The following is a 57,671-nucleotide window of genomic DNA, read 5'->3' on the forward strand; positions in this document are numbered from 1 at the left end:
CGTCTTTGGGTAAGCTTTCTAATAATGAATGAATCGGTGCATGAGTATAGGCAAAGTAAAAAAACAAACGTTTACCTTGAGCTTTTAGATCACGAAGACGTTCTGCTAAACCAAGCTGTGAAGCCAGTTTCAACGGTTTATCTGTTAAAGCATCTGACTCTCTAATTAAGCCTCCCGTGCGTGAATAAAATCCAGGGAAGAAAAAATATTTTTTTACACCATTGGCTTGTGGCGAGGGTAACAGATGACAACTTTCCACCCATGATTCCGCACTCAAGTATTCCAAATTTACCCATGCTTTCGTATGGCCAGACATTTTGTCTAAATAAGGAGTAGGCAGTTCACAAGCAAAGGTTTCAATCACCCAAGTAGCGGGTATCAGCTGTTCTGCATCATTCCATGAAAAGACGAAAACACCATGTTGTTGCGTATCCGAATAATCAGGTACGATTTTTTTTAAAGCATTCAAATCATCTACAAACAAACGAATGATGGGCTTTTCAGGATCAGACGAATCATTTAATCTCAACGGCTGAGCGAAATGCTGAGATTGATTTTTTGATAAACGTTGATATAAGTCCTTTGCCAAACGCCAGCAAACACCGATATCGCCATAATTATCAATCACTCGACAAAAAATATCTATCCGATGAAAATCACTCATGAAGCCAGTACCCTCTTTAATGGATATATCACACGATAAATGATCACTTTTGTTTATCCAGTTTATAGGCGTAAAAAAGCCCGTTAAGGTTGGGACACCCTAACAGGCTTTACGATCTATCTCATTCAGATCACTTCTTTTAACAAGGCACCTAGACCTGCGATACCCTCATCTATTTTCTCTTTTGAGACGGTCACAAAACTTAAACGCATATTGTTCTTAGGTTTTATGGCCTGTGTATAAAAGGCTTCGCCTGGTACATATGCCACGCTTTTCTCTTCTACTGAACGTTTCAACAAGCTGGTCGTATCAACGTTTTCAGGCAAGGTTACCCATAAGAACATGCCCCCTTTAGGACGTGTCCAAGAAACGTTTTTAGGAAACTCCTTGTCCATTGCATTCAGCATATACTGGCATTGTGCCTGATATAGTGCCTGAATTTTAGGAATATGTGTTTTAAGAAAACCATCTTTGATCGTCTCATAAATCGCCATCTGATTAATGCTAGGCGAATGTAAATCGATCGCTTGTTTAATCTGAACTAATTTTGCAATGATCTCTTTCGGTGCAATAATATAAGCCATTCTCAAGCCAGGTGCTAGGATTTTAGAGAAAGTTCCAAAGCGGATAACCGTCGCCCCTGCTTCTCTTCCTAATTGCAATAAACTTGGCAAGGCCTCACCCTCATAACGAAGTTCACCATAAGGATCGTCCTCTACAATAGGAAGATGATGTTCTACAGCTTTTTTCACTAAATCCTGTCGACGAGCCAAAGACAAGGTTCTACCAGTCGGATTTTGGAAATTCGGTAAGCAATAAATAAAACGCGCATTTTTTGCTTTTTCTGCCGTAATACTTTCTGGTAACAAACCTTCATCATCCGTGCTGACGGTTTCATAATGAGGCTGGAATAAAGAAAAGGCCTGCAATGCCCCTAAATATGTAGGCGATTCAACCAGTAATTTAGCACCTGGTTCCACAAAGCAATGTCCCAACATTTCAATGCCTTGCTGAGAGCCCGATACAACCAGCACTTCATCAACATCAACTTTAACACCTTTTTGTGTAAAATCTGCTGCAATCCATTCACGCAAAGGACGATAACCCTCACTTGGTCCATACTGAAGTGCCGCTAAAGGATAATCTTTCAATACCTTATCAAAAGAATCTTTAATCTCTTGGACAGGGAAACTTTTTGGAGAGGGCAAGCCACCTGCAAATGAGATCACTTTTGGTTGTTCTGTTACTTTTAGAATTTCACGAATTACTGAACTACTTAACCCTTGAGCAGCTGTTGAAAATGTATAAGTATCCATTTATTTACCTACTATTTAAGTACCTGCTTTTTTCCAAGCAGTGTACCAATAAAAAAACAAAACCATGAGGCAATCAGACACACCCCACCAATAGGGGTGATCATGCCAACCCTTGGGGAGTCTAGCAAAACAATGGTATATAGACTTCCCGAAAAAATGAGCATTCCGATCATCGAAAAAATGGAAGCCCAACGGTATGCACGAGGGCAGATTTTGTCTGCTAACGCTGCAAATATTAAGAGTGCCATTCCATGTAAGAACTGATACTCAACGGCAGTATGCCAAATATCTATATAATAGGTTGCTTTTTCAGGATTGACAAGGTGTTTCAACCCATGTGCCCCAAAGGCACCTAATGCGACCCCCAATCCTAGAACCAAAGATCCAAAAGCAACAAAAAAACGACTCAAGATTATCTCTCCCTTTGGTTCGTAAAAAACAAAACGCGATGGGTATGCATCGCGTTCGTTTCAATCTCTCTATTCTTTACACACGACTGCGATATTCGTTAGTACGCGTATCAATCTCAATCTTGTCGCCAATATTGCAGAATAAAGGTACTTGTAATTCAAAACCTGTGTTGATTTTGGCAGGCTTCATTACTTTACCAGATGTATCACCTTTTACAGCAGGTTCTGTATAAGTGATCTCGCGAACAATGATCGTTGGCATTTCAACAGAGATCGCACGACCTTCGTAGAATACCACTTCAACTGTCATCCCTTCTTCTAGGAAATTCAATGCATCGCCCATGCTATCAGCTTCTACTTCATACTGATTGTACTCTTCATCCATAAAGACATACATAGGATCGGCAAAGTATGAGTATGAACATTCTTTCTTATCTAAAACGATCACATCAAACTTTTCATCTGCTTTAAATACTGTTTCACTGCCTGAACCAGTCAAAAGGTTTTTAAATTTTACTTTTACAACTGCCGCGTTACGACCAGATTTATTGTATTCTGCTTTTTGGACAACCAATGGCTGACCATCAACCATGGCTACATTACCCACACGCAATTCCTGAGCGGTTTTCATTTAAATAAGCTCCAAGATAAAATATTTAAATAACAAAAAAAAGGATTTTACCATAAAACAAAGGTTTATAGGTTTTTCAAGAAGGATTCTCAGCCTCTTTTATCCCAACCAAACTGTTTAATCAAAATGCTGATAATCCACCACTACCTATGCTTTGGCCACTACCTCACGCCTTGACCACTACCCTTATCTATTTTCAACCATGGCCAACATTAATCAAGATCGGCTTGTTTACAGTTTTTTTTCGGATAAGGGCGTTTCGTCTTTCGCTTGTTTACGGCTTTTTAGTCCGACATCATTAACGTTGGACATTCATTACATGCCCGAATAAACAGGTCCCTCACCACCTTGAGGTGCTTTCCAAGTGATGTTTTGACTCGGATCCTTAATATCACAGGTTTTACAATGCACACAATTTTGTGCATTAATTTGTAATTGTTTACCATCAGGGGTATCAATAAACTCATAAACCCCTGCAGGACAGAAACGTTCCTCTGGACCATGATAAACCGCCCAATTAACCGTAATCGCTTTAGCAGGATCACTTAACACCAAGTGCACAGGCTCATTATCATCGTGATGCGTATTGGACAAAAATACAGAACTCGGACGATCAAAACTTAATACGCCATCGGGTTTAGGATATTGGATAGGCTGGCATTGTGAAGCGGGCAATAAACTTTCATAGTCCGCTTTTTTATTGTGAATGGTCCAAGGCATATTGCCTTTTAACAACCACTGTTCCACGCCTGTCATCAAAACGCCCACTGTACGCCCTTTTTTGAACCATTGTTTAAAATTTCGTGCTTTATTCAACTCTGTATAAAGCCATGATTGTTTAAAGGCCTGTGTAAAATCCGTTAAATCCTCATGCTCACGATTTTCACTCAATGCTTTGGCAATCGACTCTGCAGCTAACATACCTGTTTTAATCGCTGCGTGACTACCTTTAATGCGTGAAACATTTAAAAACCCTGCTTCACAGCCCACCAACAAACCGCCAGGGAACGTCGTTTTAGGCAATGATAATAAACCACCTGCTGTAATAGCTCTCGCACCATACGATAGGCGTTTACCTCCTTTTAACAGCTCAGCAATTTTAGGATGTGTTTTATATCGCTGAAACTCTTCAAACGGCGATAACCATGTATTCTTATAATCCAAGCCTACGACCAAACCAATGGCTAACTTATTGTCTTTAAGATGGTAGATAAATCCACCTCCATAGGTGTCGCTATCCAAGGGCCAACCTGCTGTATGAATCACCTTGCCTGCTTCTGATTGTTGTGCAGGTATTTCCCAAAGTTCTTTAATGCCAATACTGTATGTTTGAGGATCGCTGTCTTTGTCTAATGAAAATTTTTGGATTAATTCTTTACCAAGCTGACCTCTTGAACCCTCGGCAAAAACAGTATATTTAGCTAATAAATTCATACCAGGTTGGTACATAGACGTAGGATTACCAGCCTTATCCAGCCCCATATCTCCTGTACCGACACCGATCACTTTATCGCCATCATAAAGCACTTGAGTTGCTGCAAATCCTGGAAAAACATCGACCCCCAAGGCTTCAGCTTGTTCTCCCAACCACTTAACTAACTCACCCAAACGCACAATATAATTGCCGTGATTTTTAAAACAGGCGGGCAAGAAAAACGATGGAGTCGCCTTACAACCATGCTGACTTAAAAAATAAAACTCATCTTCTTTTACTGGAGTATTTAATGGAGCCGACTTTTCTTGGTAATCAGGAATTAGTTCTGACAAGGCTTTGGGGTCCATAATTGCACCAGACAATATATGTGCACCAACCTCAGATGCCTTTTCCAATACGCAAACATTGATGTCTGCATTTATTTGTTTTAAACGAATCGCTGTTGCTAAGCCTGCAGGACCTGCACCGACAACAACCACATCATATTCCATCGACTCACGTTGAGACATGGAAACACTCCTTAAATAATAATTAAACAACCTTTTATTTTAACAAACCCATCTTCAATCCTCTTGATCTTTGAAGATTTACCAGTTTTTTCGATAAACAAAATTATGCTTCGACAACGACTTTGTTTAGATCAGAAACACCATTTCATCCCGATCCACACCTAATCATCATCCTACCAAACCCTCTCCCACGTTCTCCTCATCCTCATAAAACCCGCTGCACACCTACTCATCATCCATTCACATCATCCTACTAAACCCTCTCCCACATTCTTCTTATCCTCACAAAATCCGCTTCTCACGTAATCATCATCCATTCACCACCCTACTAACCCTCTCCCACATTCTTCTTATCCTCACAAAATCCGCTTCACACCTACTTTTCAGAAAACACCTTTTGACCTCATTCACCTTTATTCGATTTTCAACCTCTTTGATAAAATCCCTCTCACACTGGTACTACTTTTTTTAAGTTAGAATATTAATTTTCCCTTGTTTTCTTTCATCAGCACTCATGAAAAAATTATTAACGACTATCGTATTGTCCTTGTGTGGCACTTTTTCTCAAGCTAACTCACTACTTGAACATTTTCCTCAAGCGACAATATCCGTTTATGCTATCAATTTGGAAAAAGACAAAGAGCTCATCTCCATTTCTCCTTACAGTCATTTACACGGTGCATCCACTTTAAAAATTATTACCGCCTTGCACGCAGCACGTACTTTTTCGCCTGACTATCGTTTTCAAACGACTGCTTACGCCTCTCGAAAACCCAGAAATGGCGTATTAAGCACGAGTTTAACGGTGGAATTTGTCGGCGATCCCAGTCTCAAAACTGAACAATTACAAAGACTAGCAAAAAAAATTCGTGAAGCAGGTATTGAAAAAATAACAGGCAATCTCATCATTAATGTCAATCGATATTCAGGCCATGATCGAGCCAAAGCATGGAATTTTTCTGATAGAGGTATTTGTTTTGCAGGTGGCAATAGTGCGGCTCAAGTCAATTACAATTGTGTCACCGCGACTTTACGGCCTAATAAAAAAATAGGTGAATTGGCTACTTTTGAGACCAAAGACGAGATTGTTCAGGTCACCAATAAAGTTCGCATCGCTCCTAAAGATTCATATGAGAAATGTGAACTTAATTATTCAAATGATATTGGTTTATCCTTTACTTTGTCTGGTTGTTTAATCCCTAGCAAACATCCTGTTTATCTTAATCTTGCGGTCCCTGATGGCAATCTTTATACCGCACATGTTTTAGCAAACGCTTTAAAAAACGAAGGCATTTCGTTTAGAAGTATTAAAATTCAAGAAACGCCTTTACCCCCGAATTTACTGACTATCGCTTCAATCAAAGGAGCAAAAATCAGCACATTAATTCAACAGATGCTGGCCAATTCAGACAATCATATTGCTGAACAATTATTTCGCAATATCGCTTATGCTCAAACCAAATACTCGGTTAACTACACTATCGCTACGCATATCGAAAAAGCCTTTATGGACTCTTTGAATCTTGATACGGTAAAAGTAGATGGTAGCGGTTTAAGTTACCACAACCGAACAACGGCTTATGATTTAGTAAACGTTATGAAAGCCATTAATCTTGAAGATTCACGCATTCATTTACTTCATCTTTTCCCCACTGCCAAACAGGGTACATTGGCCAGTCATAAGGCTTTTCAAGACTATCCTGATTTAATCGGCAAAACAGGATCCATCTATGGTGCAAATTGTTTTGTAGGCCAGTTCAAAAATAAAGATGGTGATACGATTATTTTTGCTTATTTGATCAATAATCGTTTGATGAAAAACAAACAAGAATTGGAAAACTTTGAACGTGATCTGCTCACACAGTTAAACAACGTTGAAAATCAGGAATAAGGCGGGTTTCAGGATATCAAACTAAACTCGCCACTGATAAAAAAACTTTGAACGCGATCTTCTCACACAGTTAAACAACATTGAAAATCAGGAATGAGGCGGGTTTCAGGATATCGAACTAAACTCGCCACTGATGAAAAAACTTTGAACGTGATCTACTCACACAGCTAAACAACATTGAAAATCAGGAATGAGTCGGGTTTCAGGATGTTTGATTCTTATTATATTGAATCGAACAAACATCCATTCACACTCGCCCATATTATCAGCCATACAAATATAACGCCATTCAAGCATTAATCTAATGTATAAAAGGCTGCATCCATATCACTAATCTGATGAGGCGTTTTCCACTTGGGTTCACGTAAGTCTTTAAACACTTCTTTTTCAACACCCAATAATTTTGCAAAAATCGCCATACGAACAGGAATACCATTATCCGTTTGTCTAAAAATAGCCAATCGTTCATCTGCATTCAGATCGGTACTAAGATCGTTGGTTCCAGGGGCACTATCACGAGGTAATGGGTGCATGATAATCGTGTCAGGCGAAGCAATTAAATTAACTAATTCAAGATTAATTTGGTATTCAGGGATGACTTCATCCAAAGACTCTCCTGTCAAACGTTCTTTTTGAATACGCGTTGCATAAATCACATCGATCTTACCGAGCACATCTTTGGGATGATGGGCCACCGCTACTTCATGACCTCTTTCTTTTAACAACTCGATGTATTCTGGCGGAATTGACAAAGCAGGAGGCGACACAAAGGTAAATTTAATCTTTTGGTACAAAGATAACAACTTCGTCAAACTGTGTACGGTTCTACCATATTTAAGGTCACCAAAAAACACGATATGACAACCATCGATCATTTTGCCCAAACGTGAAAATTCTTTTTCAATCGTATAAGTATCCAATAAAGCTTGCGTAGGATGTTCTCCCGGACCATCTCCAGCGTTAATAACAGGAATATTGGTCACTTGAGCAAACTGTGCTACAGACCCTTTTTCGGGATGACGAATCACCATCGCATCCACATAACCGCTTATCACGCGACTGGTATCATAAATCGTCTCGCCCTTTGCCATCGATGAAAATGTAAAACCCGTTGTACTGGAGACCGATCCGCCTAATCGACAAAACGCGGCATTAAAACTGACTCGGGTACGTGTACTGGCTTCAAAAAATAAGGCTGCCATCACAGCCCCCTCCAATACACGCGTCACCTTTTGTCGTTTAGCAATCGGTTCTAAATTTTTCGCTAACGTCAATAATTCATGAACATCTGATAAAGATAATTGATCAACTGAAAGTAAGTGTTTCATGTAGTCACCTTATTTAAATTTTTTCAAAGGATCTCTGCGAGTAAACCATCCTACCAATAGTATTTCAAACAACACAAAAACACTATTGATAAAAAGATAATCTTTCCAATTAGAACTGCCAACGGTCGATAATAACGTCATGATCGATAAGGTCACTGCCCCCAATATCCATGCGGGAAAAGGCAAATACATCATGATCCCTACGCCCACAAAAGCCAATATAAATAATATCGCCGCACTTTTAAACATCGTTTGTAATAAATATAATATCCATTGATCGACAGGCACAGCCATCTGCGGATTACTCGTATTCACGATTATCAGAGCCAGTATCGAGGTAATCAATAAGGCTAAAAACAAGCCTCCCAGACATTTATAATAAAGTTTAATATAGTTCATTTTTATAAAATCTGACTCAAGAATAATTTCGTACGTTCGTTTTGAGGGCGTTCAAAAAACTCATCAGGCGTGTTCTGTTCAATAATCTCCCCTCTATCCATAAAGATCACGCGATCAGCCACACTTCTAGCAAAGCCCATTTCATGCGTCACGCACAACATCGTCATGCCTTCTTTCGCTAAATCTTCCATCACATCTAGAACTTCTTTGACCATTTCGGGATCTAGTGCAGAAGTAGGTTCATCAAATAACATAATTTTAGGCATCATACACAAGGAACGAGCAATCGCCACCCTTTGTTGTTGGCCTCCTGATAACTGTTTAGGAAATTTGTGAGCTTGGTCAGCGATTTTTACACGCTCCAAATACTTCATGGCGATCGCTTGAGCTTCTGCTTTATTCTTTTTCAACACCCAGATAGGACCCAAGGTCAAGTTATCTAACACACTTAAATGAGGAAAAAGATTGAAATGTTGAAAGACCATTCCAACGTCTTTACGGATATTTTCAATGTGTTTGAGATTATTATCCAATGGAATACCATCCACTATAATCTCACCCTCTTGGTGAGTTTCTAGGTGATTGATACAACGAATAAGCGTGGATTTGCCTGATCCTGATGGACCGCAAATAATAATTTTTTCACCTTGGGAAACTTCTAGATTAATATCTTTTAATGCATGAAATTTCCCGTACCACTTATTCAAGTTTTTAATACTTATCATCGACTTTTCCATTTACTTTTGTGCCTTATGTCCACGATCCAAGCGATTTTCAAGTGATTGTGAGTACTTTGACATCACATAACAAAATGCAAAATAAATTATTGAGATGAAAATATAAGCCTCAATACTACTGCCTTGCCAATTCGGGTCAGACAAAGCAGCCCGTGTGGCTTGGGTCAAATCATACACACCGATAATCACCACTAAAGACGTATCTTTAAAAATACTAATAAAGATACTCACTAATGGCGGAATCACAACAGCCAAGGCCTGAGGCATAATCACCAATCGCATTTTTTGCCAATAACTCAAGCCCAATGACTCAGCCCCTTCATACTGACCTTTAGGAATAGATTGCAAGCCTCCACGTACCACTTCTGCCACATAAGCGGCCGCGAACATCACAATTGCAATTAACGCTCTTAGCAATTTATCTATCGAGACACCCTCTGGCAAAAATAATGGCAACATGACCGATGCCATAAACAACATACTAATGAGTGGCACACCTCGAATTAACTCAATATACGATACAGATAGTACCTTGATGATCGGCATTTCTGATCGTCTGCCTAACGCCAATACTATCCCTAATGGAAATGCAAATATAATGCCAAACGTAGAGAGAATCAGCGTCAAAGGCAATCCTCCCCAAAGATCATTAGGCACATAACTGAGTCCTAATACACCGCCCCACATCAACACGCCAACGATTAACAAGCCCACCGTCCACAAAATAAGGAGATGTCGTAATGAGGACCAAACCTTTTGCCAAGCACTCAACCCGATCAATGCTAATAAGATCACGCTTGCTATCAAAGGACGCCACTGTTCTGCGTAAGGATAAAGTCCAAATAAAATCAAACGATATTGGTGTGAGATAAATGCCCAGCACGCGCCGCCTTGCTTACATGCTGCGTTATTAGCAGCTTGCCAAGTCGCCTTAGCAATCGCCCATTCATATACAGCAGGTATCGCCAAAAGCAACAACCACACCAATAAGAACGTTAAAAACATATTTAAAGGCGAAGAAAATAAATGCTGACGCATCCAATAACGAACTCCAGAAGCCTCTTTTGGAGCGTTTCTCGCAGGTTTAAAAGCAAATGGTTCTGACATTATCGCTCCACCAACTCAATACGTTTGTTATACCAATTCATCAATAACGATATGGCCAAACTTACCGTTAAATAAGTCGCCATAATAATCATCACGGTTTCAATCGCTTGGCCAGTTTGGTTCATAATCGTATTAACAACGGCCACAATATCAGGGTAACCTACGGCGATGGCCAATGAACTATTTTTGACAAAATTAAGATATGTGCTAGTCAAAGGCGGAATAATCACTCTCAATGACAAAGGCAGAATGACTAATCTCAACACCCATCTGGTTTTTAAACCGATAGACTGAGCAGCTTCCCACTGTCCCTTATCAATACTACTGATTCCCGAACGAACAATTTCAGCGATCAAGCCTGTTGTGTAAACCACTAAACCTAGTAATAAGGCGGTTAATTCTGGGGTAACCACCCATCCACCGACGAAATTAAATCGTTCACGATGAGGTAATTCCCAATGTAAATCCGTACCAGAGAAGTAATAAGTCAACACAGGCAAAGCACATAATATCACCAGATTTATCCAAACCGTTGGTAATAATTTACCTGTTTTATTTTGGTGTTTTTTCGATATTCCTGCCACCACCCAGCACGCCAACACGGCTATTACCAAGGCCACGCATACTGGAATTAGCGATCCTCCTGATAAAGAAGGGAGATACAAACCACGATTCGATAAAAATATGGCATTTGAAATAGACCAAGCTTGACGAATCGAAGGTAAGGTCTCAATGATAATGACATACCAAAAGAACAGCTGAATAATCAGGGGAATATTCCTGACCACTTCTACATAAATCGAAGCTAATTTTGCCAAAAGAAAATTCTTAGATAATCGTGCTAATCCTAATAAAACCCCAAAAATCGTGGATAACACAATACCTAGAACAGAGACTTTGATGGTATTTAACAACCCCACCACAATCGCTTTACGATAAGTATCGGAGGGCTGAAAATCAATGACTGACTCACCAATCGCAAATCCTGCCTCTTGGTCTAAAAATCCAAATCCTGTTGCAATTCGCCTAGAACTCAAGTTATGCAATGTGTTATCTACTAAATACCATACCCCTAATGCAACGGCTATCAGCACTATTATCTGATACACCCATGCACGAACTTTAGGGTTTTGCCAAGAAAAATTTTTACCAGACATCCTCTAGTCCATATCATATAGAATTCAAGATATACCTCTGATCTTTTTATCAACGATCTTTTTTGAAACTAAGGCATATGCTTTCTTATATCACCAACTATAATACTTGAAAACTACAGTTTACTACACAAGTTAGCCAATTCAAGCTAAACTTATGGGTTAAAAAGTGACAACTTTAAGGAAGCGATGGTATGAAACCTACTTTTATTTCCGAAACGACAAAATTACTGAACGAATTCAAAAAAACACATCCTGAAACCGAACAAGCACAGCAAGCTGGTCGTGCTCGTCTTTGGGACAAAAAAATCGATCCTGAACAACAAAAAGAATTTAAAGAAGCTAAGGTTAACCAAAAACCTTACGTTTACTACAACAAATAGGATTACTTGTGTCTTCCGTACAAGACGAGTTATTTAAAGTTCCTGATTCCACCCCCGATACGGTTGATTCCGTTGCTTTTGGCCGAATCAATGGCGAACCTTTATTTAACATTCCTCACGACCTGTATATTCCGCCTGACGCGTTAGAAATTTTTTTAGAAGCCTTTGAGGGACCTCTAGATTTATTGCTTTATCTGATTCGCAAACAAGGTTTCGATATTTTGACCATCCCCATGGCAGAAGTAACGGATCAATACCTCAAGTATGTCTATCAGATTCGCGAGCATAACTTAGAATTAGCCGCTGATTACTTACTGATGGCGGCCCAACTTATCGATATCAAAGCTCGCATGTTACTGCCACGTGAAAAAACGGTTGGCGAAGAAGAGGAAGACGATCCTAGAGCTGATATTATTCGCCGTTTGTTAGAATACGAGCAAATGAAATTAGCCGCCCAACAATTAAACGAACTACCCCAATTAGGTAGAGACTATCAGAAAGCCAGTGCCTTTATGGATCTGGAAGCGGTGGAACGTTTACCTCAAGTGAATGCTGAGGATCTCAAGCAAACTTGGTTAGAGATTATTAAACGTGCTCAGTTAAACAAAAAACACCAAATTACTCGAGAACAATTATCGGTACGCGAGCATATGAGTCAGATTTTAAGAAAACTCAGTCAAGTCAAATTCATTGAGTTTTCAGAGTTATTTATGGATCAGATTCGTGAGGGGGCCCCTGTTGCCGTGGTCGTCGTTCATTTTATTGCCATGTTAGAACTGGCCAAAGAATCTTTATTAAATATCACTCAAGCTCAGGCATACGCCCCTATTTACGTACGTCTTGCGTATCATTCACACGCCACGACAACAAATCTTGAATTGGTTTAGGCAACCCTATCGTCTCTAATGCATCCCAATCCAGATATTTAAAATGAGGTTTATCCTCTTTTGAGAGAGTTTGGAGATAATCATACGCAACTGACTCCGACAGCCTATTTTCCGTAGGATTAGAAAAATAAAAGGGACGAATTAATAAGGTGTAATGGCTAAATTTATGTGTCAATTCTGCCATCTTTTGCAAGACCGCATCACCAGAAAAACTAGCTTGTACAAAGGCTTTCATTTGTGATGCTTGTTCAAACTCAGGCAAAGACCATAACCCTCCCCATATACCCGAACTTTTTCGTTTTTCCAACAACACCGAATGCCCCGTATCGACAATCAACATATACACTTCTTTCAAAGGCACTGTTTTCTTGGGTTTTGGGGTCGGTAACGATGTTTGCTGATTATTTAAATGAGCATAACAACTTTCTTTAAACGGACAAGTTAAGCATTTTGGTTTGGTCCGAGTGCAAATGGTCGCACCTAAATCCATCAACCCTTGTGTATAAGCTGGCATATCAAAATCATCAGGTAGATTATCGACATTCTCCCAAGCCTGTTGCCACAATACTTTTTCAAAGTGGCGATCATATCCTTTAATGCCGTAATAACGAGCAAATACCCTTTTGACATTGCCATCCATAATAGGAGTATGTTTAGAAAAGCAAAACGAAGCAATGGCGTGTGCGGTGGACAAACCAATACCTGGCAAGGATACTAAATCATCAATGTTTTCTGGAAATATCCCGCCAAATCTGCTGACGACTTCTTGGGCTGCTCGATGTAAGTTTCTTGCTCTGGCATAGTATCCCAGCCCTGCCCAAAGGCTTAAAACCTCATCCTCTTTTGCTTGTGCGAGTAACTGAACACGAGGAAATTTTTTGATAAATCGCTCATAGTAAGGTATGACGGTACTGACTTGTGTTTGCTGTAACATAATTTCTGACAACCACACTTTATAAGGATCTTGAGTACCTTGCCAAGGCAAACCATGACGACCAAATACTTTCTGCCAGTTCACTAATTCTTGTGCAAACATAGATAAATAGTAATAAGAGTTGCGTCGTTTTTTATCAGACGCAGGTCAAAAACATCCACTCACGCTAAATACTTCGCTTGATCTGGTTAACTTGTAACTGCACTTCTTTGGTTCTCAGCAAAGTATTTTCCAACACCTGATCCAAACGGTTTTTCAAAACAGGTCGCCATAAAAATACCTGATGTTCATCACTAAAATCAGGCTCATTATCCGCAAAGCCATAACCTATTTCGGTCAACAGATGCCATTCAAAATAACGCAATGCTTGATTATTCTTGCCCTCAGCTAGCAATTGCAAGGTATTCGTATAATACTCAAATAAATTAGCATGCGGATCTTCTTTTGCCAGCAATCTTAAAATCAACTCATTACAATACCACGCTGACATCAAATTTGCCGTATCGATAGGGATAAATCCAGCCGTCTTAACGGATAATAGCGTATGTAGTTCGCTTGTACCTTTCCAGCTAATATGCAATGGCGTAAATGAGTGAAGAATATCATGGTAAACAGAATACGCCTGTTTGGCACCTTTCGCTACAATGGTAACCAAGCCACTTTCTTTTGTAAATACATTGGCAATCACTGAACGTTCTTTCCAAGCAATGGCATGAAGCATAAAACCAATATCATGCGTATGTTGCTTTTTACTCATATCCTAGTTCTCGTAATGCACTTTCCCGTTCGGACCATCCTTTTCTAACCTTTATATATACTTCCAAATAAACAGGCATCTCTAAAAGTTTGGCAATATCTTGTCGGGCTTCAGTAGCGATTCGTTTCATATGAATACCACCTGTACCCAATAAAATCGGCTTGTGGCTTTCTCGTTCGACAATCACACACGCCGCAATACGAACCCCTTTTGGTGTTTCTTCCCACTGTTCAATCGTCACGGTACAAGCATATGGCAACTCATCCCCTACCAAACGAAATATCTTTTCACGAATAATTTCTGATGCGATGAATCGAACAGAACGATCGGTTAAAGAATCCTCATCAAACATAAAGTCTGAGACGGGTAATAATTTTCGTATTTCATCTAATAAAACGGAAAGCTGTACCTGTTTAACCGCACTAACAGGGACAACTGCTGCGTAGGGATATTTTTCTAATAAGTCAGTGGTAAATGCAAATAATGAATTCTTGTCTTTCAATGCATCGACTTTACTTAACACCAGAATCACTGGTTTTTGTGCATGTTTCGGCAATAAATCTTTAACTTCTTCATCCGCTTTTGACCATTTACCTGCTTCTACGACATGCACGATAACATCTACATCGGACAAAGTCTGGGTGACCACACGATTCATCATTTTATTCATGGCACCTGCATGACGTGTTTGGAAACCTGGCGTATCCACAAATACAAACTGAGCCTGATCATCCGTTAACACTGCGTTAATACGATGACGCGTTGTTTGTGCTTTTCTAGAAACGATAGAAATCTTACTTCCAATTAGGGCGTTCGTTAAGGTCGATTTACCGACATTAGGTCGCCCTACCATGGCGATATATCCACACTTTTTCATGATTCATCCCTTTGGGCAACCGATACAGGTAGTGTTAACTGCTTCACTTTTCGTAACGATTTGCTTGGTTTTTTATTTTTGAGCATTTCTTTAGCCATTTGATACGCCTTATCTGCAGCAACTTGTTCTGCAATCCGTTTAGACGAACCACTACCCTCTGTGTAGATACTTAATTCATCAATCTTGCAGGAAACTTCAAAGGTCTGATCATGGGGTTCTCCATAGTTACGAATCACCTCGTATTTAGGCAAGGTTCCTCGTAAAAAGGTCTGTGTCATTTCTTGTAACAGACTCTTCTTGTCTTTTCCAACATGATCCATATCGACAGATTTGATATACGTGTCAAACAAACGTTTAATCAGCTGATACGCCACATAGACATCACCTGCATCTAAATAAACACCGCCAATAATAGCCTCAACGGTATCAGCTAAAATAGAAGCTCGTTTAAAGCCACCACTTTTTAGCTCCCCCTCGCCTAAAATCACAAAATTAGGGAGATCTAAGTCATGGGCGATCTTCACCAAAGTTTCTTGTCTGACTAAAGTTGAACGCACACGAGTTAGATCACCCTCTGGGTGTTGAGGCATGAGCTGATACAAAATATCCGCCATCACAAAACTTAAAATGGAGTCTCCTAAAAACTCTAATCTTTCGTTATTATTACCACCATAACTACGATGGGATAAAGCACGTCTTAATAGTGCTTTATCCTGGAATTCGTAGCCTAATTTTGTTTCCAGTATATCCAGTCTCATCTTAGTCAAATGTTCCTATTCGTTTAAAATTACCTTTTAAGTTCATCATAATAAAGTAAGCTTTACCCGCCACATTCTTATCGGGTACAAAGCCCCAAAAACGACTATCTTCGCTATTATCTCGATCATCTCCCATCACAAAATAATGTCCCTCTGGTACCTTACATTCAAAATCATTTCCCGAGAAAGTACAATTTTCTGCGTAAGGAAAATCAGGGTGTTCAGGCAATTTAGAGGTAAATGCTGGGATCTGTAACGTTAAATAAGAAGTACCATCTTCCAAATATTCTCGATATTGGTAAGCGGGCACATTCCCCATTGAACGCATTTGTTCAGGATTAATATAAGGCCCCAAGTACTCTTGACGCAAAGGTTTACCATTAATAATCAACTGTTTTTTATGATACGCTACCGTGTCTCCTGGTTCACCAATGACGCGTTTGATAAAAATCGTTGACCAATCTTTAGGGTATCTAAAAATAATCACATCCCCACGTTTAGGTGAACTAACAGGAATCACTTTTGTATTCAATACGGGTAAACGGAACCCATAACTAAAATGCTCGACTAGCACCATATCGCCTACTTCTAGTGTAGGCAACATCGAAGCCGAGGGAATACGGAAAGGTTCTGCCAAAATAAAACGGCATACAAACAAGAATACAAAAACACTCGTCCAGCCATAAGCAAAATTAACGATGCCACGACGATCTTTTTCTTCTTGATGACGCCATTTTTTCCAGCCGATGATTCTCACCACCAAACAAAAAATCGTTCCAAAGAAAATAACAATAGACAGTACATCAACCCAACTCATTACTTATCCTCAACTTGCAAAATTGCCAAGAAAGCCTCTTGCGGAATCTCTACGCTACCGACTTGTTTCATGCGTTTTTTACCCGCTTTTTGCTTCTCTAATAATTTTTTCTTACGCGTAATATCGCCACCATAACATTTTGCCAAGACATTTTTACGCAAGGCTTTTACGTTTTCACGGGCAATAATCTCGGCACCAATCGCTGCTTGAATCGCGACATCATACATTTGGCGAGGAATGAGTCCTCTCATCTTAGCCGCCACTTCACGCCCACGATAACGAGCATTTGAGCGGTGAACAATCATAGACAATGCATCTACTTTGTCACCGTTAATCAACATATCCACTCGCACAACATCTGCTGAACGATACTCGATAAATTCATAATCCATCGATGCATAGCCACGAGACACAGATTTCAACTTATCAAAGAAATCAAGCACAATCTCTGACAAAGGAATTTCATACGTCAAATGTACTTGCAATCCATGATAGGACATATTTGTCTGGATACCGCGTTTGTTATTACACAACGTCATCACCGCCCCAACGTATTCTTGAGGCATAAACAACGTCACACGCATAATCGGTTCACGAATATCTCGAATCTGTCCCGCTTCTGGCATACGTGAGGGACTATCCACCATTTGAACGGTACCATCCGACTTTTCCACTTCATAGACAACAGAAGGGGCCGTCGTAATCAGGTCCATATCAAACTCACGCTCTAAACGTTCTTGGACAATCTCCATATGCAATAGTCCCAAGAACCCGCATCTAAAGCCAAACCCTAAAGCTTGAGAGACTTCAGGTTCAAACATCAACGCGGCATCGTTTAGACGTAACTTTTCTAAAGAATCACGCAACTGATCGTATTCACTACTTTCTACGGGATATAAGCCTGCAAACACTTGAGGCTTCACTTCTCTAAAACCTGGCAAAGGCTCCGCTGCTTGTCGGTTTGCTAACGTAATCGTATCACCGACCTTTGCGTATTCAAGCTCTTTGATTCCTGTGATCACAAAACCTACCTCGCCCGTATTTAATACGTCACATGGCGTAGATTTCGGCGTAAACATCCCTAATTGTTCGCATAAGTGAGAACGTCCTGTTGCCATAAAGTGTAGTTTGTCTTTCACTCTCATGCAGCCATTTACTACTCTTACCAACATCACCACCCCCACGTAATTATCAAACCATGAGTCGATAATAAGGGCTTGCAACGGTGCATCGGGGTCACCCTTGGGTGCAGGGACTTTGTGAACAATATCTTCTAAGATCTCATCAATACCCATCCCTGTTTTAGCACTGGCATGCACCGCTTCACTGGCATCAATTCCAATCACATCTTCAATCTCGGTACGTGCATTTTCAGGATCTGCACTGGGTAAATCCATTTTATTTAATACAGGAATCACCTCAACACCCAAATCAATCGCCGTATAACAGTTAGCAACCGTTTGGGCTTCAACACCTTGCGAGGCATCCACAACCAATAAAGCTCCCTCACAAGCCGACAAGGAACGCGAAACCTCATATGAAAAGTCCACATGTCCTGGGGTATCGATTAAATTCAAATGATAAATCTTGCCATCCTTTGCTTGATATTGCAAAGAAGCGGTTTGGGCCTTAATCGTGATACCTCTTTCACGCTCAAGGTCCATAGAATCTAGTACTTGGGCACTCATCTCACGATCTTGTAACCCACCACATCGTTGGATCAAACGATCCGCCAAAGTGGATTTCCCATGATCAATGTGGGCAATAATAGAAAAGTTACGAATATTTTCTTGCATATTTTTCTAAAAAATATTTATTTTTTGATGGCTTAAATTTTAAACGCTTTTACCATTTAATATTCAGTATTCATGGTGTTTTCATAAATAAAAAAGAGTCCAGAAATATCTGAACCCTTTTTATTTAGGTGAGGTGATGATTATTCTGTATCTAAAATCAACCAGAACGTGTTTTTATCTCTTGTGACCATCACTGCAAGCTCTTTGCCTTTGTAGCTCTTAGCGAACTTGGCCACATCATCCACTGATTTAATCGGTTGCTGACCTAATACCAAGATAATATCGCCTTTTCGTAAGCCTTGCAATGCGGCCAACTCAGATGTTTCAGACACGATGACACCTGTATCGCCCTCATCTTTAGGCAAAGATGAAACTGAAAAACCTAGTTTTTCCTGTACATCAAGTTTCTTGTCTTCACCTTTGGCCACTTTGTCGTTTTTATCTTGAGAAGATCCGATGGTTATATTCAAGCTCACTTCTTTGCCTAAACGCCAAACCACTATCGCGACTTTTGACCCAGGTTTAGTCATCCCTACCAGACGAGGCAAATCAGAGTATTTTGTGATGTCTTTGCCATCATATTTGATGATCACATCACCGTTTTTAATCCCTGCTTTTTCGGCTGGAGAATCAGGAAATACGCTTGCTACCATGGCACCTCTAGATTTTTCTAGACCGATCGCTTTGGCCACTTTATCGCTGACATCACTTATCTGAACGCCGATCTGTCCACGATTCACTTTGCCCGTAGATTTCAATTGTTGAACAATCTTCATGGCTTCATCGATAGGAATAGATAAAGAAATGCCTTGATAACCGCCACTGCGTGTGATGATCGCGGAGTTCACGCCCACTACTTCACCAGCCATATTGATCAATGGACCGCCTGAATTACCTGGGTTAATCGCCACATCTGTTTGGATAAAGGGTAGGTATGCCCCTGCATCACGATTGATGGCACTGACAATACCTGCTGTAGCGGTTGTGTCCAAATCAAAAGGTGAACCAATCGCTAACACCCATTGTCCTTTTTTCAACTTACTTGAATCACCAATTTTCAAAAATGGGAATTTTTGGCCATCAATTTTTAATACAGCGATATCTGTTCGTTCATCTTGTCCGATCACTTTGGCCGTATATTCTTTGTCTTCTACGGTAACCGTGATTTTATCGGCATCGTCAATCACATGGTTATTCGTAATGATATAACCATCTTCTGAAATCAAGAATCCAGAACCCACGCCACTTGGCACGCTACGTTCTTTTTTCGGTGAATCTGGCTTTTTGTTCAACTTACCGCCACGTCCACGTTCCCAATGATCATCATTAAACCCAAAGAAAAAGTTAAATAAATCATCTGGGTCGTCAAAAGGCGAGAACGAGGGATTATCACCAAAACTATAGAATCCATCTCTGTATGAGACTTTACGCGTCGTGCGAATATTAACCACCGCTTTTTCAGTTTTCTCAATGACCGACGTAAAATCGGGCAAAGCAACACTAGGAACGGTCACGCTGGGTGCCACATCATCAGCCCACGAGGGAGTGGGAGCGATAAAGCACATAGCAATGGCACTAGATAAAAGGATTTTTTTCAAAGGGTTTTTCTTCATATACAACTCACTATGATTAAAGATTTCAAAGGGGAAATTAAAAATCTTTTATTTTCTGCTATCAGGGGTATATTTCGCACTGTTTACAATCTTCTCCAAGACCTCATTAGAGACACCACCAACGGCAGTCACCCAATACTGATCTACTCGTTTGCGAGAAATATTAAACACACCAATTTTCATTTCATCTTTAGGTGGCAACTTGATTTCGTTTGATTGGATTTTTTGCATAAAAATCGAAATCGTAGTCATCCCATCTGATAGTAGAAGATGTTGTGAACCGCCTGGTCTAGGTGAATTCTCAAAAATCGAGAACCCTGCAGGCACTTTAATACGCCAGACCGAATCGCCGTAACTGTCAATAATTTCTTTCTTGCGTTCATCACTCAACGGTTTTGGCATTGATTTTTTGTCAACAGGCGGTGGTGCAGAGGTACCTGGCCCCATTGCATCAGGTGGAGGACCTTTAGGTAATAAGGCGACTGGCAAGGAAATCTGCACATCGCCGTCTTCGCCGACTTGGGTCGTGATGGTAACGGGTGCAGGACTACTCAACGGTTCAACCGACATTCTTTCTTGACGAACATTATCGTAAACATCTTTTAAATCACGATTAGGAATGTTTTTGTTAATCGACAAGCTTGTAAACATAACTTGTTCAATCATACTACCATCCACACTCATTCGCTTAAATTTCAACAACAACTGATGTTTAGGTTCGACACAAATATTAAAATAATTTCTATCTTCAAAAACAGGTTTGATGTTATACGACACACAGTCCACCCCTGCCACACGATCCTTGGCATTAGGGTCTGTCTCTATCTGGTAATATTTGCTAATGTTTTTAGGATCAGAGACCAAAATACGAGGAAATTGGTTAGGTCTGGGCGGGATTTTCGCGGTACGTTCTTTGGCATCGGTAATCACGCAGTACAACTGATCATTACGTCTCAAGAACTCACGTTTACGACCGTCTAGAACTTGGGCATATTCTTTAATACCCTCACCATCCACAATATGAACGACTTTAGTTGACGTCACTCTTGGGCCACTTTGCCATGTGTAAACACCGCTATAATCAGTGTGTTCCGCCGCTTTTTGGACCCCAATCAAAAACTTCGCCAACTCATCATTCAGGGCGTTAATATTTACTTTTTCAAAATCAGTGAGGTTTTTGGTATCAAAACTTGGTTTTCCAATGACCAATAACTCATCAGGCAAAGGCATGGTATTGGCACTTAACACACTACTACCTAACATGCCCAAACCCAAGACAAGCCATCTTGCTGCTGTCATACTACTTCACCCCATCCATTAGCCGTCAAATGCGTTAGGATTACTGCCTACCGCCTGATAGTGTTCTTTAAGATATTCTTGGTAATCTTGTTGCTGACGTTTAATCGCCTCATCAGAAGCTCTTTCCGTGCTAGCCACGATACGATCATTCAAACTATCACGTTCTGGCCAAGCAAAATACATAATGCCACCCACGACAAACGCGGTCGCAAAGGCCCCCACCGCTCTTTTCAACCAAACATGACGCGGTACAAAAGCTTTCGGTTCTTTTGCGATTCTATCGTGAACGCTAGCGACAAACTCAAGCGTATCCAAACATTTCATACTCGGGTCTTTGACCAACTGATCAATCATCAGATAAGTTCGCCAAACCTCTTGACCTTCTTGACTACAGAGTTTATCAAAGCTGATCTTTGGCTCTTCACCATCTATAAAAGCAGATATTTTTTCAGCATCTGCATCACGTTTAAACTCTATGTGCATATGACTTACCTAATTTTATAATCAACCAAATGTTGAATATGCTGAGCAATACTTTCTCTTGCTCTGAATATTCTTGAACGGACAGTACCAATGGGCGTTTGGGTTACTTCGGCAATATCCTCATAACTTAATTCATCCCTTGTTCTAAGCAAAAAAGCCGTACGCAGATGTTCTGGCAAGGCTTCTATCGCCTTATTCATCTCGGCCACTAATTCTTCATGAATCAGCTCAGACTCGGGTGTCCTTTCATCTATATGACTCTCGTCTTCCGTAAAAGTTTCATCTTCTGGTCCAATGACATCAGAAGTAAGTTGAAAATTTTGTTGTTTCAGCCATGTCTTGGCTGTATTGACCGCAATTCGATATAGCCAAGTATAAAAATTACTATCGCCTCGAAAATTGGGAATAAAACGGTAAGCTTTGAAAAAAACCTCTTGGGCCACCTCTTCTACCACAGCAGGCTGTTTGATCAAACGTGAAATAAGATTCTTAACGCGACTTTGGTACTTAATCACTAATAGATCAAAGGCGCGGTTGTCTCCAGATTGGACTTTTTTGACTAATTCTAAATCGGTATCTATATGTCCCATACCCCTATTTCCTCTTTGCGTTTTTGGGCATCGTACATCGCAAATTCAGCCACTATTCTTAATAAACGCCATTCATCAGCTTGGTAATTCCATCGCCAAAAACTATTCGTCCCTTCTTCATGTCTTATCCAAATAAGCGGTCCCAAACAAAACGACTGTTTGATCATGACTTTTTTAAAATTTCCTTGATGATAAGCATAAAGATGGTAATCGCGACTGATTACCCAGCGATAAAATGGGCATCGACAAAGCAAATAATGCACGAAAATAGTAGTAATAAAAAAAGCACCCATGCCTAACCAATAGCATAACACTAAAGATCCCAGTACGGATGCTTCTATAAATTTACTGATATATAAATGTTCTGGCACGGTCAAACGCCAGATCGGATATTGCGACTGGGTTGACATAGCTAAAAACCTTTATAACTTCTTAACAATCATCGAACCATTTGTGCCACCAAACCCGAATGAATTAGATAAAGCATAATCTATCTTCAAGTTTCTAGCTTCGTTCGCACAATAATCCAGATCACATTCAGGATCTTGGTTAAAGATATTGATAGTTGGTGGAGAAATCTGATGATGAACCGCAAGCGTGGTAAATACGGCTTCAATACCACCAGCAGCTCCCAACAAATGTCCTGTCATGGATTTAGTAGAGTTCACGACTGTTTTATAAGCATGATCGCCTAATGCTAATTTCAAAGCATTTGACTCATTCTTATCTCCCAAAGGAGTCGATGTACCGTGAGCATTCACATACTGAATCTGATCAGCATTAATACCTGCATCACGCAAAGCATTACGAATACCTCTAGCTGGACCATCTGCATTTGGGGCTGTAATATGATGAGCATCTGAACTCATTCCGTAGCCAACAAACTCACCGTAAATACGAGCACCGCGTTTTACCGCATGTTCATATTCTTCTAAAACCAGCACACCTGCACCTTCACCCAATACAAAGCCATCACGATCTTTGTCCCATGGACGAGAAGCTGTCGCTGGATCATCATTTCTACGAGATAAGGCGTGCATAGCAGCAAACCCACCAATTCCCAAAGGAGACACGGTAGATTCTGCACCACCTGCGATCATCACATCTGCATCACCATAAGCAATGAGACGTGCAGCATCGCCAATTGAGTGTAAGCCTGTTGTACATGCCGATACAACAGCATAGCTTGGACCCTTGAGTCCTAAACGGATGCTCAAATGTCCTGAAATCAAATTAATCAAAGAGCCTGGTACAAAATAAGGACTGATACGGCTAGGTCCTTTATTAATGTACATTTCTTCTGTTTGTTCAATACGAGGTAAGCCACCGATACCAGAACTCACGATCGCACCGATGCGTTCTGCATTTTCTTCTGTTACCTCTAAACCAGAATCCGCCCACGCTTGTAAACCAGCTACAATACCATAATGAATAAAGGTATCCATCTGGCGAGCTTCTTTCGGGTTCAGGTATGTTGATACGTCAAAATCTTTCACTTCTCCAGCGATGGTGGTGGTAAAACCTGTCGTATCGAAACGAGTAATGTTCGTAATACCACTACGACCATTAACAATACTATCCCACGCTGTTTCAATCGTATTACCCACAGGGCTAACGATACCTAACCCAGTAATGACAACACGTCTTTGCACTGAGAACTCCTAGGTGAGATTCGTGAGACGAATCGCCTCACGAATCGTTATCTTTGATTACTTTTGGTTTTGAACAATATAGTCGATTGCCTGTTGAACTGTTGTAATTTTTTCAGCTTCTTCATCAGGAATAGGTGTGCCAAATTCATCTTCAAGAGCCATTACCAACTCTACCATATCAAGAGAATCGGCACCCAAATCGTCAAGGAAAGATGAAGTGTTATTCACTTCTGCTTCTTTAACACCTAACTGATTGGCAACAATGTTCTTGACTCGTTGTTCGATGCTTTCCATGTAAATCTCCAATTTAAAGGGATATCCCCTAAAGTAATCGTCATCATGATGACGGTTTTGTTAAACACAAGTAACCTCTTACAGCTACTCTTCTAGGTAAGTGTATTTTATACAATAACGAAAAAAAATGTAACTGTATAAAATACGAAATCAAAAAATTATTCCATGTACATACCACCATTCACATGGATGGTAGCACCTGTGATATAACCTGAAGCTGGGCTTGCTAAAAACGCAACTGCATTAGCCACATCGTCTGGCTGACCTAAACGACCTAAAGGAATCTGGCTTAACAATGCATCTGTTTGTTTTTCGCCTAATGCACGCGTCATATCCGTTTCCACAAAGCCTGGGGCCACGCAGTTAACAGTAATATTACGACTACCTAATTCACGTGCCAAGGCTTTAGTCATCCCTGTCACCCCTGCTTTGGCGGCCGCATAGTTAGCCTGCCCCGGATTGCCGCTTGCTCCCACTACCGAAGTAATGTTGATAATACGGCCTTCGCGTGCTTTCATCATCACTTTTAGCACACCACGACTGAGGCGGAAAATAGAAGTCAAATTCGTTGCGATCACCGCATCCCAGTCTTCATCTTTCATACGCATTGCCAAGTTATCACGCGTAATCCCTGCATTATTTACCAATACATAAGGACCGCCCTCTGTTGCTAACTCAGCTAACAACGCATCACACTCAGCTGCATTCGTGACATCTAACTTAACGCCTTTGCCACCGTAAGGAGCTAATGTTTCAGAAATCGTTTCAGCACCGCTATCTGATGTGGCTGTACCGATGACTTTGGCACCTTGTTGTGCTAAAGCAAGTGCAATGGCTTTACCAATACCACGAGTGGCACCTGTCACCAATGCAATTTTACCTGTTAATGTTGACATATTCGTTTCTCCTAAACGCTTAACGCTTCCAAAGTCGCTTGTAATGACTCTGGATCCGTGATTGATAAAGCCGTCATGCTTGGTTCAATACGTTTCATCAACCCCACTAATACTTTACCTGGACCGCATTCCACCACATGAGTAACTCCTTGGGCGTGTAAATGCTTAATCGTCTCTACCCAACGCACTGGATGCCACGCTTGACGCGATAAAGCATCTACTATCTCCGATGGGCTGGTACTGACACCGACATCAACGTTATTAATAATGGGAACAGTCGGCATATTTACTTGGATGGTGCTCATGAAGTTTTCTAAAATTTTACCTACTGGTTCCAATAAACGTGAGTGAAATGGTGCCGATACAGGCAATAATAACGCACGTTTTGCACCTGCCGCTTTAGCGAGTTCACAAGCACGTTCCACGGCTGTTTTATGTCCTGCAATCACCACTTGAGACGGTGCATTAAAGTTCACCGCCTGAACCACATCACCCTCTGCTGCTTTTGAGCAAACATCTATGACGGTCTCATCATCTAGACCAATAATCGCCGCCATCGCACCTACTCCTACTGGTACTTGGGCTTGCATCGCGTCAGCACGCACACGTACCAAACGCACGGCATCCTCTAGTTTAAAGGTTCCCGCAGCGGTCAAAGCAGAATACTCACCCAAGCTGTGACCCGCCATGCAATCAGGCTGACGACCGCCTTTTGCCAAATAAGCACGATACATCGCCACACTGGCTGCCAACATCGCAGGTTGTGTATTCGTCGTTAAATTCAAATCTTCAGCAGGGCCGTTTTTAATCAATCCTGATAAATCTTGTGATAAAGCCTGATCTGCTAGCTGCATCACTTCCTTAACCTGTTCATTATCAGACCAAGCATCTAACATACCAACGGTTTGTGAACCTTGTCCAGGAAATAAAAAAGCAAGTTTCATATTCATTACCTCAAAACATTCATTACATGCGAACTAACACAGAACCCCAAGTAAAGCCACCACCGACACCTTGTAATAATAGCAATTGGCCCTCTTTAATATCGCCAGCACGCACCGCTGTATCCAATGCTAAAGGTACGGATGCCGCCGAGGTATTTGCATGACGACTTACCGTAACGACGATATGGGATTCATCCAGTCCAAGCTTCTTACCTAATGATTGCATAATACGGATATTGGCTTGATGAGGTACGAGCCAGTCCAATGCATCAAAAGGCAGTCCTGCTTTTTCAAAAACTTTTACAGCCGATTTTTCTAAATTTGTGACAGCTTGTTTGAAAACAGCCTGTCCATCCATTTGGACGTAAGGATTACCTTCAATCTGTCCATTTGCAATATGCCCTGTTGTATGCAAAATGCCATTTAGGCTACCATCTGCTCCTAAATCGGTCGCAATGATTCCCGCCTCTTCACTGGCTTTTAGCACAACGGCACCTGATCCATCACCAAACAGCACACATGTGCGTCTATCAGACCAATCTAGAATACGTGAAAAAACTTCGGCACCAATTACCAACACGCATTTTGCTTCACCACAACGAATGGCGTTATTAGCAACAGACAAAGCGTAAACAAAGCCACTACAGACGGCTTGCACGTCAAAAGCAGGGCCTTTTATGCCTAATTTACTTTGGACCATACAAGCTGTGCTTGGAAAGGTGTTATCAGGTGTTGTGGTTGCTACCACGACTAAATCAATCTCTTGAGGGGAAATGTTTGCACGTTCTAAAGCGTTTCTTGCCGCTGCACTGGCTAAATCAGAAGAAAGCTCTCCCTCTTCTGCAATATATCGTTGTTTAATACCTGTGCGAGTGTAAATCCATTCATCCGATGTTTCCACACCCAATTTCGCTAAGCGTTCGGCAAGATCATCATTTGTAACGACATTCTTGGGAAGATAGCTCCCTGTGCCAATAATCTTTGCAAAGACCATCGTGACCTCCTAAACTTTCTGCTCTTTTAATGTTTCTACTTTCTCGCCATTATGAGCAACATCATCACGAGTACTAATTTCATTTAAAACGGAACCGATTTGGTCCAACATCTTGTGGCTAGCGGCCTCAATAGCATTATCCAAAGCACAGGAAAAAGAAAAAATATCCGCTGAACCATGGCTTTTAACGACAATACCATTTAGACCTAATAGCATAGCACCATTATAACTGCGATTGTCTAAACGTTTACGCAAACGACTAATGACGCCCATTGAAAAAAGAGCGGCCAGCTTACTCCACCAACCTCTCTTATATTCTTCTTTTAGAGTGGAGGCAATCAAACGTACCGCCCCCTCTACCGCTTTTAAAACCGAATTTCCAACGAAACCGTCACAGACCACGACATCTACCTTACCAGTAAAAATGTCGTTACCCTCTACAAACCCCACAAAGTTAAGACCACTTTGGCGCAATAACTCTGCCGCGTTTTTCACCGTTTCGCCGCCTTTAATCTCTTCAGTACCTACGTTTAGCAAACCAACCGTAGGATTTTCTAGGCCATCGACTGCTTTACTTTTAGCCACACCCATAATTGCAAACTGCAATAAATGCGTGGCCGTGCAATCTATGTTAGCACCTAAATCCAATACATTTGTCTTACCACCTAGTTTTTGGGGTAATCCAGTACAGATAGCAGGACGATCAATGCCGTTTAACGTTTTTAGAACATAACGAGCGACCGCCATCAATGCCCCTGTGTTGCCTGCAGACACGCAAGCAAGGGCCTTACCTTCTTTTACAAGGTTCAAAGCCACTCGCATAGATGAGTCACGACGACGACGCAAAGCCACTTCCACCGTATCATCCATCGCCACCACCTCGGAAGCATGAATGATCTCAAAACGCTCTAAAACATCTTGTGGTTGTGAAGATAACGCAGCAGTAATAAGCTGACTATCTCCAACCGCTAAAAATTTAACTTGGGGGCGAAGCTTAGCCACCTTTACCGCTGCTGGAATGGTAACCGATAAACCGTGGTCACCACCCATGCAGTCAATCGCTATAGGGATCACCATAAAAGGCGCCTATGTCCTAATTACTCGTCGTTCTTAGTTTTAAGAACTTTACGTCCGCGATAAAAACCATTTGGGCTAATGTGATGAGGAAGATGTACCTCACCTGTTGTTTTTTCAATCGCTGTAGCAGGTGCCGTTAAATGATCGTGTGAACGGTGCATACCACGTTTAGAAGGGGTTTTCTTATTCTGTTGAACAGCCATTTTAATGACTCCAAAAAATAAATGTTTATCAAAAGCCTAATGCAATTTTAAATTCTTCAAAACTGCAAAAGGCGAAGTTTTCTCATCTGATGAAGCTTCATCAGAACCCGAATCTTGCTCAACCGAGCAATCTTCATGCTTTGGAACATAAGGCAAAGATAAAATCACTTCATCTTCAATCAGTTCCAACAAATCCAATCGAGTGCTTGATAAGATTTTATCACTAAAGAAAGACTGTTCTTTTTCATTTTGAACTTCTTCCCAAATTGATTCAATCGAATCATCACCCAAATCTTCAGGTTTTGATACCAATTCTAGGACGGTCGTACTTTCCAAATCAAAGTCAAACGGTTGTGTACAACGCTGGCAAACCAACAATACCACACTACTGACTGATAAAGTCAAAAAAGACTTTCCAACATTATCGGTATGACCTCTTACAGACCATGTCACCATAATGTCCTGACCATCTCGCTGCTGCGGGACTTCCAGATCGCGTACCACTCGTTCCAAATTTTTTATAGGAAACGAACCACTTAGGCTTTTCTCTTTTCGAGCAAAATCCAAGCTATCAATTATCAAATCATTGTGCTTAATCATCTTTAACCAACATGCCTAATAAACTCGTTAAGCTCGTGGCTTTCAGTTTTACGTTAACAACAAACGATTATCGTCTCAAAACCGAAAATTCTTTGAGCTGCTAAAATTATCAGCCCATATTAATGGTAAACTGTGTATATTACCCTAAATTCATATAGTAAGTCAATGAAACACTTCCATTTGATATTAGCTTCTTCCTCAAAATACCGACAAGAGATGCTTAAACGTCTCGGGCTGCCCTTTACAGCCATCAGCCCTGATATTGATGAAACACGCCACCAACAAGAGTCTCCACAGGATCTTGCACTACGTTTGTCCTACGAAAAAGCATGTGCCATTGCCCAAACACACCCAGATGCCATCGTTATAGGCTCTGATCAGGTCGCTTGTCTTGGCGATGAGGTACTTGGCAAACCTGGAAATTTTGAGACAGCTTTTCAACAACTAAAAGCCCAGTCTAATCAAACGCTCTATTTTCACACGGCTTTAACGGTAATCCATGGATGGCATGTTGCCGAGCATCAGCCTCGCATTGTTTATCGAGAAAACGTACCGACTATTTGTGCGTATCGCGAACTAAGCGACGACGAGATCACTCATTATCTTCATACCGAAAAACCTTTTGATACCGCAGGCAGTGCCAAAGCAGAAAGCTTAGGTATTTCGCTTATGCAGTACATGCGTAGCGATGATCCCACCGCCATTATTGGACTACCTCTGATTGCTTTGTCTCGCATGCTTAGAGATTGTGGCTTAAATCCAACACTACTCGCATCAAAATGAAAACATTACACTTGCTTCCCGTCAGTCTCGGTCAATCACCTTGTAGCTTGTGGTTACCGAGCGATTGTCAAAAACTAGCCAGTCAACTCAAGTTTTTCATCGCTGAAAACGCCAAAACCGCCCGTGCTTATCTCAAAGAAATCGGTACGGTTCACACTATTCGCGATATTACCATCCACGAACTCAATGCCCAAACACCGTTAAACGAGATCAAAACATGGTTACAACAATGCCCTGAGAACGAAATCGGTCTTGTGTCCGAAGCGGGTTGCCCTGCGGTAGCGGATCCTGGTGCCATGGCGGTACGTTTAGCTCATGAAATGAATTGGAAAGTGGTTCCTTGGGTGGGCCCCTCATCCATTCTTCTAGGCCTAATGGCTAGCGGTTTAGACGGACAACGCTTTGCTTTTCACGGATATATTCCCATTGCCCCTGCAGAACGTGCCAAACAGCTTAAACATTGGGAATCGCTTTCCCAAAAACTCTCCCAAACTCAAATTTTTATCGAAACACCTTATAGAAATATGAGCATGATTGACACCCTACTTAAAACACTAAATCCCAATACTCGTCTTTGTTTAGCGTGTCACATCAACACTTCTCAAGAATGGATACGCACACAAACCGTGGCTGCTTGGCGAAAAACGCAAATACCGAACCTTGACAAACAGCCTTGTCTATTCCTATTTCTTGCCTAAAAATCTACAAACAAAAAAAAACGCAGTCCCCTAAATGGGACTGCAAAGCGCTTACAAGGAATCGTTGCTTGACCAAATATAAGTTCGGCGAACTTAACTCCTTTTTCCGACAATATAGGTAGCTTCGCTACTTCTATCTCTTCCCCCTCAGCCTAACTTTAAAAATCAGCTTTATGTTTAGTTATGTTATAACACAACAATTTTGATTTCAAGCCTAAAAGTAATTTCAAAGCAAATTTATTTTAAAGTGTTGTTTATTGACTACTACAATTATTGATTTTTTAACTGATTTCGTATGAAAAAGATATTTTTTAACGATTACGATAAGTTATCATCCAATAAGCATAACGCTAGGCAAACAAGGTTTATATTTTAATATAATAAAAATCATTCTCAAAATAATAACCATCAAAAATTAATGTTTCACACCGTTTGCCAGACATTAACAAAGATGACCTCTTTATCCATAAGAATAAAAAAAGTCGGACACATTTCCTCTCATGTCCGACTTCTTTTTTAAGCCTATTTGCTATGATTTTTTAGTTTCTACCTGAATCAATGGTTCTTTAGAAATCACCACAGCAGGCGGTCTTGGGCGACCAAACGTAGGGGTCGGCAAGACAACTTCTTTTACCAGTTCAGGATTAGTCTCCACCCACTCTAAGCCTACTTCTGCAACGGTTTGGCTAAGCGTTTGACGCATTGTTTCCATTGACACAGAAGAAGGTTGGGCATCACTGACTTGAGACCTTACGGGTTCAACTGTTTCCACAGGCACATCGACCTCAGCTTGAGATACCGTCAGTTTTTCTGAATCCTCACTTACTACCTGTTCCTGTGGTTCAAGCACCTTGTCTGGCGATGTAACAGGTTCATCTACCAAGACCGTTTCCGTCTGTACAGGCGACTCTGGCATCACCACAGGCTCCACAGGTTCTACTGGCGATTCATTCACCGCTACAGGTTCTACTGGCGGTTCATTCACCGCTACAGGTTCAGCCTGTGCCGACGATTCATCAACCACTATCTCAGTGGCCACTGAACGGTCCGCAGGCGATTCTGATGCCACCTGTTCAGTATCTTGATGAGTCAAGGCTTCCTCTTGGGGCTTAAATTTAGACTTTTTGTCCTTTTTAACCTTTGGCTCCCAAGTATCATCGGCCGACAAATCAATCACTATCGGTTCTTGATTCTGATGTTCATCTACGTAATGTTGAATCGCATGCAATTCATCGTTGCTCAAAATATTCATCGCTGCACCCGCCTCTTCCTTGCGGTTATTACGACGTCTGTTGCGACGCATATTGTTAGCACGTCTTTCTGTTTTTCGTTCTGTCGCCACTTCTGATGAAACGGGTGGCGTTTTTTCATCCAACAACGACTCCATCGGTTCTTGAGACACTTTTAATTCGGTTGGTTCCGATGGTTTCTCAGCTGGAACAGATTTGTTATTCTGTTTAGGTTTCGCATTACGATTACGTCTAGGATCCGCTTTTTTAGCCGTTTCAGCAATTTCTTGAGGAGATAATTGCACTGGCTTTTCTTCAGAACGACGTTGTTGACGTTTACGTGTGTTCACATTCTTTTTCGCACCATTACGATTCGATTGCTGATTCTTCACACGTTTTTTAGATGTTTTCTTCGCTTGAGAACCTGTCACCCACGCCCAGAAACGAGCCAATAAACCTGGTTTATTAGCCTTTTTCAATTTGGCACGTTCTTTATCAGAAATCTGAGGAGGAGGTTGGTCATGATTGACTTGCTTAATAATCGCCTCAGTTTTCACTAACTGCTTAGGTTCTGCACCTTCCCATTTTACGTGGGTGTCAGGCTGTGGCACCATATTAGGCGTAATCGTTGGTTCATCCAATCGACTGTCATCATAACGCAAACGTTCAATGATATGATGAGGCGTTTCCAAATACTTATTCGGCAACAACACGATCTGGGTCTGATAACGTGATTCCATCTTAACCAGATCCATGCGTTTTTCATTTACTAAGAAAGTAGCCACCTCTACAGGTACTTGAGCGTGAATAGCAGCCGTATTTTCTTTCATCGCCTCTTCTTGCAGTAAACGCAAGACATTCAAAGCACTAGATTCTACATCGCGAATCACCCCTGTACCTGTACAACGAGGACAAGTAATATGTGAGCCCTCACTTAACGAGGGACGTAGGCGTTGACGCGATAATTCCATCAAACCAAAACGAGAGATTTTGCCCATTTGAACCCTTGCACGGTCCACACGCAAGGCATCTCTTAGGCACTGTTCAATCGCTCTTTGGTTACGTGCTTCCAACATATCGATAAAATCGATAACGATCAAACCACCCAAGTCTCTTAATCTTAGCTGTCTAGCGACCTCTTCAGCTGCCTCCAAGTTCGTTCTCAAAGCGGTTTCTTCAATATCACCACCTCGAGTTGAACGGGCAGAGTTCACATCAACGGCCACCAACGCTTCGGTATGATCAATCACGATCGATCCACCTGAAGGAAGCTGTACATGACGAGAATACGCCGTTTCTATCTGATGCTCAATCTGGAATCTGGAGAACAAAGGCACTTCATCATAGTAACGTTTCACTCTAGAGAGATTATCTGGCATCACATCTTTCATGAACGCCAACACCTGAGATGTAATCTCATCTGTATCAATCAAAATCTCACTAATATCAGGTGAAAAATAATCTCTGATCGCACGAATCACTAAGCTTGATTCTTGGTAAATCAAAATCGGTGCTGGGTATTGTTTCGCGGCATTATCGATGGCCGTCCACAACTGAAGCAAATAACGCAAATCCCATTGTAATTCTTCTACCGTACGACCAATCCCTGCCGTACGAGCAATCATACTCATACCTGCTGGCAAATCCAACTGGTCCATCGCTTGGCGCAATTCTGCTCGCTCTTCTCCCTCAATACGGCGAGACACACCGCCTCCGCGAGGATTATTTGGCATTAACACAAGATAGCGACCCGCCAAAGAAATAAAGGTTGTTAACGCAGCCCCTTTATTGCCACGTTCTTCTTTCTCTACTTGGATAATCAGTTCCTGTCCCTCTACAATCGCATCTTGGATACGAGCAGATCGAACATCAACACCCTCTTTAAAATAACTTCTAGAAATTTCTTTGAACGGTAAAAAGCCATGACGATCATGACCATAATTCACAAAACAGGCTTCTAAACTTGGTTCAATTCTGGTGACCACACCTTTGTAGATATTACCTTTTCGTTGTTCTCGTCCTGATGTCTCAATATCAAGATCAATCAGTTTCTGGCCATCTACAATCGCAACACGCAACTCTTCTTGATGGGTTGCGTTAAACAACATACGTTTCATGTTCTACTCCATGGTTCTTTAATATACATTATCAACCGGGAGCTATCGGGATTTGATTATGCTTGAGAAGCACTGTTAGAATTTATCATTCTTATATTCATACCCTTGGGATATTCTTATATATAATTACCATAAAAGCTGTCATCAACAACTTCCAAAAATCTTTTCATCAACTACTGTCTCATTCTCACAATCAACATACCAACACATTATCTCTATTAGGCTGTGAGTAGATGATATGTCCTTCCTACCGCATTAAAACAACATAATAAGACAATGGATAGCTACAAAAAGACATAACTTGCACGTATTTGTTGTTATCAACTTATTTAACAACATCTTTTAGCGTACAATATCGATGGCGGAGCATACTCAACACCATGTCTTTCTAACGGCATACTAATTATAGACTGTTTTTTTATCATGGATAAAGATTCTAAAAAAAATAAATCACAAAATTCTGTGCAACTCTTGACCATCGACGAATCCTCAAATGGACAACGTTTAGATAACTTTTTGATCAAAATCTGTAAAGGTGTACCAAAAAGTCATCTTTACAAAGCGATTAGAAGTGGGCAGGTCAGAGTTAATCGCGGTCGTGCCAAGCAAGAAACACGTCTAAGTCCTGGTGATGTGGTGAGAATACCGCCGTTACGCATGGCCGATAAGTCAGAAACCTATACAAATTGGGTTCCTCAAGCCCATTTCCCCATTGTGTATGAAGATGAGGTGTTATTGGTGATTAACAAACCTGCTGGGGTGGCTGTTCACGGAGGCAGTGGTGTTTCTTTTGGCGTGATAGAACAGATTCGTGCCAGTCGCCCTGATGCCAAGTTTTTAGAACTTGTTCACCGTCTTGACAAAGAAACATCAGGCTTACTGATGATTGCAAAAAAACGTTCTGCACTGGTCACTTTGCAAGACTATATGCGTCATTCACAAGGTAATAAAGAATACCTAGCGTTGGTGAAAGGCGATTGGGTTAATGAACGCCAGCATATTAAACTGCCTTTGTACAAATACCTTACGCCTAGCGGTGAACGTCGTGTTAAGGTGGACAAAGAACAGGGCAAGTATGCTCACACCATTGTTAGCCTACAAGAACGTTATAACGGCCTATGTAGCCTCGTTAAATGTCAAATCAAAACAGGTCGCACCCACCAAATCCGCGTCCACTTAGCTTCTCAACAACATCCCATCATCAATGATGACAAATACGGTGACGAACTGACGAACCAACAGTTTGAACAATTAGGATTCAAACGTATGTTTCTTCACGCCTGCCAATTAGATATTCCGCACCCCGTGACCCAAACACCGCTTCATCTTACCGCCCCCTTACCCGATGAATGCCAACAAATCCTAATAAAAATAAAAACATATATAAAATAAACAGCATCCAGATGGTTGCAAAAGATCCCATGTTTCAATAGAATATCGATGAACATTACTTTGTCAACACCCATACGATATGAGCCGTTTTTCTCTAAATATTCAAAAATTTAACCTTATCTCACCCCGATTACCCGATAGTCAAGCATGGGAAAAATGGGCAAACGATCCGAGCTACCTGAGCGAAGAAGCGATGGCGATCGATGTCTCTTTTTTGCCGCCCATGTTACGCCGACGACTCAGTCCTTTTGCAAGAATATGTTTCAAATCAGCATGGGATATTACGCAAGACCGCTCCTACCCCGTTATTTTTTCTTCAAGCAATGGTGAGATTTCTCGCAACTTTTCACTACTGCATAGTTTAAGCCGACAAGAACCGCTTTCTCCCACCGCGTTTGGGCTATCTGTTCATAACTCCCTTATCGGACAATGGTCTATCATCAAAAAAGATACCAGCGATATGACGGCGATTTCTTGCAAACAGGATGGATTGGAGCATGCGTTTTTGGAAGCCTATTTAATGCTCGAACAAGGCCATCAAACCGTTTTGGTCATCCATGCAGAAGAATCGCCCGATATCTCGATGCCTGATGACTATATGGTTCAAAAATCACCTTTTAGTTATGCTGCGTCTTTTTTATTAGAAAAAGGTGACCAACTACAACTAAGCTTAAACACCTTATCCGATCATGAATCGACCTCTAATCATCAAGGGGTTTTATATAATATCCAACACATACTTCAACATCACAAAAAATGGACGCATACACTTCAAGATTACCGTCGCCAGTGGTTATGGGAGCTAAAGCATGACATCGAAATGGTCGCTTAACAGAGTCTGGAGAAGTATTGCCACCGCGATCGGTTTTTTTACTTTTGGTTTCTTTTCGGTTTTATTAGTCAAAATCTTACTCATCCCTTTTATCTACCGAAAACCATCTTTAAAAAACCAACTAGCCGCCAGACGCTTTATTTCAAAGATTTGGTGGTTCTATATTCATTTTTTAAAATTCATTGGTGCATTAGACTTTAAGTTTATAGGTCAAGAAAAACTGGGAAGACCTGGACAAGTCATTATTTGTAACCACCCCTCTTTACTGGATGTGGTGTTTATGTTTTCCCATATTAAAACTTCAAACTGCGTGGTCAAAGAAAGCCTATCTCGCAATATCTTTTTAAATAGCCCCATTCGTGCCTGTGGCTTTATCCCCAACAACGGTTCGATTGAGATGTTAGACCAATGTGCCTCCATCCTTCAAAATGGAGAATCGTTACTTATCTTTCCCGAAGGCACGCGAACGCAACAAGATGGTAAAATTCAATTTCATAGAGGGGCTTGTGCGATTGCTGTCAGAGGGGCCAAAGTCATTACCCCAGTCGTCATTAAAATGCATCCGCCCGCACTGAAAAAAGGCCAAGCATGGTATAAGGCACCAGAAAAGAAAATCTTCTATGAATTTATAGTGGGAGAGGATATTGATCCGCAAGATTGGCTAAAAGAAAAGCCTATCCCAATTGCGACTCGCAAACTAAACACCTTTTTGGAAAATTATTTTATTGAGGAACTCAAGAAATGAATTCAGATTTAGCATTATCCATTAAACAGCTAATTATTGACACGCTTTCATTAGAAGATATGACCCCCGAAGATATCGACACTGATGCACCATTATTTGGCGATGGACTTGGTTTAGATTCGGTCGATGCTCTAGAATTAGGTTTGGCCATACAGAAAAAATATGGCATCACCATGGATAGTGAATCTCAAAACATCAAAGAAAACTTTTACAGCGTTGCTACCTTAGCTAACTATATCGCTTCACAAAACAAGGAATAAGATCATGACAGAAAATGAAATTTTTAACATCTTAAAAGACGCTTTAGAAAACACTTTTGAAATTGAACCTGAAAAAATCACCTTAAACGCCAATCTTTATGAAGACCTTGAAATCGATAGTATCGATGCGATTGACTTGATGGATCATATCAAACGTGAAACTGGCTATAAATTACAAGTAGAAGATTTTAAATCTGTTAGAACCGTTGAAGACGTTGTTAAAATTGTGCATACGAAACTAAACGCCTCTGCATCTTAGGTATTCACGGGAATGATCGAATGAAAAAAATCATTAATGGGCTTTTGATCATCATCATGATTGCCTATCCGTTTATCCTTTATTTCAATCATTCCCCACTTACCCGACGTGCTTTTTTCCTCGTATTAGCGTGCTTATATTTATCAAAATTTATCGTCGCATTACCCGAGAAACCCTATCGAAACCTTGTTCTTGCTGGATTCTTTTTTCTGATTTTTGCGTTTAATTTGTCCGCTTTGGCCTATTGGTATCCGATTATTATCAGCAGTCTATTGCTGATTATTTTTGCCCAAAGTCTCTGGTCTGAACAAACCGTGATCGAAAAAATCGCTCGTTTCAGACACCCAGACTTACCACCAGAAGCCGTGCATTACACGCGTCAAGTGACCAAGGTATGGATAGGATTTTTTCTTTTTAATATTCTGATTACCGCCATTCTTTTACACACTCATCTAACATGGTGGACCTTATATACTGGTGTTATCGCTTATATTCTCATGGGTATATTATTTATCGGTGAATGGCTTTATAGAAAGTATATTATCAAGGTTTAATTATGTCGCATCTATTGTATCCATCATTTCATCTTGAGCATTTTGAACGTAGCAATCCTCAGTTTTTAAATGGATTACTCTTACTTAGTCAGAAACTATCGTCTTATACCAAAGTCGCTTTATGGTGCCATGACAGCCACCTGTTTACACAAGCATTACTCGCCGCTTGGCATGCAGGTTGTGAGGTTTTACTATTACCTAACTTATCCGAATCCAGCATTCAGTGGAGCCATACCGCAGACTGTTTACTCAGCGATCAAATAATTGAATCCACTATTCCTATCATTCATTTACCTTTTTCAGATAATGAGACGGCTTGCCTGCATTCATCATCAGACAACCCCTCTCAAGCGACACCCACACAGTCACTTTCAGCATCCGCAACGGCACTTCTCAAACCCTTATCACCTGATGCTTCTCTATATTTAAGAACATCAGGATCCAGTGGCGAATCCAAGATCATCAAAAAAACTTTACGTCAGTTTGAGTCAGAATTTCATGCCATCAATGATGTATTAAGCATTCAAAAACATCATTATTTATTAGCCAGCGTTAGTCATCAACATTTATTTGGACTTAGCTTTAAGGTGATGATGTCATTATTCACTGGAGCCGATTGTGTACCTCAACAACTGACTTACCCCGAGTTTTTAGTCGAACAAACGCATTTAAAAAAACGATCTTGCATATGGATTAGCAGTCCCAGTTGTTTAAATCATTTCGAGGCGTTCACTGGTTGGGAGACATTAAAACCCTCGATAGACCTGATTATCTCGTCAGGTGGCCCCTTACCACCCAAAACCGCTAATTTGTTCAAAGAAAACTTAATGCCCATTCAAGAAATATACGGGAGCACGGAAACAGGCGTGATTGCTACTCGCCAATCCGATCAAGCATGGCAACCTTTTCACAGCGTGCATATCGATACCTCATCATCTGATCAAACGGTCATTCAATCCAATTGGACCGACCAAGCACAGGCCATCGGCGATCGGATTCATCTAAAAGAAAATGGACAATTTACCTTAAATGGACGTATGGATAGAGTGATTAAATTAGCCGAAAAACGTGCAAGTTTAGACGAAATCGAACACATTATTAATACCCATTCTTTTGTAAAAGAAACCTTTGTGTTTCCTCATTCTCAGCAAACACGATTAGTAGCAGTGATCGCCCTCACTCAAGATGGCATCCAGTTACTCAGGGACTCAGGCAGACAAAGCGTGGTGACTCACTTACGTGACTTTTTAAATGAAAAACTAGATCCTGTTTTTGTACCCAGATTCTGGCGTTTTACAACTGAATTACCTAAAAACACCCAAAGCAAATTGGATAAAGACGCATTACATCGTTTTATTCATAAACCGAAACAGGTCGAATGGGATGAAGAAATCCATCACGAAAACACCTACACCGCCATCGGCAAAATTCCATTGGATTTACATTATTTTTCTGGGCATTTTGCTCAATTTCCTTTGGTACCTGGCGTTGTGCAGTTGGAATGGGCGATTGAAGCAGCTAAACACTTTGGTTATACCTATCAGATCGATCGCATCGTGAACCTAAAATACCAGCAATTTCTTAGACCCCATGACACCATTAAACTGAGCATGACACATCAGCCTGACAAAAAACAGATACAATTTACGATACAAAGCGTTGATTTACCCGAATCGGTTACTTATTCTTCTGGACGAGTGCATTACAGGGATAGCCATGAATAAATATATCGCATTAATCCCCTACTACAACCACCCAGATACTATTGCAAAGGTCGTTCATCATCTTTTGTCACAGTCATTACCCTGTCTGATTATCGATGATGGTTCTAATGAAGCAGGCCTCAAGGCACTTGAACCACTTAAAGCAATAGATCAAGTCACTATCATGTATCGTGAACAAAACGGTGGCAAAGGTGCCGCAGTGAAAACAGGCCTAGAAAAAGCACAAGCCTTGGGTTACACGCATGCCATTCAAGTCGATGCGGATGCTCAACACAATCTGCAAGATTTAAAAACATTTATTCAATACGCTGATCAACATCCTGATGCCTTGATTCTAGGCCATCCTCAATACGATCACACTGCTCCAAAATCTAGATTATATGGTCGCAAAATCACCAATTTTTGGGTAGCGATTAACACTTGTTCTTTGGACATCAAAGATGCCATGTGCGGGTTTCGACTCTATCCACTTTCCCTTATCAAGCGTTTAAATCTTGCAAAAATAGGGGACAGAATGGAGTTTGATATTGAGATTTTGATTAAACTTCATTGGGAAAAAGCTACTTTTATCTGGGTGCCGACACAAGTAACTTATGAAGAAAACGGTGTTTCTCACTTTAAGGCACTAAAAGATAACTTACTCATTTCATCCATGCACGCTCGTTTATTTTTCACCATGCTTGCCCGCTTAATCACTGGGAAAGGGGTTTAAATGCACTGGTCCAAAAAACAAGAAAGAGGCACGTCCTTATCATTAAAAATTACGGCCTTTTGTCTTCGATACTGCCCTACTTGGTTAATAAAAATTATCGCCATTATCGTGGTCAGTTATTTTTATCTCACCTCGCCCAAAGAGAAAGCTGCCATTGCAACCTATCAACAATACTTGGGTTCGCGACTTTCTCCTAACCCCTTTTTAAAGCGAGGATCTATATTTAAACAATTTATGCGGTTTGCTGATGCCATACAAGATAGGTTTTTGGTCAGACAAGGCAAGATCACTTATGAACAGCTCACCATTGTGGACCCTGATCATATTTATCAAACGATTCGTCAAGGCACAGAAGGTCTTAAAAAAGGCGAAATTCTTATTTGTTCTCATCTGGGGAATGTCGAAATTTGTCGCTTACTTTCTACGCAACAAAACTTTGTTTTAAACATCTTGATACACCAAAAACATGCGGTTAAATTCAATCAGGCCGTTTACCAAGAACAAGGCAATATCAACATGATACAAGTAACAGAACTTGATATGCCCACTATTATCGAACTATCCGAAAGAGTGCAACGTGGCGAATGGGTGGTCATTGCAGGCGATCGTACACCTGTTTTAAGCGAGAAAGTAATTGAATTAGATTTTTTAGGTCATCGTGCTTTATTTCCGCAAGGCCCTTGGATTCTAGCTGGCTTACTCAAAACCAAAGTGAATATGCTGTTCTGTATTAAAAAACAACATGGTTACGAGTTGCAGGTATCTTCTTTAACACCCGTCATCCAATGGAATCATCAAAACAAAGAAGCTGTCATCACTGAGCATGCCCAAAAATTCATCAAAGCATTGGAAGAAAAGTGTCTTGAAGCCCCTTTTGATTGGTTTAACTTTTATTCATTCTGGAAGTAGTAAAATGAGAAAAAGAAGCGATATTTTTACCGAATTAGAAATAAAGATTCCTTTTTTTGATGTAGATAGTCTTCATATCGTTTGGCATGGTAACTACATCAAATACTTTGAAATGGCTAGATGTCAGCTTCTTAGCCTTTTAAACTACGATTACAACATCATGCGAGAAAAAGGTTATATGTGGCCAGTTGTTGGGGTCGAAGTCAAATACATACAGCCTTGTTTATTTGATATGGATGTCGTTATTCGTGCCGATTTAGTGGAATGGGAAAGTAAACTTAAAGTGAACTATTTAGTTTATGACAAAAAAACAGGCACCCGCTTAACCAGAGGCTCAACCACACAAGTTGCTGTGAGTTTAGAGACTCGCGAAATGCAATTTGTGACACCAGAAAGCTGGCAAAACGCCGTTAAACAATACCTAGAGGCTAAAGCATGAAAAAAATCTTTCTCTCTGTTTTGCTGATGATGGCGAATTCACTAGCTTTTGCTCAGCCAATACAGATGGACGCATTAAGTCAAATGCTAAAAAACACTCGTACCGTCAGTGGTGATTTTGAACAAATTCGTCATTTAAAATCGCTTCCTATTCCGATTAAAAGTGCTGGAAATTTTGCGATACAACAGGATAAGGGGCTGTATTGGCATATGTCCTCGCCCATTGAATCCACTCTTCGCGTCACTAAAAATGGGATCGAAGAACTGAGTGCCAATGGTTCTTGGCTACCTGCCTCTAACCAAAGCAAAGAATCCTTATTACTTGATTTATTCAATGGCGATATCGAGTCTTTACGTGAACAATTTAACATGAGCTTAACGGGGACCTCTGAAAACTGGCAATTAAGCCTCACCCCAAAAGGCATCATTCTCAAGCAGATCTTTGATCGAATCGAGATCAAAGGTTCATCTTCGCTAGAATCCGTGCATATTTTTGAACAACAAGGTGATGACACGATTATTTCTTTTTCTAAACAAAAAATTAACCAAGCTCTAAAAGGGGCGGCACTCCATGCTTTGGAATAAAAAAATATTTTTAATCGCCTACCTGATCATTTTAGCGATCTTAGTATCACTTTGTTTCCCCAAAATTCTATCAGGTCAGGCGATTGATACTAACTTATTATCCCTCTTGCCACAATCTCATTACAGCGAGAAAAAAACTCAAGCCATTCATCACATCAACCAACCGCTCAATGAGAGAATCGTTGCACTCGTCGGCAGCCCTAATTCAGAAACATCTGCACAACTCGCTTCTAAACTTGTTTCAACATGGCAAAACAGTCACCTCTTCCAACGCATCGATTGGCAAATAGATGTTCAACAAAACCAGCTCATTCACGATATAGCGTCGTTACGGTTAGCAGGGATTTCCGAACAAAGTATTGACAACGCCCACGATTTTTTTACACGTCGCCTCCAATCCATCACCAATCCATTTACTCCCCATATCGTTCCAATAGATAAAGACTGGTTGGGCTTTTCGCAACAAATCATTCAAAAACTATCTCACCATTCGTATATTGAACTTCACCCCAGCACCAATACCTTGCAAATCCATGATGGCCACTATCATTGGGTGTTGATCACCGCGATACCCATCGCTCGTGGTAAAGCCTTATTAGATGAATTTAATGCGAATGAACAGTGGATCAAAAATAACTCTGGAACCTTACTTTTAAGTGGTGGGCCAATCTACAGTGCAGTCGGACAAACACAGGGTGAACAAGAAAGTTCTTGGATGTCCCTCATCAGTGTCATGGCAGTGATTACCTTGTTGTGGTTTAGTTTTAAAACCATTCGCTTACTCTCACTTTTTATTCCCATCGTATTTAGCTTTATCACTGGATTTTTAGTATGCGTCCTTGTTTTTGGGCAAATACATATCCTGACATTAGTCATCAGCACCAGCTTAATTGGCTTAGTTATCGATTTCCCAATTCACTGGTTAAGCCATGCTTGGCATGAACCTTGGAATGCCGAACGTAGTATGCAAAAAACATGGAAGCCTTTTTTTGTGGCACTACTCACCACATTACTTGGTTATTTCATGTTATGTTGGACACCAATTCCGATTCTTCAAGAAAGTGCGGTCTTCTCAATGGCTACACTTATCACCGCCTTTTTATTCACTTATTTTGTCCTACCTAAATACTTTAGAAACTGGGAACCTAAACGTAGCAATATCCAAACAATCATTTCATCTATTCAAAAAACCATTCATCGTTTTTGGCAGTTTTTTGATGCTCATCGCCTTGCCTCGTATTTAGGGATTATCGCTATTTGCCTAATCTTCCCGCCATCTTTTAAAGATGACATCAGTCACTGGGTTCACCTGCCTGAGTATTGGTTAAACCAAAGTAAATTAATTGCTCAAAAATCAGGCATTAATCCAGCCAGCCAATTCTTTTTAATAACCGCTCCGAATGAAACTGAATTATTGGCTTTGGACAAACAGTTAAGCCAATCACTTGATACGCTTAAAACACAAGGCTTGATTCAAAACTATACCTCACTCAGCCAATGGGTAAATAGCTCACCCACCCAAACACAACTTCGAGAAAAAATCAAACAACTCGTTCAATCACCTGATGCACGCTTGCTTTCCAGCATTGGTATCCCTGATGAGGTATGGAAAAAAGAAGCGGATGATGTTCTTAATTTACCCACACTATCTATCAACGATACACTTAAATATGAATTTGCCCAACGCTGGAAAACGTTATTTTTAGGGCAGATCGATCATCAATACGCATCACTTATTACATTAGATGGGGTATCGCCACAGGCCATATCTTCTTTGAAAAAATTAATTGACCTTAATAAACGTTCAGACACCTCGATAGAATGGGTTGATTACAAGCAAGACATCAATGATGTATTCCATCACGCTCGCACGCAGGCGACGATTTATAAGATTCTTTCTTTGATTCTCGTATTAGTAGTTTTGTGTGTTTGTTTTGGGTTGAGAAATGGGATCAAAATTATTCAAGTCCCTATTTTTGCTTCTTTGCTTACCATTATCTGTTTAAGCGTCGCGTCTGTTCCTATTGGAATTTTTTCTGTCTTTGGACTATTATTAGCCAGCGCTATAGGAGTCGATTATGCCATCTACGCCTTAAATTCAAAAAGCCAATCCCATGGCATTTTATTAGCTTTTTTAACCACATTTTTAACATTTATTCTTTTAGCTTTTAGCGGTACACCGGCGGTTGCACAGTTTGGATTAAGTGTATCCATCGGAGTACTTTGGAACATGGCATTAGCCATTAAATTATCTTATCAACTACAGAGACTATAATGAAAACTGATATTGCTATTATTGGTGCCGGCCCAGCTGGCTCAATCGCTGCAGGGTTACTTAGACAAAAAGGTTATCACGTAACCGTTGTCGAGAAACAAAAATTTCCTCGTTTTTCCATCGGAGAAAGTCTATTACCTCATTGCATGGAATTTATCGAAAAAGCAGGTATGTTGCCCGCAATCAAACAAGCAGGGTTCCAATTTAAAAATGGTGCTGCTTTTACTTGGGGCGATCGTTACACCACGATTAATTTTGAAGATAAATTCACGTCTGGTCCAGGCACGACTTTCCAAGTACAAAGAGCTCGCTTTGATAAAATTTTGATCGATGAAGCCGAAAAAGCAGGTGCTGTCGTACTTTACGAACACGAGGTCACGCATGTCAATACGGATGATGAAAAAGCCACTTTAACGATCAAACCGTTATCATCTCAAACACCTTTTACATTAGAAGCAAAATTTGTGTTGGATGCCAGTGGCTATGGACGTATCTTATCGCGTTTATTTGATTTAGAAACACCGAGCAGCCTACCCGTTAGACATGCTCATTTCACGCATATTGAAGATAATATTCAAGATGATTCTTTTGATCGTAATAAGATTTTGATTTGTACGCATCCCACACAGCGTGATGTTTGGCTATGGTTCATTCCTTTCTCCAATGGTCGTACCTCTATAGGGGTGGTGGGTGAACCCAAGATTTTTGAACAACTGCCTGAACAAACGCCTGAATACATTCTTCGCCATTATGCTGACAGTATTCCAATGCTCAAGAAATTATTGGTTAATGCTAAATGGGATACGCCGTTTTCAACATTAAAAGGTTATTCTGCCAATGTGAAAGCCTTGTATGGCAATCGTTGGGCTTTATTAGGTAATGCAGCTGAGTTCCTTGATCCTGTATTTTCTTCTGGTGTCACAATCGCTATGCACTCAGCCGATCTTGCTGTGGATGCTTTGGATAAAACACTCAAGAATGAAGCTGTTGATTGGGAAAAAGAATTTACAGAACCGTTGATGATTGGTGTAAATGCGTTTAGAACCTATGTGATGGGATGGTATGATTATTCTTTCCAAGATGTGATTTACCAAGAAAATCCTAATCCTGAGATCAAAAAAATGATTAGTGCGATTTTGGCTGGATATGCTTGGGATACGAATAATCCTTTTGTCAAACGCTCTAAAGAAAAGCTCAAGACACTTGCTGAAATTTGTCGTTCAACATCACAACATTCATGAAAGTTATTAAATTTATTTTAATATGTTTAAGTGTGACACTGTTGGTAGCTTGCCAAACAAGCTACCCACGGTTGTTTGATGAAAACCAAACCATCGTCAAACAATATCAAGCACAAAACCTCAACACGCATTTATCATCACTGATTATCGTTCAGTCCTATCAAGGTACTTTTCGAGCCACACAACTAACCCCACTGGGCGTTCCGATCACGCGTCAAATCCTAACTTCTTCAGGTTGGCAAAATGACGGTTTTTTGTATCCGAACCGAAAGGCCTCTTATTTGTTTAGTGCGATTGTTTCATGGCAATTTCCTGATCGGATTCCAGCTCCCTATACCTCGTTGTTAAACACAGGCAAGTGGAGACTTGAAAAGCAGGAAAATTCAGCTATGATATTTATTGACAAAGACAAATGGCTTATACAATTCATAGAGTAATATATGACAGTCTATCTTCATAAACCTAGTGTTATCAGTCCTCTTGGAAGAGGATTAGATGAGCATATCCGCCGTCTTCTCGATGATACAAAAAGCCCCTTATCTTTTAGTCAAGATTGGATCCAAGATAAAAACATTATGGTCGGCAAAGCACCGTATCACCAGCCTTTTCCCGATCACACACCTGATATTCATCGAACCTATAATAATCAGTTATTGTGGAATGCTGTTATCGACATCAAGCCTGAAATTGATGCCTTGATTCAAGAATACGAATCACATCGCATTGGTATTGTTGTAGGAACCACCAATACGGGCATCGAAAACAATATCAAGGCGTTTGATCAATACGAACAACACCAATCTTGGGAGCATTCAGGTTACGTACATGATTTCCAGTTATTGTCTTCGCCTGCAAACTTTTTGTCGCAAATGCTGGAGATAAGTGGCCCATCATACGTGATTTCTACGGCTTGTACATCGAGTGCCAAAGCACTTATCAGTGGCAAAAATCTTATTGAAAGTGGAATTTGTGATGCCGTTATTTGTGCAGGAGTTGATGTCTTATCGCGTCTATCCATCAATGGGTTTCACTCACTAGAAGCCCTATCTAAAGGACAAAATCTTCCTTTTTCCAAAGATAGAGACGGGATTAATATTGGTGAAGCGGCCGTTGTATTTATTTTGTCCAAAAAATCTTCAGGCATGGCATTACTAGGCGATGGAGGCAGTTCTGATGGCTATCATATGTCTTCACCTTGTCCGCAAGCCACAGGTGCGATTTTAGCCATCCAAGAAGCACTAAATAAAGGCCACCTTAACCCCAATGATATCGCTTGGATTAATCTGCATGGCACGGGTACACAACTTAACGATTCTATGGAAAGTCATGCCATTCATGAAATCTTTGGTGACCAAATTCCATGTACAAGCACAAAGTACCAAACAGGCCATACATTAGGGGCAGCTGGTGCATTAGAAGCCGCCTTTGTGTGGGGCGTGATGGATCGCACCTTAAATCCAGAGGGAAAAATTCCCAATCATGTCAGCTGCGAATACGATCCGAATATTGATCAAATTTGTTTGGCTCATCAGCATTATCTTCCTTCAAACCAAGCTAGAATCGGCCTCAGTGCTTCTTTTGCTTTTGGAGGTTCTAATGCCATATTAATCATTGGGGAGCCTCAACATGCTTAATTTACCCATCCGAAATGTCGCCTCATTGCTCCCTCATAGCGTCGATATGGTGCTTATCGATGAAGTCATCGAGTATAGTAAAGACCATTTGATCGCTCGATCCACTGTTCGCCCAGATCATGTTTTTGTCAGAGAGGGACAACTGCCAAGTTTCTTTTGCATTGAAATGATGGCCCAATCCGTCGGTGCATGGGCAGGATGTCAAGCAAAAATAAAAAACGAACCTATCCAATTAGGCTTCCTATTAGGCAGTCGTCAATATCAGATCTTTTTTGATACGATTCCAATGAATTCACTATTGGAATTTGATGTAAAATTATCTACTCAAGATGCAAATGGTTTTGGTATTTTTGATGGTTGTGCTTATCTTATCGAGCCTGATCAGACCAAAACACTGATTGCAACCGCTAGACTTAGTGTCTATAGTCCTAAAACTTCTCAAATAAAGGGAATTTAATATGAAAAAAATCGTTGCTTTATGTGCTGTCAGTGCCGCTATTTTAGCGGGTTGCGGTTCTTTTAATGCTAAAACTGTTCCTTCTAATATCAAAGTAGATAACGTATGCGTTCTTCAACGTGCCAACAGCCCACTTATCGCCCAATACATCTCTGAAAACCTTACTCAGAGAGGCATTAGTAACCATATCGTGAAAACACAAGGAACGTGTAAAAATATCATTTGGTACAATGCCAGAATGAATGGCGACTACCAATACATCACTAAATCAACTACCAGCATCAAAATCAACGACAAACGTGTTGGTACCGTTAAATACAAAAACAGAGATAAAGTGACATCTCTAAAAGATCAGGTCAATAATATTATGACGAATCTTTTAGGTAGAAGATAATCTTTTCTATCAGGCTTCCGTCAATGTGATGGAAGCCATTTATATTTATAAGCATGAACGAACAAAGCATTTTAATTACTGGTTCAAGCCGTGGGATTGGCAAAGCCATTGCGTTAAGACTAGCCCAAGAAGGTTTCAACATTGTTCTACACTGTCGATCTAAGATTCAAGAAGCTGAGTCTGTCAAAAACATGATCCAAGCCCAAGGAGGCCATGCTCGGATTCTACAGTTCGATGTATCAGACCGTGTTACCGCGAAAGAAATACTTGAGCATGATGTACAAGAACATGGTGCTTATTACGGTGTTGTATTAAATGCGGGATTAACTCGCGATAATGCTTTTCCCGCATTAAGTGAACAAGATTGGGATCAGGTGGTTCACACGAATTTAGACGGCTTTTTTAATGTCTTGCATCCTATTATGATGCCGATGATTCGTAGAAGAAAACCAGGAAGAATTGTTTGTATTACATCTGTTTCTGGCCTAATTGGCAATCGTGGACAGGTTAACTATAGTGCCTCAAAAGCAGGTATTATCGGTGCTGCAAAAGCCTTAGCCATAGAATTAGCTAAACGTCAAATTACTGTAAACTGCGTGGCACCTGGCTTAATAGAAACGGATATTATTGACGAGAATGTTCCCGTTGCAGAAATTCTAAAAGCCATTCCGATGAATAAAATGGGTCGTCCTGAAGATGTGGCTCATACCGTTGCATTTTTAGTTTCTGAACAAGCTTCTTACATTACGCGTCAAGTTATTTCTGTTAATGGTGGTTTATGTTAAAACGTGTTGTTGTCACTGGAATGGGCGGTATCACTGCTTTAGGCAAATCTTGGAAAGAAATCCAACCTTATTTTGAACGTGGTGAAAATGCCGTCATTCGTATGGATGACTGGGACCAATACAAGGAATTAACTACACGTTTGGCTGCACCATTAAAACATTACCAACCTCCTCAAGAATGGACCCGAAAACAGTTAAGAAGCCTGGGCCCTGTTTCACAATACTGCGTAGAGTCTGCTCAGATAGCCTTAGCCGATGCTGGTTTACTTGACGATGAAAGCATTAAAGACGGACGCATGGGCGTAGCGAGCGGTTCTTCTGCAGGCAGTCCTCAAGCCATTTGCGATGTGGCTTTATTACTCATCAAAGGCGATTCACCGAACTTTAACGCCAATACTTACGTTCGCATGATGCCTCACACAACGGCAGCGAATGTATCCATTTTCTTTGGTCTCAAAGGCCGAATGATTCCTACTTCTAGTGCTTGCACATCGAGTAGCCAAGCCATTGGTTACGCCTATGAAGCCATCAAGTATGGAAAAATTCCGATGATGTTGGCAGGGGGCGGAGAAGAGCTGTGTGCCAGCGAATCTTATGTCTTTGATGCCTTATACGCCACCAGTTTAAAAAACGATACACCTAAATTAACTCCTAGCCCCTATGATAAAGATCGCGATGGTTTGGTCATTGGCGAGGGGGCAGGTATGTTTGTTTTGGAAGAATACGAACACGCCAAAGCTCGTGGAGCAAAGATTTATGCAGAGATTGTTGGTTTTGGTTCTAACTGTGATGGTACGCATATCACTCGTCCTGAAGCCGATACCATGCACCATTGTATGAAACTCGCTTTAGAAGATGCTCATTTAGATCCAGCTGCTATCGCTTATGTGAATGGACATGGCACTGCAACTGAATTCGGTGATATTGCAGAAACACAAGCCACCTCTCGTCTTTTTGGTTCTCGTATGCCTATCAGTAGCCAAAAGAGTTTCTTGGGTCACACGCTGGGTGCTTGTGGCGTTCTAGAAGCTTGGTTCTCCATCGAGATGATGAATAGTGATTGGTTTGCTCCCACGGCTAATTTAAATCATGTTGACCCACGTTGCGGGGAACTAGATTATTTGCAAAGCGGACGGACCATTCAGGCTGAATACGTGATGACCAATAACTTTGCTTTTGGTGGTGTCAATACCTCACTCGTCTTTAAACGTATGATCTAATGCGGTGTGCCGATAGCATTTATGGACAACGATCCTATTACCCGTGTTATTTTGACTACTTGGCAAGATATCCACGTGCCTAAATGCTATCAGGCAGATCACTGGAAATCCGAACAAGCGACTCCAAAAGACATTCAAACATTATATTTATTACACCAGATTTTTCGTTATTTTCAACTTCCCGAATCGCTTTTAAATAACATCCAAATTCAAGATAATGGTCGCCCCTTTATTCCTAACTCACCAATTGATTTTAATATTAGCCATTCAGGGCCATACCTAGCCATCGCCGTCACTTCCTATCAAGCAGTCGGCGTGGATATTGAATCAAAAAACAAGAATCGATCTTGGTCCGCCCTATTACCTCACATTTTAAATACCCGTGAACAAGCTTATTTACAACCTTCTACAACGATACGCTCATCAACTCGTTCTACTCAACAGGCATTAAGCCATAAAAAGGGGGTTGGTATGACGATTGAAAAACAAGCTTATTCAAAGTGTCCACCCACTTCTCCATCAACCTTTTCTACCCAACAGGAATTAAAACATGAAGAATGGCTTGCTGTGACGATGGATCATGCAGAAAAAGAGGCGGCGAATAAAGAACAAAGCCTTTTTTTATCGCATTGGTGTATTAAAGAATCCATTCTTAAATCTCAAGGCAAAGGCATTGATGAACTCAAGCAAATCAGCGTCTTTCTCCAACAACAGCAATTCCAATCCACTTTCCCCTGCCCTCCTGCATGTTACCTCATTGAGAACGATCAATTTGTTTTAAGCATTGCTTCTCATACCGAGCCACAAATCTTTACTTACCATGGAGACGATCAATGGGAAAAATGTTCATTCTCCATGATCAAACTTCATTCATTTTAACGGTCCCCATAAAACCCAACCACCCAGCTTCACCTCGCACCTCTTTTAACATTTCGCTTAAAATACGACAAAAGAGAGGTGATATTTAGAAACAACTTACTACAGTTTCTAAATTTCTAACAGATAGATAGCGATGGTTGGTTTATTCTTTGTCCTCTTCATCATTAGACAAAACATTATTATCAAAATTCACCGTTTGTGTTTTTGGTCCGACTTGTCCCCAGACTTTTTTCTGATAAGCCTTTATCTCTTCTGCCTGTTTATTTTCTTCTAATGTATTTGGATCTTTAGGGAACATGAAATTAATCACCTCTTCATCCCGATAATAAGCTATATCATTTGGAAAATCACTCATCAAATAGCAACCCGATAAAAGAAATGATAAACCAAATATGACTAACTTTTTCATTGCTTTAGTATATAAAAAATCTTTGAATCCCTGTCTTACCATGATACATAATTATCTTGCAAATAATTTAAGTATTAGTCGATCAAACCAAGATAAACCCTTGCGTTTCTTTTGTTGTTCACGTTGATTTTCTTCAAAAATCGCATTCCAATAATTAATCCAATTCATAATTGGTTGGTCATAGTCAAACTCTTTCATAAAATCATAAGGATCGACATATTCTTCTGATTTAAGTGGTTTGTATTCGATTAATTCTTTGGGGGCAATAGGACTGTCAATGCCTAAATCAAATCCGTGAATAAAGGCGATTTTTGCATATAACAATACCTGTAGCTGTAAATAAAAATCAAACCATACTGTTGTGTCATATACAGCACGTTTGGCTAGTTTAGGTTCTAATAATTTATTTAATGCATCCTTCATTCCATCAACATTTTTATCGCATAAAGCAATATAAAACTCGTGGTCAGTAATCCTGATTCGGTAATGTCGAGCCTTATATTTATCTTGTAAATATAATTGACTTCTGCTTTTTAACAGCTCCCACTCTCCTGATAGTGCTAATAAGGTATTGGCATTAAAATAAGGACGTGGATCATCACTTTCGTAGCGAGTGTCAACAGAAACTATCTCATCTCGATGTTGAATTAAAAATCGAATTAAATCAGGGCTGTCAGACATAATACTGAGAAAGAAATGATCTACGTTAATACCATTGTAGGCCCACTGATAGTCATCTTTTGACAGTAGTAGTAATTTGCCTGCAATATAAGCATGTTTTTTAAATGCTTTTACATCAGCATTAAGTAATAAATCTAAAGAGGATTGGGCAGCATGATAATTACTAATCCTCCTCATTCGCATTAAAGGATTTCCTTCTTTTTCATTAATATAATCTATAGTTTCTTGGAGTGTGCTTATTGGCTTATCTCTTAAAGTTTTTGTTCCTTTGCGTATATCCACATCATAAAGATCAAAATAGCCTTTCCCATATAAATAATTGGCCCAATTTTGGCAGTGTTGTATACTTTCTTCATAACTCATCTTCGTAACACTACCTAAATACACAGTATAATTTTTTGACATAATATTTACTTCCTTACTTATTTTCTTTTATTGGGTATTTTTACGGGAATTAGTTTAATGGTGCCATCACGTTTATCAATGCCTGTGATACTGAAACAGATAAAAATAGTATTATTAAAATCTAATACATATACTTTATATTTCTTATGCAGGTTCTCGTATTATGTTGGTCTTGGGATAAACACCATTTTAAAGGTGGGCTAAAATGATAGCCTAACTCTTCATATAAGCATTTATCAATTAACTCAAATGCCATCTTTAAATAAGAGTTAAATTCTTCAGACTCCTCTTTGTTTTCATGAAATTTAATAAAACCTAGTTGTTCTTCTTTTTCATAAAGATATTTATATCTATCTCCTAGACTTGGAAAAATTTTTCCACTACAAATAGTATATTCTTCACGAGAAAGTTGTTTTCCATCTTTTTCCCAAAAGTCTGTTGCAGGTGGGGAACCAATTGCCCAATAAAAACATCCTGATAATAATAAAGGAAGTAAAAATATAAGTTTTTTCATTACTCATTATCCTCTTGTAAAACATTATTACTAAAATTTATAGTTTTTATTATCGGCCCGATTTGTCCCCAGAGTTTTTCAGATAATGTTGTACTCGTCTCTCCCACACCAATACATCTGCAATATTACTCCGAAAAAAAATCTCTTCTTATGTAATCTCTATAAGCTTTGCATATTTCAGGCCTGTTAGCACAATACAATATAGGATGTTTTACTTTATATACATAGCCCATTTCGTATAAACATTTTCCTAAAGGAGGGTAGGTTTTATCAAAGTTTCCTGTCCTTATAACTTCCTCAGTGTCGACAACTATACCCATGACTTCAAATATAGCTTTGTCGTCACAAAATCTAAAATCTTCATTAGTTACTTCTTCCTCGGTTTCTGCATCAACCCAACTAGCATAGCTATATATCTCAAAAGGTTCTCTATAAAGAAACGGAAAGCATCCTGTTAAAAGAAATGATATGACAATGATGACTAACTTTTTCATTGCTTACTCTCCCTCACTATTAGGATTAACTTCATTGAAAACTCGAACTCCTTTTGAATCAGGGTACATATTCATAAGAATTTCTTTGACCTTATGCATTGCTTGCCTACTTTTTTCATCACCTGGATAATACACATACTTCAAATTATTAATGTTCTGATTAGCTTCAGAATGTGCATCGAATACAGACAAGTTGCCTCGATTAGGTTTGGCATTGGGGTTGTCTCCTATCATACCATATCCCAAGTTTCTTAAAAGAGGCAATCCTTCGTAAACAAAATCGCCCTTAATGCCATGATATAGCGTTTTAACCTTTTTAAATAAGGTTCTGGATTGTTTATCGATTTCAATCGAAGGATAGGATCCACCTAAATGTAAATACTCTACATTAGTGTTATCATATCTTTGTCCAAGATAAGCTGACCAATTCAGCATATTTTTATTACCTGACTCTTCGGCTTGTGCGGTAGAGGTAATCAACTCACCTTTTAGGTTGGTATGCTGATTAACATTCACTTGATAGCCCTCATCGCCTGCAAATAGTCCTGATTACTTTTAAACACCTTAAAGATTTAGATTATCCTCATCAAAAACATGATTCTGGACTTATTGGCAATTTATCGGATACAAGTATCCGACCTTTTTATAAATTGATTATTTTCTATATTTGTTCCATTTTTTACAAGTTCTCTCAAATCTATAACAATATTTCCAACTAGCATTAAACCTATATCCTTTTTGATATAAACAAGCCCCCTCAAGATTCCCAACTTTCTCTTGATCATCTGGATTAGCAGCTATTTCTAATCCACCTACAACTTTTGTTTCAAATGGTGCTAATGCTTGAGCATAACATTCTCTAACAGTATCTCCAGAAGGAGAAGTATTATTATTTTGATGAACCCATATATCCTCATTCCAAAATGAAGAATACGGCGGATACCAAACCCAGAGACAACCACTTACGCAACAGGCTAAATATAAAATAGTAATTTTTTTTATCATTTGTCATCTCCAACAATATTGAACTTTCTGATTCCATCTTGATGAGTTTTGTTTAAAATATCTAAAGTGTTTTTCCATTTTTCAGCAGATTTTTCATTATTTTCATCATAAACAAACTTCAAATTATTAATATTCTGGTTGGCTTCAGAATGTGCTTCTAATGTAGATAAGTCTGCTCGATTGGGCTTGGCATTTGGGTTATTCCCTATCATACCTAGCCCCAAGTTTCTTAAAAGAGGCAATCCTTCGTAAACAAAATCGCCCTTAACGCCATGATATAGCGTTTTAACCTTTTTAAATAAGGTTCTGGATTGTTTATCGATTTCAATCGAAGGATAGGATCCACCTAAATGTAAATACTCTACATTAGTGTTATCATATCTTTGTCCAAGATAAGCTGACCAATTCAGCATATTTTTATTACCTGACACCCCTAAACTATGAGCCACGTTTTTTAGCGTATACTCTGGCTCTCCATGCAATCTTGCATAAGCATTATATTCATCTAATTTTTTTGCAATTTGAGCATGATCTCTCGTCGCATTAGATGCTCCGAATATTGCTGGCATGTTTGCCCAAGCTCTAAAACGTTCAAAACCAGTAAATAAAAATTCACTTAATATTCCCGCACTGCCTCGATTAAGGATTACGGCTGTATCATTAATAGAGGCTAAATCATCATCATATAAAATAGCAGTGCTAACTTTCTGTACTCTTGTTAAATTCAACATACCTGCGGTGGAAACCTTACTTAATAGCGCAGCTTGTTCTTTGGTTAACCGTTCTTCACTATACAGTATCCGTTTAAGTTCTTGGGAGTTATCTTTATCGTAATCTAAGCAAGACATATGATTACAATTTGTGGTTTTAGGTTGAATAGTAAATAGAGAGTCTTCATTTTTCTCCATTTTGTAGTAAATTTCATCACCTTGATTGTTGAAATTATTCACAAACTCAGTTGCAGTGTTTAAATCACGTTCTAAATTCGAGCGAATGGTCTGGATATCTGCTTTTTCAACTGATTGATGAAGATTAATCTTAGGAAGATTTTGTAAACTTTCTTCAACACTTTTACCTGTAAGAGCCAATTGTTTTTCCGCATCACGTATCTTGATGTGCTCCGTATTGATTGAACTAGTGGTGATACCGTTTTGACTACCTTTATCGCTAACTTGTCCGAGTAATGCAGTTGCAATGCCTTTGGTAACTCCCCAATTGCCTTGGTTTGCAATACCTGCAACACCGCTATATTCTACTTTAGCAGAACCATCTTTAGCATTTTCTCCGATGGGTTGTAGTTTCTTGCCGTCAATTTCTTTTGGTGCAGTACCTCCACTTATGGTAACCCCGCCACTTAATCCAAAACCTTTTGCAGAATAACTGCTATGGTTTTGAATATCAGAATAAGAGAGCGTTCCCGTCTCAAAACGGTTCTTACCTGACTCTTCGGCTTGTGCGGTAGAGGTAATTAACGCTCCTTTTAAATCTGTGTGGTTATGTACATCAATTTGATAGCCCTCATCGCCTGCAAATAAGCCAGATTGTTCTTGTACGCTGGCGTAATCTGCTTTCATTTTTGATTGATTAAAGCTGGCTGAACCAGAGAAACCATAACCAACTGTCACTTGTCCGCTGACGTTCATTTGTTTACTTTCATAACGCATGGTATCTTGTAAGCTGGCTATATTAAGGTTATCTGCGTTAAGGACAATGCTTTTACCTTGTACTTGAGCACCACGAATAGATGTGTCACCGCCACTTTGAATGAGAGTTTGACTCGCTTTATCGCCGACATGACTGTTACGCCAAGTGACTTCATCACCGTTGCCATAGCCTTTGCCGTAGTTGCCACCAGCAGTGACTCCGAAAGCAAATCCATTCGATCCATAACTGATGGCTACACCAGCATTAAAGCCACTGGATTTATTTTTACTGCGTTCTTGGTGAGTTTGTTTTGCGGCGAGTAAATTAATCTCATCGTCAGCTTGTAAGAGTGTGCCTTGTTTGCCCGATACATCCGACCCCACAATATGAATATCTGATGCTTTGTCTGCACCAGTGGCGACCATAGTGATTTTTCCACCAGCATTAACAGCACTATTAGCCGCTGTATTGCCTTGAATATCGGTGGTTTGGACATTCTTTTGTTGACCATAAGTGATGGATACACTGACATTGGCACCTTCAGCCAAATTACCATTCGCCATTTGACTTAGGCTTTCTTTGGCTTGCATTAAACCCTGTCCTGCTCGATAAGCACTCCAAGCGGTATTAGCACTAGTCATTGCATTGATTCGGTTGTTTTTACTGTCGCCGATTAATTTAGCTTCTTTTGCTACAGCGAAAGCACTTTGGACGGCTTGTATGACAGGAACATTTATCGCAATGGTTAAGCCCTTTTGTTCCATCGTGTGTTTGTAATGGCTTGTATATTTGTCATCGGCCGCTAAAATAGCAATGTTTTTCGCAATAATATTGACATCGCTTTCAAGTGAAGACACGGTACTTCCTTGCTGACGGTAATCATCTTGAGCAAGTAAAGTAGTGATGCCATTTAAGCTACCGACTTGGCTAGCGGTGGCGTAATATTTGCTTTGATCATTTTC

61 protein-coding genes and 1 pseudogene (2 of these 62 only partly in view) are annotated in these 57,671 nt (G+C 40.2%); 25 read left to right on the top strand and 37 right to left on the bottom strand.

Going from position 1 to position 57,671, the window contains the following annotated elements; translation table 11 throughout:
- From IX83_RS07625 to IX83_RS07645, 5 genes are all read right to left on the bottom strand, one after another.
- Positions 1-664, bottom strand: partial view of an elongation factor P maturation arginine rhamnosyltransferase EarP gene (locus IX83_RS07625; protein WP_051919554.1) — the 5' portion only. The gene continues 404 nt to the left of window position 1, outside the view; only the first 664 of its 1,068 coding nucleotides appear in the window; it begins with the start codon at positions 662-664; its stop codon lies beyond the left edge, outside the window.
- 125 nt (positions 665-789) lie between these two features.
- On the bottom strand, positions 790-1,980 hold the full coding sequence (locus IX83_RS07630; RefSeq protein ID WP_038501003.1) for an aminotransferase-like domain-containing protein: 1,191 nt from the start codon (positions 1,978-1,980) through the stop codon (positions 790-792).
- Between the two features lie 11 nt (positions 1,981-1,991).
- Positions 1,992-2,390, bottom strand: coding sequence for a DUF423 domain-containing protein (locus IX83_RS07635; protein WP_038501006.1), 399 nt, complete (start codon positions 2,388-2,390; stop codon positions 1,992-1,994).
- Between the two features lie 76 nt (positions 2,391-2,466).
- Positions 2,467-3,021 carry an elongation factor P gene (gene efp / locus IX83_RS07640; protein WP_038501009.1) on the bottom strand — a complete coding sequence of 185 codons (555 nt, stop codon included), beginning with the start codon at positions 3,019-3,021 and terminating at the stop codon, positions 2,467-2,469.
- A 315-nt stretch (positions 3,022-3,336) separates the two neighbouring features.
- The gene (locus tag IX83_RS07645; RefSeq protein ID WP_038501011.1) at positions 3,337-4,965 is read right to left on the bottom strand and encodes an electron transfer flavoprotein-ubiquinone oxidoreductase; all 1,629 of its coding nucleotides are present in this window, start codon (positions 4,963-4,965) and stop codon (positions 3,337-3,339) included.
- Between the two features lie 514 nt (positions 4,966-5,479).
- On the opposite strand from IX83_RS07645, the gene dacB reads away from it, so the two are divergent.
- Positions 5,480-6,856, top strand: coding sequence for a D-alanyl-D-alanine carboxypeptidase/D-alanyl-D-alanine endopeptidase (gene dacB, locus IX83_RS07650; RefSeq protein ID WP_038501014.1), 1,377 nt, complete (start codon positions 5,480-5,482; stop codon positions 6,854-6,856).
- Positions 6,857-7,152: 296 nt separating this feature from the next.
- Here dacB and pyrB read toward each other — a convergent pair.
- The 5 genes and pseudogenes from pyrB to IX83_RS07675 all read right to left on the bottom strand — a co-directional run.
- Positions 7,153-8,175, bottom strand: a pseudogene (gene pyrB / locus IX83_RS07655) (aspartate carbamoyltransferase); the annotation flags it as partial.
- 18 nt (positions 8,176-8,193) lie between these two features.
- Positions 8,194-8,583, bottom strand: coding sequence for a hypothetical protein (locus IX83_RS07660; protein ID WP_038501017.1), 390 nt, complete (start codon positions 8,581-8,583; stop codon positions 8,194-8,196).
- Between the two features lie 2 nt (positions 8,584-8,585).
- Positions 8,586-9,308, bottom strand: coding sequence for an amino acid ABC transporter ATP-binding protein (locus tag IX83_RS07665; RefSeq protein ID WP_174407401.1), 723 nt, complete (start codon positions 9,306-9,308; stop codon positions 8,586-8,588).
- A gap of 12 nt (positions 9,309-9,320) precedes the next feature.
- Positions 9,321-10,427: an amino acid ABC transporter permease gene (locus tag IX83_RS07670; protein ID WP_038501022.1), complete on the bottom strand. Its 1,107-nt coding sequence runs from the start codon at positions 10,425-10,427 to the stop codon at positions 9,321-9,323.
- Positions 10,427-11,584 (bottom strand): amino acid ABC transporter permease, encoded by a 1,158-nt coding sequence (locus tag IX83_RS07675; RefSeq protein WP_038501025.1) that lies wholly within the window; start codon positions 11,582-11,584, stop codon positions 10,427-10,429. Before IX83_RS07675 ends, IX83_RS07670 begins: the two co-directional genes overlap by 1 nt.
- Positions 11,585-11,775: 191 nt before the next feature.
- Here IX83_RS07675 and IX83_RS07680 point away from each other — a divergent pair, with 191 nt between their 5' ends.
- Together IX83_RS07680 and IX83_RS07685 are read left to right on the top strand one after the other, a co-directional pair.
- Complete coding sequence (locus IX83_RS07680) at positions 11,776-11,964, top strand: DUF3460 family protein (protein WP_038501028.1); 189 nt, start codon at positions 11,776-11,778, stop codon at positions 11,962-11,964.
- Between the two features lie 8 nt (positions 11,965-11,972).
- Entirely contained in the window at positions 11,973-12,851 is an 879-nt protein-coding gene (locus tag IX83_RS07685; RefSeq protein WP_236620608.1) for a segregation and condensation protein A, read from the top strand.
- Here IX83_RS07685 and mutY read toward each other — a convergent pair.
- The 19 genes from mutY to IX83_RS07780 all read right to left on the bottom strand — a co-directional run bounded on the left by mutY (position 12,790) and on the right by IX83_RS07780 (position 29,435).
- The gene (gene mutY / locus IX83_RS07690; protein WP_038501034.1) at positions 12,790-13,887 is read right to left on the bottom strand and encodes an A/G-specific adenine glycosylase; all 1,098 of its coding nucleotides are present in this window, start codon (positions 13,885-13,887) and stop codon (positions 12,790-12,792) included. The genes IX83_RS07685 and mutY overlap by 62 nt on opposite strands.
- Before the next feature lie 64 nt (positions 13,888-13,951).
- Complete coding sequence (gene recO, locus IX83_RS07695; RefSeq protein ID WP_038501037.1) at positions 13,952-14,542, bottom strand: DNA repair protein RecO; 591 nt, start codon at positions 14,540-14,542, stop codon at positions 13,952-13,954.
- Positions 14,535-15,419 (bottom strand): GTPase Era, encoded by an 885-nt coding sequence (era, locus tag IX83_RS07700; protein ID WP_038501040.1) that lies wholly within the window; start codon positions 15,417-15,419, stop codon positions 14,535-14,537. Before era ends, recO begins: the two co-directional genes overlap by 8 nt.
- Positions 15,416-16,177, bottom strand: a complete 762-nt coding sequence (gene rnc, locus IX83_RS07705) for a ribonuclease III (protein ID WP_038501042.1) — start codon at positions 16,175-16,177, stop codon at positions 15,416-15,418. Before rnc ends, era begins: the two co-directional genes overlap by 4 nt.
- Before the next feature lies 1 nt (position 16,178).
- Positions 16,179-16,994: a signal peptidase I gene (gene lepB / locus IX83_RS07710; RefSeq protein WP_038501045.1), complete on the bottom strand. Its 816-nt coding sequence runs from the start codon at positions 16,992-16,994 to the stop codon at positions 16,179-16,181.
- On the bottom strand, positions 16,994-18,790 hold the full coding sequence (gene lepA / locus IX83_RS07715) for a translation elongation factor 4 (RefSeq protein ID WP_038501048.1): 1,797 nt from the start codon (positions 18,788-18,790) through the stop codon (positions 16,994-16,996). Before lepA ends, lepB begins: the two co-directional genes overlap by 1 nt.
- A gap of 140 nt (positions 18,791-18,930) precedes the next feature.
- Positions 18,931-20,403, bottom strand: coding sequence for a Do family serine endopeptidase (locus IX83_RS07720; protein ID WP_038501051.1), 1,473 nt, complete (start codon positions 20,401-20,403; stop codon positions 18,931-18,933).
- Positions 20,404-20,451: 48 nt separating this feature from the next.
- On the bottom strand, positions 20,452-21,702 hold the full coding sequence (locus IX83_RS07725; RefSeq protein WP_038501054.1) for a MucB/RseB C-terminal domain-containing protein: 1,251 nt from the start codon (positions 21,700-21,702) through the stop codon (positions 20,452-20,454).
- A gap of 18 nt (positions 21,703-21,720) precedes the next feature.
- Positions 21,721-22,185 (bottom strand): RseA family anti-sigma factor, encoded by a 465-nt coding sequence (locus IX83_RS07730; protein WP_038501057.1) that lies wholly within the window; start codon positions 22,183-22,185, stop codon positions 21,721-21,723.
- Between the two features lie 5 nt (positions 22,186-22,190).
- Positions 22,191-22,775: a sigma-70 family RNA polymerase sigma factor gene (locus IX83_RS07735; RefSeq protein WP_038501060.1), complete on the bottom strand. Its 585-nt coding sequence runs from the start codon at positions 22,773-22,775 to the stop codon at positions 22,191-22,193.
- Positions 22,763-23,185 (bottom strand): hypothetical protein, encoded by a 423-nt coding sequence (locus tag IX83_RS07740; protein WP_038501063.1) that lies wholly within the window; start codon positions 23,183-23,185, stop codon positions 22,763-22,765. Before IX83_RS07740 ends, IX83_RS07735 begins: the two co-directional genes overlap by 13 nt.
- 12 nt (positions 23,186-23,197) lie before the next feature.
- On the bottom strand, positions 23,198-24,427 hold the full coding sequence (gene fabF, locus IX83_RS07745) for a beta-ketoacyl-ACP synthase II (RefSeq protein ID WP_038501066.1): 1,230 nt from the start codon (positions 24,425-24,427) through the stop codon (positions 23,198-23,200).
- A 57-nt stretch (positions 24,428-24,484) separates the two neighbouring features.
- Positions 24,485-24,721: an acyl carrier protein gene (acpP, locus tag IX83_RS07750; protein WP_038501069.1), complete on the bottom strand. Its 237-nt coding sequence runs from the start codon at positions 24,719-24,721 to the stop codon at positions 24,485-24,487.
- 158 nt (positions 24,722-24,879) lie between these two features.
- Positions 24,880-25,617, bottom strand: coding sequence for a 3-oxoacyl-ACP reductase FabG (gene fabG, locus IX83_RS07755; protein WP_038501072.1), 738 nt, complete (start codon positions 25,615-25,617; stop codon positions 24,880-24,882).
- Between the two features lie 11 nt (positions 25,618-25,628).
- Positions 25,629-26,561, bottom strand: a complete 933-nt coding sequence (fabD, locus tag IX83_RS07760; protein ID WP_038501842.1) for an ACP S-malonyltransferase — start codon at positions 26,559-26,561, stop codon at positions 25,629-25,631.
- A gap of 22 nt (positions 26,562-26,583) precedes the next feature.
- Complete coding sequence (locus tag IX83_RS07765) at positions 26,584-27,555, bottom strand: beta-ketoacyl-ACP synthase III (protein WP_038501075.1); 972 nt, start codon at positions 27,553-27,555, stop codon at positions 26,584-26,586.
- A 9-nt stretch (positions 27,556-27,564) separates the two neighbouring features.
- Positions 27,565-28,629 carry a phosphate acyltransferase PlsX gene (plsX, locus tag IX83_RS07770; RefSeq protein ID WP_038501845.1) on the bottom strand — a complete coding sequence of 355 codons (1,065 nt, stop codon included), beginning with the start codon at positions 28,627-28,629 and terminating at the stop codon, positions 27,565-27,567.
- A 23-nt stretch (positions 28,630-28,652) separates the two neighbouring features.
- On the bottom strand, positions 28,653-28,835 hold the full coding sequence (rpmF, locus tag IX83_RS07775) for a 50S ribosomal protein L32 (protein ID WP_038501078.1): 183 nt from the start codon (positions 28,833-28,835) through the stop codon (positions 28,653-28,655).
- 36 nt (positions 28,836-28,871) lie between these two features.
- Positions 28,872-29,435 (bottom strand): YceD family protein, encoded by a 564-nt coding sequence (locus IX83_RS07780; protein WP_038501081.1) that lies wholly within the window; start codon positions 29,433-29,435, stop codon positions 28,872-28,874.
- A gap of 165 nt (positions 29,436-29,600) precedes the next feature.
- Between IX83_RS07780 and IX83_RS07785 the strand changes: the two genes are divergently transcribed.
- Complete coding sequence (locus IX83_RS07785; protein ID WP_038501084.1) at positions 29,601-30,218, top strand: Maf family protein; 618 nt, start codon at positions 29,601-29,603, stop codon at positions 30,216-30,218.
- A complete protein-coding gene (locus IX83_RS07790) occupies positions 30,215-30,916 on the top strand; it encodes an SAM-dependent methyltransferase (RefSeq protein ID WP_038501087.1) in 702 nt (233 codons plus the stop codon). Before IX83_RS07785 ends, IX83_RS07790 begins: the two co-directional genes overlap by 4 nt.
- A gap of 529 nt (positions 30,917-31,445) precedes the next feature.
- Here the strand turns inward: IX83_RS07790 and IX83_RS07795 are convergent.
- On the bottom strand, positions 31,446-34,262 hold the full coding sequence (locus tag IX83_RS07795; RefSeq protein ID WP_038501090.1) for an Rne/Rng family ribonuclease: 2,817 nt from the start codon (positions 34,260-34,262) through the stop codon (positions 31,446-31,448).
- A 423-nt stretch (positions 34,263-34,685) separates the two neighbouring features.
- Here IX83_RS07795 and IX83_RS07800 point away from each other — a divergent pair, with 423 nt between their 5' ends.
- The 20 genes from IX83_RS07800 (at position 34,686) to IX83_RS08720 (ending at position 51,557) form a co-directional block, all read left to right on the top strand.
- Entirely contained in the window at positions 34,686-35,654 is a 969-nt protein-coding gene (locus IX83_RS07800; protein ID WP_038501093.1) for an RluA family pseudouridine synthase, read from the top strand.
- Positions 35,655-35,733: 79 nt separating this feature from the next.
- Positions 35,734-36,486 carry a beta-ketoacyl synthase chain length factor gene (locus IX83_RS07805; RefSeq protein ID WP_051919561.1) on the top strand — a complete coding sequence of 251 codons (753 nt, stop codon included), beginning with the start codon at positions 35,734-35,736 and terminating at the stop codon, positions 36,484-36,486.
- Complete coding sequence (locus IX83_RS07810) at positions 36,464-37,231, top strand: lysophospholipid acyltransferase family protein (protein WP_038501096.1); 768 nt, start codon at positions 36,464-36,466, stop codon at positions 37,229-37,231. The genes IX83_RS07805 and IX83_RS07810 overlap by 23 nt, the downstream gene beginning before the upstream one ends.
- Positions 37,228-37,491 carry a phosphopantetheine-binding protein gene (locus IX83_RS07815; RefSeq protein WP_038501099.1) on the top strand — a complete coding sequence of 88 codons (264 nt, stop codon included), beginning with the start codon at positions 37,228-37,230 and terminating at the stop codon, positions 37,489-37,491. Before IX83_RS07810 ends, IX83_RS07815 begins: the two co-directional genes overlap by 4 nt.
- Positions 37,492-37,495: 4 nt before the next feature.
- Positions 37,496-37,750: an acyl carrier protein gene (locus IX83_RS07820; protein WP_038501102.1), complete on the top strand. Its 255-nt coding sequence runs from the start codon at positions 37,496-37,498 to the stop codon at positions 37,748-37,750.
- Between the two features lie 20 nt (positions 37,751-37,770).
- A complete protein-coding gene (locus IX83_RS07825; RefSeq protein ID WP_038501105.1) occupies positions 37,771-38,304 on the top strand; it encodes a COG4648 family protein in 534 nt (177 codons plus the stop codon).
- A 2-nt stretch (positions 38,305-38,306) separates the two neighbouring features.
- The gene (locus IX83_RS07830; protein WP_038501107.1) at positions 38,307-40,028 is read left to right on the top strand and encodes an AMP-binding protein; all 1,722 of its coding nucleotides are present in this window, start codon (positions 38,307-38,309) and stop codon (positions 40,026-40,028) included.
- A complete protein-coding gene (locus IX83_RS07835; RefSeq protein ID WP_038501110.1) occupies positions 40,021-40,740 on the top strand; it encodes a glycosyltransferase family 2 protein in 720 nt (239 codons plus the stop codon). Before IX83_RS07830 ends, IX83_RS07835 begins: the two co-directional genes overlap by 8 nt.
- Complete coding sequence (locus IX83_RS07840; RefSeq protein ID WP_038501113.1) at positions 40,741-41,649, top strand: LpxL/LpxP family acyltransferase; 909 nt, start codon at positions 40,741-40,743, stop codon at positions 41,647-41,649.
- A 4-nt stretch (positions 41,650-41,653) separates the two neighbouring features.
- Positions 41,654-42,088 carry an acyl-CoA thioesterase gene (locus IX83_RS07845; protein WP_038501116.1) on the top strand — a complete coding sequence of 145 codons (435 nt, stop codon included), beginning with the start codon at positions 41,654-41,656 and terminating at the stop codon, positions 42,086-42,088.
- Positions 42,085-42,672, top strand: coding sequence for a LolA family protein (locus tag IX83_RS07850; protein WP_038501119.1), 588 nt, complete (start codon positions 42,085-42,087; stop codon positions 42,670-42,672). Before IX83_RS07845 ends, IX83_RS07850 begins: the two co-directional genes overlap by 4 nt.
- Positions 42,659-44,947, top strand: a complete 2,289-nt coding sequence (locus tag IX83_RS07855) for an MMPL family transporter (RefSeq protein ID WP_038501122.1) — start codon at positions 42,659-42,661, stop codon at positions 44,945-44,947. Before IX83_RS07850 ends, IX83_RS07855 begins: the two co-directional genes overlap by 14 nt.
- Positions 44,947-46,188: an NAD(P)/FAD-dependent oxidoreductase gene (locus IX83_RS07860; protein WP_038501125.1), complete on the top strand. Its 1,242-nt coding sequence runs from the start codon at positions 44,947-44,949 to the stop codon at positions 46,186-46,188. The genes IX83_RS07855 and IX83_RS07860 overlap by 1 nt, the downstream gene beginning before the upstream one ends.
- Positions 46,185-46,625 carry a hypothetical protein gene (locus IX83_RS08715; protein WP_051919562.1) on the top strand — a complete coding sequence of 147 codons (441 nt, stop codon included), beginning with the start codon at positions 46,185-46,187 and terminating at the stop codon, positions 46,623-46,625. Before IX83_RS07860 ends, IX83_RS08715 begins: the two co-directional genes overlap by 4 nt.
- Before the next feature lie 3 nt (positions 46,626-46,628).
- Complete coding sequence (locus IX83_RS07870) at positions 46,629-47,822, top strand: beta-ketoacyl-ACP synthase (protein WP_038501128.1); 1,194 nt, start codon at positions 46,629-46,631, stop codon at positions 47,820-47,822.
- Complete coding sequence (locus IX83_RS07875; protein ID WP_038501130.1) at positions 47,815-48,279, top strand: ApeP family dehydratase; 465 nt, start codon at positions 47,815-47,817, stop codon at positions 48,277-48,279. The genes IX83_RS07870 and IX83_RS07875 overlap by 8 nt, the downstream gene beginning before the upstream one ends.
- 1 nt (position 48,280) lies before the next feature.
- The gene (locus IX83_RS07880) at positions 48,281-48,673 is read left to right on the top strand and encodes a hypothetical protein (RefSeq protein ID WP_038501133.1); all 393 of its coding nucleotides are present in this window, start codon (positions 48,281-48,283) and stop codon (positions 48,671-48,673) included.
- Between the two features lie 53 nt (positions 48,674-48,726).
- The gene (gene fabG / locus IX83_RS07885; RefSeq protein WP_038501136.1) at positions 48,727-49,458 is read left to right on the top strand and encodes a 3-oxoacyl-ACP reductase FabG; all 732 of its coding nucleotides are present in this window, start codon (positions 48,727-48,729) and stop codon (positions 49,456-49,458) included.
- Entirely contained in the window at positions 49,452-50,678 is a 1,227-nt protein-coding gene (locus IX83_RS07890) for a beta-ketoacyl-ACP synthase (protein WP_038501138.1), read from the top strand. Before fabG (IX83_RS07885) ends, IX83_RS07890 begins: the two co-directional genes overlap by 7 nt.
- 21 nt (positions 50,679-50,699) lie before the next feature.
- Positions 50,700-51,557, top strand: a complete 858-nt coding sequence (locus IX83_RS08720) for a 4'-phosphopantetheinyl transferase superfamily protein (protein ID WP_051919565.1) — start codon at positions 50,700-50,702, stop codon at positions 51,555-51,557.
- A gap of 142 nt (positions 51,558-51,699) precedes the next feature.
- On the opposite strand, the gene IX83_RS07900 is transcribed toward IX83_RS08720, so the two are convergent.
- The 7 genes from IX83_RS07900 to IX83_RS07930 form a co-directional block, all read right to left on the bottom strand.
- On the bottom strand, positions 51,700-51,912 hold the full coding sequence (locus IX83_RS07900; RefSeq protein WP_143244797.1) for a hypothetical protein: 213 nt from the start codon (positions 51,910-51,912) through the stop codon (positions 51,700-51,702).
- Between the two features lie 105 nt (positions 51,913-52,017).
- On the bottom strand, positions 52,018-53,052 hold the full coding sequence (locus IX83_RS07905; protein WP_051919568.1) for an Imm49 family immunity protein: 1,035 nt from the start codon (positions 53,050-53,052) through the stop codon (positions 52,018-52,020).
- Positions 53,053-53,173: 121 nt separating this feature from the next.
- Positions 53,174-53,566, bottom strand: a complete 393-nt coding sequence (locus tag IX83_RS07910; protein ID WP_038501144.1) for a hypothetical protein — start codon at positions 53,564-53,566, stop codon at positions 53,174-53,176.
- Positions 53,567-53,691: 125 nt separating this feature from the next.
- Entirely contained in the window at positions 53,692-54,060 is a 369-nt protein-coding gene (locus IX83_RS07915; protein ID WP_038501147.1) for a hypothetical protein, read from the bottom strand.
- A gap of 3 nt (positions 54,061-54,063) precedes the next feature.
- The gene (locus IX83_RS09050) at positions 54,064-54,576 is read right to left on the bottom strand and encodes a hypothetical protein (RefSeq protein WP_038501150.1); all 513 of its coding nucleotides are present in this window, start codon (positions 54,574-54,576) and stop codon (positions 54,064-54,066) included.
- A gap of 138 nt (positions 54,577-54,714) precedes the next feature.
- The gene (locus tag IX83_RS07925; protein ID WP_038501153.1) at positions 54,715-55,065 is read right to left on the bottom strand and encodes a hypothetical protein; all 351 of its coding nucleotides are present in this window, start codon (positions 55,063-55,065) and stop codon (positions 54,715-54,717) included.
- Positions 55,062-57,671 carry the end of a two-partner secretion domain-containing protein gene (locus IX83_RS07930; protein WP_038501155.1) on the bottom strand. 4,332 nt of this gene lie beyond the right edge of the window, so only the last 2,610 of its 6,942 coding nucleotides appear in the window; its start codon lies beyond the right edge, outside the window; its stop codon occupies positions 55,062-55,064. Before IX83_RS07930 ends, IX83_RS07925 begins: the two co-directional genes overlap by 4 nt.

Origin of the sequence: Basilea psittacipulmonis DSM 24701 (assembly GCF_000743945.1) — a bacterium.
Taxonomy (GTDB): Bacteria; Pseudomonadota; Gammaproteobacteria; order Burkholderiales; family Burkholderiaceae_B; genus Basilea; species Basilea psittacipulmonis.

Excerpts from the sequence above, each read along its gene's own strand:
- IX83_RS07630 (WP_038501003.1), bottom strand. The coding sequence starts at position 1,980 with ATGGATACTTATACATTTTCAACAGCTGCTCAAGGGTTAAGTAGTTCA.
- efp (WP_038501009.1), bottom strand. The coding sequence starts at position 3,021 with ATGAAAACCGCTCAGGAATTGCGTGTGGGTAATGTAGCCATGGTTGAT.
- IX83_RS07645 (WP_038501011.1), bottom strand. The coding sequence starts at position 4,965 with ATGTCTCAACGTGAGTCGATGGAATATGATGTGGTTGTTGTCGGTGCA.
- dacB (WP_038501014.1), top strand. The coding sequence starts at position 5,480 with ATGAAAAAATTATTAACGACTATCGTATTGTCCTTGTGTGGCACTTTT.
- IX83_RS07660 (WP_038501017.1), bottom strand. The coding sequence starts at position 8,583 with ATGAACTATATTAAACTTTATTATAAATGTCTGGGAGGCTTGTTTTTA.
- IX83_RS07665 (WP_174407401.1), bottom strand. The coding sequence starts at position 9,308 with ATGATAAGTATTAAAAACTTGAATAAGTGGTACGGGAAATTTCATGCA.
- IX83_RS07670 (WP_038501022.1), bottom strand. The coding sequence starts at position 10,427 with ATGTCAGAACCATTTGCTTTTAAACCTGCGAGAAACGCTCCAAAAGAG.
- IX83_RS07675 (WP_038501025.1), bottom strand. The coding sequence starts at position 11,584 with ATGTCTGGTAAAAATTTTTCTTGGCAAAACCCTAAAGTTCGTGCATGG.
- IX83_RS07680 (WP_038501028.1), top strand. The coding sequence starts at position 11,776 with ATGAAACCTACTTTTATTTCCGAAACGACAAAATTACTGAACGAATTC.
- mutY (WP_038501034.1), bottom strand. The coding sequence starts at position 13,887 with ATGTTTGCACAAGAATTAGTGAACTGGCAGAAAGTATTTGGTCGTCAT.
- recO (WP_038501037.1), bottom strand. The coding sequence starts at position 14,542 with ATGAGTAAAAAGCAACATACGCATGATATTGGTTTTATGCTTCATGCC.
- era (WP_038501040.1), bottom strand. The coding sequence starts at position 15,419 with ATGAAAAAGTGTGGATATATCGCCATGGTAGGGCGACCTAATGTCGGT.
- rnc (WP_038501042.1), bottom strand. The coding sequence starts at position 16,177 with ATGAGACTGGATATACTGGAAACAAAATTAGGCTACGAATTCCAGGAT.
- lepB (WP_038501045.1), bottom strand. The coding sequence starts at position 16,994 with ATGAGTTGGGTTGATGTACTGTCTATTGTTATTTTCTTTGGAACGATT.
- lepA (WP_038501048.1), bottom strand. The coding sequence starts at position 18,790 with ATGCAAGAAAATATTCGTAACTTTTCTATTATTGCCCACATTGATCAT.
- IX83_RS07720 (WP_038501051.1), bottom strand. The coding sequence starts at position 20,403 with ATGAAGAAAAACCCTTTGAAAAAAATCCTTTTATCTAGTGCCATTGCT.
- IX83_RS07725 (WP_038501054.1), bottom strand. The coding sequence starts at position 21,702 with ATGACAGCAGCAAGATGGCTTGTCTTGGGTTTGGGCATGTTAGGTAGT.
- IX83_RS07730 (WP_038501057.1), bottom strand. The coding sequence starts at position 22,185 with ATGCACATAGAGTTTAAACGTGATGCAGATGCTGAAAAAATATCTGCT.
- IX83_RS07735 (WP_038501060.1), bottom strand. The coding sequence starts at position 22,775 with ATGGGACATATAGATACCGATTTAGAATTAGTCAAAAAAGTCCAATCT.
- IX83_RS07740 (WP_038501063.1), bottom strand. The coding sequence starts at position 23,185 with ATGTCAACCCAGTCGCAATATCCGATCTGGCGTTTGACCGTGCCAGAA.
- acpP (WP_038501069.1), bottom strand. The coding sequence starts at position 24,721 with ATGGAAAGCATCGAACAACGAGTCAAGAACATTGTTGCCAATCAGTTA.
- fabG (WP_038501072.1), bottom strand. The coding sequence starts at position 25,617 with ATGTCAACATTAACAGGTAAAATTGCATTGGTGACAGGTGCCACTCGT.
- fabD (WP_038501842.1), bottom strand. The coding sequence starts at position 26,561 with ATGAAACTTGCTTTTTTATTTCCTGGACAAGGTTCACAAACCGTTGGT.
- IX83_RS07765 (WP_038501075.1), bottom strand. The coding sequence starts at position 27,555 with ATGGTCTTTGCAAAGATTATTGGCACAGGGAGCTATCTTCCCAAGAAT.
- rpmF (WP_038501078.1), bottom strand. The coding sequence starts at position 28,835 with ATGGCTGTTCAACAGAATAAGAAAACCCCTTCTAAACGTGGTATGCAC.
- IX83_RS07780 (WP_038501081.1), bottom strand. The coding sequence starts at position 29,435 with ATGATTAAGCACAATGATTTGATAATTGATAGCTTGGATTTTGCTCGA.
- IX83_RS07785 (WP_038501084.1), top strand. The coding sequence starts at position 29,601 with ATGAAACACTTCCATTTGATATTAGCTTCTTCCTCAAAATACCGACAA.
- IX83_RS07790 (WP_038501087.1), top strand. The coding sequence starts at position 30,215 with ATGAAAACATTACACTTGCTTCCCGTCAGTCTCGGTCAATCACCTTGT.
- IX83_RS07795 (WP_038501090.1), bottom strand. The coding sequence starts at position 34,262 with ATGAAACGTATGTTGTTTAACGCAACCCATCAAGAAGAGTTGCGTGTT.
- IX83_RS07800 (WP_038501093.1), top strand. The coding sequence starts at position 34,686 with ATGGATAAAGATTCTAAAAAAAATAAATCACAAAATTCTGTGCAACTC.
- IX83_RS07805 (WP_051919561.1), top strand. The coding sequence starts at position 35,734 with ATGAGCCGTTTTTCTCTAAATATTCAAAAATTTAACCTTATCTCACCC.
- IX83_RS07810 (WP_038501096.1), top strand. The coding sequence starts at position 36,464 with ATGACATCGAAATGGTCGCTTAACAGAGTCTGGAGAAGTATTGCCACC.
- IX83_RS07815 (WP_038501099.1), top strand. The coding sequence starts at position 37,228 with ATGAATTCAGATTTAGCATTATCCATTAAACAGCTAATTATTGACACG.
- IX83_RS07820 (WP_038501102.1), top strand. The coding sequence starts at position 37,496 with ATGACAGAAAATGAAATTTTTAACATCTTAAAAGACGCTTTAGAAAAC.
- IX83_RS07825 (WP_038501105.1), top strand. The coding sequence starts at position 37,771 with ATGAAAAAAATCATTAATGGGCTTTTGATCATCATCATGATTGCCTAT.
- IX83_RS07830 (WP_038501107.1), top strand. The coding sequence starts at position 38,307 with ATGTCGCATCTATTGTATCCATCATTTCATCTTGAGCATTTTGAACGT.
- IX83_RS07835 (WP_038501110.1), top strand. The coding sequence starts at position 40,021 with ATGAATAAATATATCGCATTAATCCCCTACTACAACCACCCAGATACT.
- IX83_RS07840 (WP_038501113.1), top strand. The coding sequence starts at position 40,741 with ATGCACTGGTCCAAAAAACAAGAAAGAGGCACGTCCTTATCATTAAAA.
- IX83_RS07845 (WP_038501116.1), top strand. The coding sequence starts at position 41,654 with ATGAGAAAAAGAAGCGATATTTTTACCGAATTAGAAATAAAGATTCCT.
- IX83_RS07850 (WP_038501119.1), top strand. The coding sequence starts at position 42,085 with ATGAAAAAAATCTTTCTCTCTGTTTTGCTGATGATGGCGAATTCACTA.
- IX83_RS07855 (WP_038501122.1), top strand. The coding sequence starts at position 42,659 with ATGCTTTGGAATAAAAAAATATTTTTAATCGCCTACCTGATCATTTTA.
- IX83_RS07860 (WP_038501125.1), top strand. The coding sequence starts at position 44,947 with ATGAAAACTGATATTGCTATTATTGGTGCCGGCCCAGCTGGCTCAATC.
- IX83_RS08715 (WP_051919562.1), top strand. The coding sequence starts at position 46,185 with ATGAAAGTTATTAAATTTATTTTAATATGTTTAAGTGTGACACTGTTG.
- IX83_RS07870 (WP_038501128.1), top strand. The coding sequence starts at position 46,629 with ATGACAGTCTATCTTCATAAACCTAGTGTTATCAGTCCTCTTGGAAGA.
- IX83_RS07875 (WP_038501130.1), top strand. The coding sequence starts at position 47,815 with ATGCTTAATTTACCCATCCGAAATGTCGCCTCATTGCTCCCTCATAGC.
- IX83_RS07880 (WP_038501133.1), top strand. The coding sequence starts at position 48,281 with ATGAAAAAAATCGTTGCTTTATGTGCTGTCAGTGCCGCTATTTTAGCG.
- fabG (WP_038501136.1), top strand. The coding sequence starts at position 48,727 with ATGAACGAACAAAGCATTTTAATTACTGGTTCAAGCCGTGGGATTGGC.
- IX83_RS07890 (WP_038501138.1), top strand. The coding sequence starts at position 49,452 with ATGTTAAAACGTGTTGTTGTCACTGGAATGGGCGGTATCACTGCTTTA.
- IX83_RS08720 (WP_051919565.1), top strand. The coding sequence starts at position 50,700 with ATGGACAACGATCCTATTACCCGTGTTATTTTGACTACTTGGCAAGAT.
- IX83_RS07900 (WP_143244797.1), bottom strand. The coding sequence starts at position 51,912 with ATGAGTGATTTTCCAAATGATATAGCTTATTATCGGGATGAAGAGGTG.
- IX83_RS07905 (WP_051919568.1), bottom strand. The coding sequence starts at position 53,052 with ATGTCAAAAAATTATACTGTGTATTTAGGTAGTGTTACGAAGATGAGT.
- IX83_RS07910 (WP_038501144.1), bottom strand. The coding sequence starts at position 53,566 with ATGAAAAAACTTATATTTTTACTTCCTTTATTATTATCAGGATGTTTT.
- IX83_RS07915 (WP_038501147.1), bottom strand. The coding sequence starts at position 54,060 with ATGAAAAAGTTAGTCATCATTGTCATATCATTTCTTTTAACAGGATGC.
- IX83_RS07925 (WP_038501153.1), bottom strand. The coding sequence starts at position 55,065 with ATGATAAAAAAAATTACTATTTTATATTTAGCCTGTTGCGTAAGTGGT.